Annotated in this window: 49 protein-coding genes, 1 rRNA gene and 1 pseudogene (1 of these 51 running past the window's edge); 10 read left to right on the top strand and 41 right to left on the bottom strand. The window is 41.6% G+C overall.

The genetic code is table 11. The annotated features are described in order from the left end of the window. From B6A27_RS16580 to B6A27_RS16565, 4 genes and pseudogenes are all read right to left on the bottom strand, one after another. Positions 1-412: the start of a branched-chain amino acid ABC transporter permease gene (locus B6A27_RS16580; protein WP_066150750.1), read on the bottom strand. It extends 887 nt beyond the left edge of the window; the window shows 412 of its 1,299 coding nt (coding positions 1-412); the start codon lies at positions 410-412; its stop codon lies beyond the left edge, outside the window. A 9-nt stretch (positions 413-421) separates the two neighbouring features. Beyond that, positions 422-1,406, bottom strand: a pseudogene (locus B6A27_RS16575) (branched-chain amino acid ABC transporter permease). Positions 1,407-1,590: 184 nt separating this feature from the next. Next, positions 1,591-2,805: a branched-chain amino acid ABC transporter substrate-binding protein gene (locus B6A27_RS16570; RefSeq protein WP_066150753.1), complete on the bottom strand. Its 1,215-nt coding sequence runs from the start codon at positions 2,803-2,805 to the stop codon at positions 1,591-1,593. 612 nt (positions 2,806-3,417) lie between these two features. After that, complete coding sequence (locus B6A27_RS16565) at positions 3,418-4,803, bottom strand: ATP-binding protein (RefSeq protein WP_080862694.1); 1,386 nt, start codon at positions 4,801-4,803, stop codon at positions 3,418-3,420. A 177-nt stretch (positions 4,804-4,980) separates the two neighbouring features. Here B6A27_RS16565 and B6A27_RS16560 point away from each other — a divergent pair, with 177 nt between their 5' ends. After that, positions 4,981-6,510 (top strand): FAD-dependent oxidoreductase, encoded by a 1,530-nt coding sequence (locus tag B6A27_RS16560; protein ID WP_066150760.1) that lies wholly within the window; start codon positions 4,981-4,983, stop codon positions 6,508-6,510. A 300-nt stretch (positions 6,511-6,810) separates the two neighbouring features. Here B6A27_RS16560 and B6A27_RS16555 read toward each other — a convergent pair whose 3' ends face one another. The 26 genes from B6A27_RS16555 to B6A27_RS16430 all read right to left on the bottom strand — a co-directional run bounded on the left by B6A27_RS16555 (position 6,811) and on the right by B6A27_RS16430 (position 34,631). Further along, entirely contained in the window at positions 6,811-7,953 is a 1,143-nt protein-coding gene (locus tag B6A27_RS16555) for a glycerate kinase (protein ID WP_080862686.1), read from the bottom strand. Positions 7,954-8,413: 460 nt separating this feature from the next. Next, complete coding sequence (locus B6A27_RS16550) at positions 8,414-9,526, bottom strand: alanine/ornithine racemase family PLP-dependent enzyme (protein ID WP_197431032.1); 1,113 nt, start codon at positions 9,524-9,526, stop codon at positions 8,414-8,416. Further along, positions 9,523-10,611, bottom strand: a complete 1,089-nt coding sequence (locus B6A27_RS16545) for an N-acetyltransferase DgcN family protein (protein ID WP_201722577.1) — start codon at positions 10,609-10,611, stop codon at positions 9,523-9,525. The genes B6A27_RS16550 and B6A27_RS16545 overlap by 4 nt, the downstream gene beginning before the upstream one ends. Positions 10,612-10,984: 373 nt before the next feature. Next, positions 10,985-11,800 carry an ABC transporter permease gene (locus tag B6A27_RS16540; RefSeq protein WP_080862685.1) on the bottom strand — a complete coding sequence of 272 codons (816 nt, stop codon included), beginning with the start codon at positions 11,798-11,800 and terminating at the stop codon, positions 10,985-10,987. After that, entirely contained in the window at positions 11,797-12,819 is a 1,023-nt protein-coding gene (locus B6A27_RS16535) for an ATP-binding cassette domain-containing protein (RefSeq protein WP_080862684.1), read from the bottom strand. The genes B6A27_RS16540 and B6A27_RS16535 overlap by 4 nt, the downstream gene beginning before the upstream one ends. Positions 12,820-13,113: 294 nt before the next feature. Further along, on the bottom strand, positions 13,114-14,631 hold the full coding sequence (locus tag B6A27_RS16530) for an MDR family MFS transporter (RefSeq protein ID WP_369815660.1): 1,518 nt from the start codon (positions 14,629-14,631) through the stop codon (positions 13,114-13,116). Positions 14,632-14,924: 293 nt separating this feature from the next. After that, positions 14,925-15,395, bottom strand: coding sequence for a 23S rRNA (pseudouridine(1915)-N(3))-methyltransferase RlmH (gene rlmH, locus B6A27_RS16525; RefSeq protein ID WP_369824200.1), 471 nt, complete (start codon positions 15,393-15,395; stop codon positions 14,925-14,927). 92 nt (positions 15,396-15,487) lie between these two features. Beyond that, positions 15,488-15,643, bottom strand: coding sequence for a CxxH/CxxC protein (locus B6A27_RS16520; RefSeq protein WP_080862682.1), 156 nt, complete (start codon positions 15,641-15,643; stop codon positions 15,488-15,490). Positions 15,644-15,739: 96 nt separating this feature from the next. After that, positions 15,740-16,954: a S1C family serine protease gene (locus B6A27_RS16515; protein ID WP_080862692.1), complete on the bottom strand. Its 1,215-nt coding sequence runs from the start codon at positions 16,952-16,954 to the stop codon at positions 15,740-15,742. Positions 16,955-17,067: 113 nt separating this feature from the next. After that, positions 17,068-17,856, bottom strand: coding sequence for an MBL fold metallo-hydrolase (locus B6A27_RS16510; RefSeq protein ID WP_080862691.1), 789 nt, complete (start codon positions 17,854-17,856; stop codon positions 17,068-17,070). 8 nt (positions 17,857-17,864) lie between these two features. Beyond that, positions 17,865-18,650 (bottom strand): two-component system regulatory protein YycI, encoded by a 786-nt coding sequence (locus tag B6A27_RS16505; RefSeq protein WP_080862681.1) that lies wholly within the window; start codon positions 18,648-18,650, stop codon positions 17,865-17,867. Beyond that, the gene (locus B6A27_RS16500; protein WP_080862680.1) at positions 18,637-19,983 is read right to left on the bottom strand and encodes a YycH family regulatory protein; all 1,347 of its coding nucleotides are present in this window, start codon (positions 19,981-19,983) and stop codon (positions 18,637-18,639) included. Before B6A27_RS16500 ends, B6A27_RS16505 begins: the two co-directional genes overlap by 14 nt. Beyond that, positions 19,964-21,793, bottom strand: coding sequence for a cell wall metabolism sensor histidine kinase WalK (gene walK, locus B6A27_RS16495; protein ID WP_066150792.1), 1,830 nt, complete (start codon positions 21,791-21,793; stop codon positions 19,964-19,966). The genes B6A27_RS16500 and walK overlap by 20 nt, the downstream gene beginning before the upstream one ends. A gap of 10 nt (positions 21,794-21,803) precedes the next feature. After that, positions 21,804-22,520, bottom strand: coding sequence for a response regulator YycF (gene yycF / locus B6A27_RS16490; RefSeq protein ID WP_044745202.1), 717 nt, complete (start codon positions 22,518-22,520; stop codon positions 21,804-21,806). Positions 22,521-22,680: 160 nt separating this feature from the next. Further along, positions 22,681-23,967 (bottom strand): adenylosuccinate synthase, encoded by a 1,287-nt coding sequence (locus B6A27_RS16485; protein WP_044745165.1) that lies wholly within the window; start codon positions 23,965-23,967, stop codon positions 22,681-22,683. 147 nt (positions 23,968-24,114) lie between these two features. Further along, positions 24,115-25,479, bottom strand: a complete 1,365-nt coding sequence (gene dnaB / locus B6A27_RS16480) for a replicative DNA helicase (protein ID WP_044745164.1) — start codon at positions 25,477-25,479, stop codon at positions 24,115-24,117. 98 nt (positions 25,480-25,577) lie between these two features. Next, entirely contained in the window at positions 25,578-26,027 is a 450-nt protein-coding gene (gene rplI, locus B6A27_RS16475) for a 50S ribosomal protein L9 (protein WP_044745163.1), read from the bottom strand. Further along, the gene (locus B6A27_RS16470) at positions 26,024-27,997 is read right to left on the bottom strand and encodes a DHH family phosphoesterase (RefSeq protein WP_080862679.1); all 1,974 of its coding nucleotides are present in this window, start codon (positions 27,995-27,997) and stop codon (positions 26,024-26,026) included. Before B6A27_RS16470 ends, rplI begins: the two co-directional genes overlap by 4 nt. 38 nt (positions 27,998-28,035) lie before the next feature. Continuing rightward, positions 28,036-28,965, bottom strand: a complete 930-nt coding sequence (locus tag B6A27_RS16465; protein ID WP_044745161.1) for a YybS family protein — start codon at positions 28,963-28,965, stop codon at positions 28,036-28,038. Between the two features lie 68 nt (positions 28,966-29,033). Next, a complete protein-coding gene (gene rpsR, locus B6A27_RS16460) occupies positions 29,034-29,270 on the bottom strand; it encodes a 30S ribosomal protein S18 (RefSeq protein ID WP_027408127.1) in 237 nt (78 codons plus the stop codon). A 127-nt stretch (positions 29,271-29,397) separates the two neighbouring features. Next, positions 29,398-29,892, bottom strand: coding sequence for a single-stranded DNA-binding protein (gene ssb / locus B6A27_RS16455; RefSeq protein WP_044745160.1), 495 nt, complete (start codon positions 29,890-29,892; stop codon positions 29,398-29,400). 27 nt (positions 29,893-29,919) lie between these two features. Then, positions 29,920-30,207: a 30S ribosomal protein S6 gene (rpsF, locus tag B6A27_RS16450; protein ID WP_080862678.1), complete on the bottom strand. Its 288-nt coding sequence runs from the start codon at positions 30,205-30,207 to the stop codon at positions 29,920-29,922. A 105-nt stretch (positions 30,208-30,312) separates the two neighbouring features. Beyond that, complete coding sequence (gene ychF / locus B6A27_RS16445; protein WP_044745158.1) at positions 30,313-31,413, bottom strand: redox-regulated ATPase YchF; 1,101 nt, start codon at positions 31,411-31,413, stop codon at positions 30,313-30,315. A 70-nt stretch (positions 31,414-31,483) separates the two neighbouring features. Beyond that, positions 31,484-33,493, bottom strand: a complete 2,010-nt coding sequence (locus B6A27_RS16440) for a molybdopterin-dependent oxidoreductase (protein WP_080862677.1) — start codon at positions 33,491-33,493, stop codon at positions 31,484-31,486. A gap of 38 nt (positions 33,494-33,531) precedes the next feature. After that, entirely contained in the window at positions 33,532-33,726 is a 195-nt protein-coding gene (locus B6A27_RS16435) for a DUF951 domain-containing protein (protein ID WP_080862676.1), read from the bottom strand. A 14-nt stretch (positions 33,727-33,740) separates the two neighbouring features. Then, positions 33,741-34,631 carry a mechanosensitive ion channel family protein gene (locus B6A27_RS16430; protein ID WP_066150812.1) on the bottom strand — a complete coding sequence of 297 codons (891 nt, stop codon included), beginning with the start codon at positions 34,629-34,631 and terminating at the stop codon, positions 33,741-33,743. 246 nt (positions 34,632-34,877) lie between these two features. Between B6A27_RS16430 and yyaC the strand changes: the two genes are divergently transcribed. Continuing rightward, positions 34,878-35,501: a spore protease YyaC gene (gene yyaC / locus B6A27_RS16425; RefSeq protein ID WP_044745154.1), complete on the top strand. Its 624-nt coding sequence runs from the start codon at positions 34,878-34,880 to the stop codon at positions 35,499-35,501. Positions 35,502-35,548: 47 nt separating this feature from the next. Here the strand turns inward: yyaC and B6A27_RS16420 are convergent, their stop codons facing one another. From B6A27_RS16420 to rpmH, 11 genes are all read right to left on the bottom strand, one after another. Next, positions 35,549-36,250 carry a DUF554 domain-containing protein gene (locus tag B6A27_RS16420; protein WP_080862690.1) on the bottom strand — a complete coding sequence of 234 codons (702 nt, stop codon included), beginning with the start codon at positions 36,248-36,250 and terminating at the stop codon, positions 35,549-35,551. A 231-nt stretch (positions 36,251-36,481) separates the two neighbouring features. Beyond that, a complete protein-coding gene (locus B6A27_RS16415; RefSeq protein ID WP_066150815.1) occupies positions 36,482-37,336 on the bottom strand; it encodes a ParB/RepB/Spo0J family partition protein in 855 nt (284 codons plus the stop codon). Continuing rightward, on the bottom strand, positions 37,329-38,090 hold the full coding sequence (locus tag B6A27_RS16410; protein WP_044745152.1) for a ParA family protein: 762 nt from the start codon (positions 38,088-38,090) through the stop codon (positions 37,329-37,331). The genes B6A27_RS16415 and B6A27_RS16410 overlap by 8 nt, the downstream gene beginning before the upstream one ends. A 135-nt stretch (positions 38,091-38,225) precedes the next feature. Continuing rightward, complete coding sequence (noc, locus tag B6A27_RS16405) at positions 38,226-39,071, bottom strand: nucleoid occlusion protein (protein ID WP_066150818.1); 846 nt, start codon at positions 39,069-39,071, stop codon at positions 38,226-38,228. Between the two features lie 61 nt (positions 39,072-39,132). Beyond that, positions 39,133-39,849, bottom strand: coding sequence for a 16S rRNA (guanine(527)-N(7))-methyltransferase RsmG (rsmG, locus tag B6A27_RS16400; RefSeq protein WP_066150821.1), 717 nt, complete (start codon positions 39,847-39,849; stop codon positions 39,133-39,135). A 20-nt stretch (positions 39,850-39,869) separates the two neighbouring features. Then, on the bottom strand, positions 39,870-41,759 hold the full coding sequence (gene mnmG / locus B6A27_RS16395; RefSeq protein WP_066150824.1) for a tRNA uridine-5-carboxymethylaminomethyl(34) synthesis enzyme MnmG: 1,890 nt from the start codon (positions 41,757-41,759) through the stop codon (positions 39,870-39,872). Between the two features lie 17 nt (positions 41,760-41,776). After that, positions 41,777-43,162, bottom strand: a complete 1,386-nt coding sequence (gene mnmE / locus B6A27_RS16390) for a tRNA uridine-5-carboxymethylaminomethyl(34) synthesis GTPase MnmE (RefSeq protein ID WP_080862675.1) — start codon at positions 43,160-43,162, stop codon at positions 41,777-41,779. Between the two features lie 442 nt (positions 43,163-43,604). Continuing rightward, entirely contained in the window at positions 43,605-44,249 is a 645-nt protein-coding gene (gene jag, locus B6A27_RS16385; RefSeq protein ID WP_080862674.1) for an RNA-binding cell elongation regulator Jag/EloR, read from the bottom strand. Continuing rightward, complete coding sequence (gene spoIIIJ, locus B6A27_RS16380) at positions 44,246-45,013, bottom strand: YidC family membrane integrase SpoIIIJ (protein WP_044745146.1); 768 nt, start codon at positions 45,011-45,013, stop codon at positions 44,246-44,248. Before spoIIIJ ends, jag begins: the two co-directional genes overlap by 4 nt. Positions 45,014-45,076: 63 nt before the next feature. Continuing rightward, complete coding sequence (gene rnpA / locus B6A27_RS16375) at positions 45,077-45,427, bottom strand: ribonuclease P protein component (RefSeq protein ID WP_044745200.1); 351 nt, start codon at positions 45,425-45,427, stop codon at positions 45,077-45,079. A 78-nt stretch (positions 45,428-45,505) separates the two neighbouring features. Next, positions 45,506-45,640 carry a 50S ribosomal protein L34 gene (gene rpmH / locus B6A27_RS16370; protein ID WP_003397591.1) on the bottom strand — a complete coding sequence of 45 codons (135 nt, stop codon included), beginning with the start codon at positions 45,638-45,640 and terminating at the stop codon, positions 45,506-45,508. A gap of 512 nt (positions 45,641-46,152) precedes the next feature. Between rpmH and dnaA the strand changes: the two genes are divergently transcribed. The 8 genes from dnaA to B6A27_RS16330 all read left to right on the top strand — a co-directional run. Next, positions 46,153-47,502, top strand: coding sequence for a chromosomal replication initiator protein DnaA (gene dnaA / locus B6A27_RS16365; protein ID WP_044745145.1), 1,350 nt, complete (start codon positions 46,153-46,155; stop codon positions 47,500-47,502). Positions 47,503-47,674: 172 nt separating this feature from the next. Further along, complete coding sequence (gene dnaN / locus B6A27_RS16360) at positions 47,675-48,811, top strand: DNA polymerase III subunit beta (protein WP_080862673.1); 1,137 nt, start codon at positions 47,675-47,677, stop codon at positions 48,809-48,811. 112 nt (positions 48,812-48,923) lie between these two features. Beyond that, a complete protein-coding gene (yaaA, locus tag B6A27_RS16355) occupies positions 48,924-49,145 on the top strand; it encodes a S4 domain-containing protein YaaA (protein ID WP_044745199.1) in 222 nt (73 codons plus the stop codon). Positions 49,146-49,156: 11 nt separating this feature from the next. After that, positions 49,157-50,287, top strand: coding sequence for a DNA replication/repair protein RecF (recF, locus tag B6A27_RS16350; protein WP_080862672.1), 1,131 nt, complete (start codon positions 49,157-49,159; stop codon positions 50,285-50,287). Positions 50,288-50,319: 32 nt separating this feature from the next. Further along, positions 50,320-52,242, top strand: a complete 1,923-nt coding sequence (gyrB, locus tag B6A27_RS16345; protein ID WP_044745142.1) for a DNA topoisomerase (ATP-hydrolyzing) subunit B — start codon at positions 50,320-50,322, stop codon at positions 52,240-52,242. Between the two features lie 240 nt (positions 52,243-52,482). Next, positions 52,483-54,954, top strand: coding sequence for a DNA gyrase subunit A (gene gyrA, locus B6A27_RS16340; RefSeq protein WP_080862671.1), 2,472 nt, complete (start codon positions 52,483-52,485; stop codon positions 54,952-54,954). Between the two features lie 98 nt (positions 54,955-55,052). Further along, entirely contained in the window at positions 55,053-56,165 is a 1,113-nt protein-coding gene (locus B6A27_RS16335; protein WP_066150835.1) for an HD-GYP domain-containing protein, read from the top strand. 818 nt (positions 56,166-56,983) lie between these two features. Then, positions 56,984-57,671 (top strand): 16S ribosomal RNA (locus tag B6A27_RS16330); the annotation flags it as partial.

Genomic DNA, 57,671 nt, shown 5'->3' with positions numbered 1-57,671 from the left:
AATTATTTGCCTGCGATGTGGCAAAAATGCCATATGTGTAGGCCCCGATGGCAAAAAAGGCGACAAATCCTAAGTCTAAAAGCCCTGCCATCCCTACAACAATATTCAATCCGAGTGCCATCGCAATATAAATGCCGACTAACGTTGCCACTTCCATATAAGATTGATACGCTTCCCCTTGGCTAGCGGCAAAGGGGAGCAGTACCACCATCACTAAGCCGGCCACCAGCCATTTGATGCGATTGGAAAATGTGGTAAAATACAATAATAATAAGGAAGCAAGGAGCAATAAAAAAGCGATAACAGATTTTTGAGCCAAATATAAGCTCAGAAATGTCACAACAATATACAATCCGATCATGATTGCCTGAAGGCGCTTGTTCGCTTGAATCGTACTCAGCCAATTTTTCATGTCGATCACCTACACTTTCTCTACTGTCACTTTTCCGAATAAACCTTCCGGCTTGAAAATTAATACGATAATTAAAATAGCAAAAGCAAATACATCCTTATATTCTGCGCCGAGAACTCCGTGGGAAACGATCGGCAAATTCGCCGCGGCAAACATCTCAAGCAAACCGATGAGAATCCCGCCAAACATCGCACCGCGGATATTGCCAATACCGCCTAAAACCGCTGCCGTAAAAGCCTTTAGCCCTAGAATAAAGCCAATGTACGGATCGATCGTTCCGTATTGAACGGCAAACAATACTCCCGTGGCTCCTCCTAATGCTGAGCCAATAAAAAATGTAAGAGCGATGACTTTATTCACGTTTACCGTCATCAACGCCGCTGTTTCCCGGTCTTGTGCAACAGCGCGCATCGCCATTCCCCATTTGGTTCTATTCACGAAAAAGTCCAATGTGATCATCATCACGATAGCGACACCTAATACAATGAAAAACGAGGATTTTACCGATGCATCATTAAATACGGACAAGATTGAAGAGGCTTCAATTCCAATTTGCTTATTGAATAAATTTGGTCCTGTTAAAATAATTGCCATTTTTCAATTCTGTAATAAAACGGACAAGATCTTGAAGCAAAAACGAAATGCCGATCGCCGTGATTAATGTAATAAGCTTCGGCGCATTACGCAACGGGCGATAAGCAACCCTCTCAATACCCATTCCAAGCAAACCGGTAAGTACCGACGTAACGATTAACACCAACACTAAAGTAATAATGGCTGGCATAGAGGTAATCCAACCCAATCCAGAAAACGTCAATAAAATCGCCGTTCCTACAAACGCCCCTGTCATAAAAATCTCGCCGTGAGCAAAGTTAATTAATTCTAAAATTCCATAAACCATCGTATATCCTAGTGCAACAATCGCATATACAGCTCCCAGTGCTAAACCGTCAATCAGCACTTGAGGCAATGTGTGCAATACTTGTTCAATCATTCTGTTCACCTGCCTGTTTTTGCTACTTTTACTTTTCCATCAGAAAGGCGCCTAGCTTTATGGCTACAGACAACAAATGTTCTTTATTTGTCATCAATGAACTAAGCTAGGCGCCCAGTAACACTCTAAACTTTAAATTGAAGGAAAAGGGAGCAATGATCTTCCCCACCTTTTCCAACTATGATTACTGCTTACTTACTTCATCCTCCAATTTAGCTGGATATTTTGCTTCGTCAAATTTATAAATGTAGATTTTCGCATATTTATTGTCGCCTTTTTCATCAAAGCTTACCTTTGTAACCACTCCTTCATATTCTTGAACTTTGCGAACGCCCTCAGCCACTTGCTGGCGAGAAGGAAGCTTGTTTCCGTTTTCTTTAATGGCATTTTCAATTCCTTTTAGCAATACTCCCATGGAGTCATAACCATAAGCAGAATAAGATTCGATATCTTTTCCAAATTTTTGCTTATACTTTTCGGCAAATTGCTTTCCAGCATCTGTCGCTGTCGTAAGACCAGCCGCAGATGTCATATATACATTTTTTACTGCGTCTCCAGCGATTTGCACAAGCGTCGATGAGTCTAAACCGTCACCGCCCATGATCGGTACCGTAATCCCTTTATCGCGCGCTTGCTTAATCAACTGGCCACCTTCCGTATACAAGCCACCAAAGTATACAAGGTCCGGCTTTTTCGCTAGCACTTGGTTTAGCACGCCGTTAAAGTCTTTTTCGCCGACTGTAATTCCTTCAAAGCCGACCACTTGAGCGCCTAGATCTTCAGCGCCCTTTTTAAATGCTTCTGCCAAGCCGCTACCATATGCGGTTTTGTCTTGGATAATGAAGATTTTTTTCGCTCCAAGCTTTTCGATTGCGAATTTCGCTCCTGCAGGTCCTTGGAAATCATCGCGGGCACAAATGCGGTTAACTGTTTTTAAGCCGCGGTCTGTCACGTCAGTTGCTGTGTTTGCTGGGGAAACCATCGGAATGCTGTATTTTTCATAAATTTCTGACGAAGGAATGGCTACGCCTGAGTTAAGATGTCCTACTACACCAAAAATTTGCTTATCGGCTCCAATAAGCTGAGCGTTTGCTACCCCTTTTTTCGGGTCACCTTGGTCATCATAAGGAACAAGCTCCAATTTAAATCCAAGCTTTTCAAAATTTGCTTGCTGTTCTTCTAATGCCAGCTGGGCACCCAATTTAATCGACTCGCCCAATGTCGCACTTCCACCGGAAAGCGGCGTTTGCGTCGCAATCTTAATGACATTGCTTCCACTGCTGCCTCCACTTCCTCCATTGCTAGCGTTTTGATCCTTGTTCCCTCCAGAACATCCCGCTAACAAGCCGACTGCTAGTGTCGCTGTTGCTAAAATTGAGAAGGTTTTCTTGAAGACCATTCGTATCCCCCTTTTTGGACTTTTAAAAATTTTTTATATTTTAAGAAAAATATAATATGAATTTTCAAAATTAACAAGCTTTATTTTTTTCCTAGAAAAAACTTTTTTTCACAAAATACTTTGGATAATGCTATCTAATACTCATTTCTAGGGCTTTTTTACTCAATATTTCGAATCACGAAATATTATTCTTACAAAATTTACTAAATATTTTCAACAATATAAACATAGAATGAAATATTATGGAGAGGTTCCACTCATGGAGCAACTAGATTTCTTTTTTATTTATAAGCACAGCGAAAGATTGAGCAAACGATGTCTGTGAAAATCATCTTGTATTTATAATGTGCCAGCACGTTAACCTCTAAATAAAAAACGAACCTTTCTGAAAGGAAGCGAAAGGCTCGTTTTTTTACTATTTCGATGATCTTCTTCGATTATAATACAGCTGAATAGCAAACGAAGCGAGTTTGTAAAGAAAAGTAACAAAGTTTCTTCTTGGTCACATGAATGAAACGAAAAGTAACCTCCAATAAAGATCCAAAGATGAGAACAATGAACCTCTCCCACCTCCACTTCGGTTAGAGGTGGGAGATTTCTCGGCGGATGATGTTACATCTCATCTATACGGGAGTGCTGTTTCGTCATATAGGCTTGTCTCGGATGGTTGGGCTGATTTGGGTACTTTAATTGAATCTTTCCTTCCTCTAGCAGCTTAGCCAAGTAATTATTACGCAATCCATCAGATGTTCTTTCTAATAAATAGGCTAATTCTTTTAACATCAGTGGCCGTTGCGCACAAAGCTGTAAAATCATTTGCTCCATGACGCTTGGATGAAGCCTTTTTTTCTTACGTGCCAGTTCAGCTATTTTCCATAGCTGTTCATCTATTTCCTCATGATGGATATCCGAATCCATATACTCCATTTTATTTACGGAGTTCGACCGTTTATTTACGGAGTTCGAAGATTTATTTATGGAGTCCAACACATTATTTAAAGAGTTATCCGGTTTATTTACGGAGTAGTCGCGTTTATCTATAGAGTAACCAGATTTATTTATGGAGTTATGGTCGTTATTTAGTAAGTTCAAGTCCTTATTTACTAAGTTATCAACTTTATTTATGGAGTTATCTATATCTGCATGGATCCAATCGCCTAGTCCTTCATCTTGTTCCTGTTCTATCGTTTTTTGGTGATCTGTTTCATATGTTGCTGCAATATCAACTGGAAAAAACATCATGGTAAAAAACGTGCGTTCTGGATGATTCTGTTGAATAAATTCAGGCTGCTTCCATTGATGGGCATCCCATATCGATTGAATATGCTTTAATCCAGATCCTGCCCGTTTACAAAGGCCGATTAGAATAAACATTTTAAATAAATTAGGGTTGCGTAAATTGCTCATGCCGCTTGAAAACGCCGAGTCAGCTGGAATACGGAGCAAACCGGGATTGGAGAGGCGAACGATATTTCGTTCTTTTTCAATGACAATCCCTCCCTCTCCAGAGTAATCAGCATGAACTAAAGCATTGATAACCGCTTCATGGAGCGCTGATTGTACAAATGAATGACTACTGTCCATATGATTCATGACTTTAAAATAAAAATCGTATACATTGCCAGACCATGTTCCGTCTTGAGAAGTAAATCGTTTTTCCCAGTTAGCCGCTTCCATTTCCCCCGTGCTTTCGCGATATTCCAGAAAATATTGCGGCAATACTTCTGTAATAATTCTTTCTTCACTGAACATGATGAGTCCGGCAACCGTGACGCCTTCTTTACTGCTGTTTCTCAGCTTTCCCCATGCACCAATTTTGTATAAAAATTCTTTTGTCTCAAGTCCATTCCATGGGTGCTGCGGCTTTACAGCTGCAAATTTTTCGCGATAATGATTCACTGATTCAAAGTTCAACTCATTCAATCCGTAGTGTTCTAAAATTAAATTGTCTGACATAACCAGTGAATGTCCATCCGGATTATTTGTATATTTATTCACTTCCAATCTCCCTCTTATGCTATTTTATAAAAATAAAACCGGCATCCTATGCTTTTTATTTTATCACCTTTCTTGTGTATTGCGGATAATGGTAAAAAAAGAAAATGGCAGGGATAATTTTTAAAATTCAAGGAAATTTATGTATATGGACAAAAATACTGAAGGAGGTAACAAATCGTGCAGTCTCTTCCATTATCTGTTGAGCCTTATTGGCGTTCATCTGTCAAACTTCCCGAATTCCCTTCGTTAAATGAAGATATCCATGTCGATGTCGCTATTATCGGAGGCGGTATTTCCGGCATTACGACTGCTTATTTGCTTACAAAAGCAGGGAGCAAAGTGGCTCTAATTGAGGCCGACCAATTGCTAAATGGAACAACGGGACATACAACCGCAAAAGTTACAGCCCAGCACGATCTTATTTACGATGAATTGATTCATCACCTTGGTACCGAAAAAGCTCAGCTTTATTATGAAGCTTGTACAGAAGCTATGCGATGGATCCAAACCATCATACATGAGCAAAACATTGACTGTGACTGGAAAGAAGAGGATGCGTACATATACACTCACTCCTCATCCTCTATTCAAAAGCTCATTAACGAATGTAAAGCATATGAAAAGCTTGGAATCAAAGGGGGATTGGTGGAAGATCTTCCGCTGCCGCTTCCCAGCAAAGCTGCTCTTGTCATGAAACAGCAAGCACAATTTCACCCTTTAAAATATTTAACGCATCTCATTGAAGAGATCACACAGTCGGGCGGGCTCATTTATGAGCAGACTCCTGCAAAAGATGTCGAAAAAGGAAATACATTAACGGTCATTACACGCAATAACAAACGAATTACATGCCAGCATCTCGCTGTTTGTTCCCATTTTCCTTTTTATGACGGTGGCTTTTATTTTTCGCGAATGTATGCAGAGCGCTCCTATGTTCTCGGTGTACAAATAGAGGGAGATTACCCTGGCGGCATGTATTTAAGCGCAGATGAGCCGAAACGTTCGATTCGCTATGTCACCACAATCAACGGAGAAAAATTGCTTTTAGTGAGTGGAGAAAACCATAAAACCGGGCAGGGAGTCCCTACCATTCAGCATTATGAGGCTCTTCAATCCTTCGCCTCAGATATGTTTCCAGTGACGTCGATTCCCTATCGCTGGTCTGCCCAAGACTTAACGACATTAGATAAAGTTCCATACATCGGCGCGATGACAGCCCATACCCCTAATATTTATGTCGCGACAGGATACCGAAAATGGGGGATGACCAATGGAACGGTCGCTGGTTTGCTTCTGACCGATCTCATTACAGGGCGAGAAAACCGCTATCATCACCTTTACACACCGTCACGCTTTTATGCTGATCCAAGCGTCAAGCATTTTATTACACAAAATTTAGATGTCGCAAAACACCTTATCGAGGGAAAAATAGAACCTGTCATTCGGACGCCGCAAGATCTGGCTAACGGAGAAGGATCTGTCGTGCTCGTAAACGGGAAGAGGGCAGGGGCGTATAAAGATGAGAACGGTTCATTATTTCTCGTTGATACAACATGTACACATATGGGTTGCGAACTGGAATGGAACAGCGGAGATCGCACATGGGACTGTCCTTGCCACGGCTCTCGATTTTCGGTTTGCGGCGATGTCGTAGAAGGCCCTGCCCAACAGCCGCTTACGAAAATAAGCGAAGAGGCTCTGGATTAACATTTTGTTCTTGTGTCGCATAAATATGGACGAGCAGTATCTATAACCCCTACAAGCGGGAAACAATTGATGATTTGCCTCGGTCACGTTAAAACGTGACCGAGCGCCAACCGTGGAAATCCAGTCATCATCTGCTCACATGGAGACAAGTTATATAAGTTGCGCGCAATAATCGACTATCTCTAAAAGTATTTACCTTTTCTTTATATATCCACCAAGAGATCTCCCACCTTGAAACAACGGACAGACGGGAGATTGTATTTTTACTCCAAAATAAAAACATCCTTAAAACAGGATGTTTTACTTCATATTCATGCCTATTTTGCATGCTACTGCGATATTTTTCGCTGTTTGTGTTATATAATATTCTGCCTGTTCGATTGCTTTCGTCAGCGAAATAATGCCAGGAACAATACTATAAATGGCATCAATGCCTTGACATAGTACAGCGCTGCAATCGTCTCCCAGCGAACCCGCTATAGCCAAAACCGGAATGTGATATGGCTTGGCGGCTTTTGCTACACCGATTGGCACCTTTCCGTAGATCGTCTGTCCATCGATGCGTCCTTCTCCCGTAATAATAAGCGAGGCTCCACGGATGCGTCGCTCGAATTGCACAGCGTTCAGCACGATGTCGATCCCTCGTTTTAGTTCCGCATTCAAAAAAGCAAGTAAGCCCGCTCCTAATCCTCCCGCCGCACCAGCTCCGGGAACATCATGTACTCGTTTTCCGACGGTTCGTTCAATCATATCCGCATAATGACGCAAATTTTGCTCAAGTTGCAGCACCATTTCCGGTGTCGCTCCTTTTTGCGGACCAAAGACGGCTGCCGCCCCTTGCCGGCCGATTAACGGATTTACTACGTCACAAGCCGCTTCTATTTTAACGCGGCTCAGTCTCGGGTCTAATGAGGAAAGGTCAATAGATGCAAGCTTAGCAAGATTTCCTCCGCCAGGGTCAATGTCTTTTCCATGTTTATCTAACAAACGGCCTCCCAATGCTTGCACCATTCCTGCTCCTCCGTCATTTGTCGCGCTTCCGCCGATCCCGATGATCAAGTGGTTCGCTCCTTCATCAAGAGCGGCCCGGATCAACTCTCCTGTCCCTTTTGTTGTCGTTATCAATGGATTTCGTTTGTTATTAGGGACTAAATGCAAGCCTGAGGCGGCTGCCATTTCGATGACCGCTGTTTTTCCATCACCAAGCAGCCCAAAACACGCCTGAACAGGTTCTCCTAAAGGTCCTGTGACTTCTCGTTCCACAATCCGGCCTTTCGTAGCCGCAACCAACGCTTGAACCGTTCCTTCTCCTCCATCAGCCATTGGCATGCATACATACTCCGCCTCGGGAAATACCTCACGAAACCCTTTCTCAATCGCACGAGCGACCTCGATAGCGGCTAAACTTTCCTTAAATGAATCAGGCGCAATGACAATTTTCATCCATTTTCTCCCCCATCTTTTTTCATTGAGTAAAATGTAAGTGTCTTATGACAGCCCCATCCACTTTGGATACGTCTATTATGTATATACAACTTAGTTTCCCAGCATCCATCACCGCTGTTGCAGTTTGCCGTTGTTTCATATACCTCTCTCTATAAGCTTATAACGGATCTTTAGAAAAGAGAAACAATATCTAGTTGGACGCTATATATCCCCATTCAAAAGCACAAAGACTTGTCTCGATCACTCCTCAGCGTGACCGAGAACCGAATAACCAATCACGCGACCTCCATCCCTACTTATTTTGAGGAGAAAATGTTGAGACATCCAATTAGATGGATAGACTTTCGCCATAAAATTTCCCCTGCACGCAAAAATGGAAGCGCGCCTTCTTTTTCATGGTACGCTGTTCCATCTCCTGCGTGCAGGGGGGAGAAAGGATTCTCTTATTTGCTTACGCTTAAGCTGATGTCCTGTTAACAGAGCTATCATCTTTTTCGCTAGCGTGCAAATACTTTTTATAAACATAAGGAGACGTCATAACAGAAAGCATCGCTCCATAATTCAAGGAAAATCTGACCTCATCTCCTGGACGTAAAGAGCTGCTTTTGGCATCGAGAATGATATGATCGCTGCTGGAACCGAGTATCTCAACAGGCGTTACAGGAGTCAGTCCGCTTACTAGTACATCTTGCCGCCCGATTCCTACAATCGCGCGGCGGATCATGCCCCTGTCCTTAAATGATACGGTTTCTCCAAACGCGTTTCTTCCTCTGTCTCCAAACGGTACCGACGGTTTCCATTTCGACTCAATGACCTCTGCCACTAAGCAAAAGGCATCTTGATATAACCCTGGAATAGGCGACCCATGAACCGTTTCTCGTCCTAAAAAAATAGATTCTCCAAGCCGAATGTGATTCATCATGCCGACATCTTTCGTATTCTTAAACCACTGGTAGTTAGCAGAATTTCCTCCCGAAACATATGGAAGCAATAATGAAAATTGTTTTTGGATGGTTTTCACCAAATCCGAAAATTCCTTCATTTTCTGTTCCGTTGGAATGATTCCGCCAAAACAAGCAAAATTAGTGCCAAGACCAGCCATTCGGATTCCCGGAAGCGGTAAAACTTGACGAATAAAGTCTGGGACATCCTCAGGCATAATTCCTTCACGTAAATCTCCCATTTCTACCATTAGAATCACAGAATGCACCTTATGCTGCTTTACCGCTTCTGCTGAAAGGGCCCGAATGACCTCAATCTCGGTATTCATGCTCATATCGGCAAATTGAACCACTTGTTCGATCTCACTCAACGCAGGAGTTCGGATCAGCATGAATGTCGCGTTCAATTGAGCCATTCTCATTCTTTTGAGATTGACGATTTTCGTATCCGCCAAGCTGGTTATTCCGCTTTCAATAAGCGTCTTGGCAATCTCCAGACTGGCTCCGACTCCTTTGACCACTCCGGTAATTTGAATTCCTTTTTCTCCATATAGCTTTTTTAAAACTTGAGCATTGTGTTTGATTTTTCTAAGATCGATTTCCACTCTTGGGGCGATTTCCTTCATCATATCGCCACCCCAGATTGAGCCTTATTTTGCAATGATGGGAAATATTCAATGATTCGATCGACTACTTTATCAGGACCTATTTTTAAAACATCTGTCACGGGCAGATGGAACTTCTGCTCATACTCTCTTATCGTCCTTGTCAATTCTTGATCCGACATTCCTTCGTGGTTCAAAGTGATGGCAATGACCTTTGTTTGGCCGAAATGTTCGATTAAATCTATTTCACTTTGGACAGTCGGCATTTTCATAAACGGAAAATCCCCTAGCGTTTTTCGTTTGGGAGGATGCTGCAAAATCACAGCTTTAGGTCTTGCTCCCTTTAAAACTCCCGCTGAACTGACATAGGCAGGATGGCTTAATGCTCCCTGTCCTTCGACAATCATTATATCGGGTTTTTCATTTTCATAGGCTCTCACAATCTCGCGCTCCAGTTCGCCAATCATATATTGCAATGGAAACGCATCCATAGCAAACCCATAGGAAGCTCCTTGAATCAGCCCTGTTTGTCCGGTTGCGATAAAAGCGGTTCGGTAGCCGCGTTTCTGCAATGCCCTGTCAAGGATCATGGCCGTGGTTCGTTTTCCACATGCGCCATCCGTTCCCAACACAGCGATAATCGGTGTCGGTATTTGCAATATTTGTCCTGTAAATAGGGTCCATTCTTTTTTTGGTTTCGGCTTGCGAATGTCACGGATTTCCACGCCGCATCGGCTGGCGATACGCATCATTTCTTCATCTTCTGTAAGAAACTCCTGAAGCGGGTTGATGATATTCATTCCGGCTTCCATCGCTTGAATAATGACTCTTCGTTCTTCTTCTTTTAGGAAAGCATCAGCAGGGGCAATACCGAGGATGAAGTAGCTTGGCTTTTCCTTAGACACCGCGATGGCCTCTTGAAGGTTTTTGCAAATCGGAATCCCATTCCTTTTGCCATCCAAAAACTCTCCTGAATCCCTTCCTGTTTTTGTGCTGTCAATCACCGCTGTAATGTCATACAAGCCTGAGCTGCGGATTAATCCATTGGCCGTTTTTCCATCCATGGAGCCAAATTGATTTTCACAATAAACAATGGCGTACTTCTTCATACAGAATCCCTCCATCTTCTCATGTGAAATCAATTTTTTCCATAAAAAAGAACACCTTATCAGCTTCCTGAAGTCATGTAATCATCCATTCCTTTAGGAAGAAAGATGTCCTTCATCAAAACGGTCTTATGGCTGGTGAGGTATTTTCGCGTGGAAGAAGTTTCTTAATTAAGATTATAAATCATTTCAATGAAAAATGTGAACTATTTTGCTCTTTTCTAGCTGTTTCGTCGCTGACTCGCATGTACCCGTTTCGCTTGGTATTTCATTGCTTGATATAACCAAGCGAATTCTATGATCATGGAAAACAAGATCATGATGTTGAGTTTGATTTATTAGGATACCGTGCACGAATGGGCGCACGATATCCTGTTTATGCCCGGCGCATATATACACGGACCGTGATAGGTGCAAAGATGGCTACGATGACTGCGGCGCCGATGAGGGAAACGGCGAAATCCCAGCCAATGGTTCCAGCGTTAATTAAATTGCGGACAGCGGTAATAATATGTGAGATCGGATTGATCTTCGCAAACCATTGGAGCCAATCGGGCATTGTCTTGACTGGCACAAAAGCATTAGAAAGAAAAGTAAGAGGAAACAGCACAAGCATCGAGATTCCTTGTACGCTTGAAGCCGTACGGGCAATAACGCCAAAAAAAGCGAAGATCCAGCTGATTGCCCAAGAACACACAATGACAAAAACCGCGGCGATGACGACAGAACCTAGTCCCCCTTCTGGACGATAGCCCATGATATACCCCATCACAAAGGTAAGAACGGTCGCAATGGTATAGCGGATGGTGTCGGCTAAAAGAGCGCCCGCAAGTGGAGCAATACGGGCAATAGGCAGTGATTTAAAACGGTCAAACACGCCCTTGTCCATATCTTCGCGCAATTGAACCCCCGTCACAATCGATGTCCCGATCACGGTCTGCACAAGAATACCTGGAATGATAATCGGCAAATAGCTTTGCACATTTCCCGCAATCGCTCCGCCAAAAATGTAGGTAAACATTAACGTAAAGATGATGGGCTGGAGCGTGACATCAAATAATTGCTCCGGTGTGCGCCGGATCTTCAAGACACCCCGATAGGCCATCGTCAACGAGTTGCGTACCGTCTGGCCAAAGCTTAATCTGCTTTTTAGTTGACGCTTAGCCATGAGCTCGCTAGCAGAATGTCTCATATCCCCACCTCCGTTGTTTCATTAGCTGTCGCAAAAATGTCCCCGTCTTCCTTCACCCCATGTCCAGTAATGGTGAGAAAGACCTCATCAAGCGTTGGTTTCTGAACACTTAACTCAGCTAAATGGATTCCGGCCTCGCGAAGAGCGATCAGCAAATCCGTCACTCGGTCGGCGTCTGCCATCGGCGCCGTAATTTTTCCCGTTTCCAATGACACATTGGCTCGGACCTTCAGCACCCCTTCAACGGTCTGACAAGCCTTCTCGATATCCGTTTCCTGCTGAATTTTCAACTGTAGCGACGAACTGCCGACGGACGCTTTCAGCTCATCTGCTGTTCCCTCAGCAACCACTCGACCGCGATCAATGACGGCAATTCGGTCAGCTAGCTCATCAGCCTCTTGCAAATACTGGGTTGTTAAAAGGACGGTTGAGCCTTGCTTTACTAAGCGACGAATCGTCTCCCACATTTGATTGCGTGTGCGCGGATCCAGTCCTGTAGTCGGTTCATCTAAGAAAATAAGTGGCGGCTGGACAATCAAGCTTGCGGCTAAATCGAGACGGCGCCGCATCCCTCCGGAGAAATGCTTCAACGGGCGTTTCGCCGCTTCGGTCAAGCCGAACTCCTCCAGCAGCTCTGCCGCTTTACGACGCGCCTCTGTGCGGCTTAATCCCAGCAGACGAGAAAAAATCACTAAATTTTCGATCGCGCTGAGCGATTCATCCACCGATGCATACTGGCCTGTCACGCCAATCAACTGTCGCACAATTTGCGGTTCCTTCACCACATCATAGCCAAAAATGCGCGCTGATCCTTCATCCGGCCGCAACAAGGTCGCCAGCATTCGGACGGTCGTGGTCTTCCCCGCTCCATTCGGCCCAAGTACGCCGTAAATCGTACCCGCACGCACATTTAGATGGACTCCATCAACCGCTCGTTTATCGCCAAAAACTTTAACAAGTCCGTGCGCTTCAATAGCCCAATGACCATTGTCTGACACTGTTCGCTGGATATGTCCCATTTCATTTCCTCCTCTACAACTGAGTACATGACTGATGGTAACACACGTTTATGAACAGAATATGAACAATGAATGACTAATAATGAGCTTGTACATACCCATACGGGAAAAATGCTCTCCGCCAAAGCGTCCGTCCGTTTGTATTGCTTATGGGAGCAGCTAATTTATGTCGCGTTGGCAAACGGCAAGAAACATTCTCCATGTATAAAGATGGAATGAGTCATCTTTTAGAAAGTCTGTTCCTAAAATGATCAAAAGGATCAGGGGGCTTTTCCCTGATCCTTTTGATGCTGATTATGAAACTTGTTCGCCGCTTTTTTCTTTGACCGGAATTACCATTCTTTCTTTGCCCATCAAAACAATGGATATAAATGCTAATAGGATGGGCACTAATGTCCATTTAAAAGTGGTAGCAACAGAATTGGCCATCGCATCCGCAATTTTATGAAGGATGTCTGGCGGTATTTTTGCTTGAACATCCGCTGATAATAAAGTGTTTGAATCCAATTTTCCAGCAAATCCGCTCATATGGCCGAACACATCTTTTAAATCACCTTTCAATATATGGTTTTGGATCGTGCCAAAAATGGTCACTCCAATGGTCATTCCTAATGTTCTAAAAAACGTATTTGTCGATGTCGCAATTCCCCGTTTTTGCGGTTCGATCTTATGCTGTGTTGCCATACTTAACAAAGAGAAGGAGCAGCCCATGCCAAGGCCGGCTATAATCATAAAAATCGTCACAGTGGAGCGGGCCGTATTGACATCTAATGTGCTTAATAGAAACATGCCCATAAAAAATAAAACAACAGAAACAAGCATAATGCTACGATAGCTGAACCATCTCACAGATCGGCCCGCCACTTGGCTTCCCACCACTGAGCCAAGCATCATCGGAATTAAAATAATCCCCGAGTTAGTGGCCGTTCCTCCGTATACAGACTGAACAAAAAGAGGAATTAAGACCGTTGTAATAATAAAGGCGGCCCCATAAAAAAATGCCACGGCTTGTGTTGCTGCAAAGAGCTGTCTTTTGAATAAGCTGAATGAAATGATCGGCTCTGATACTTTCCGTTCAATCAAGATAAAGGATACGAAAAGGACAGCAAAAATCAAAAATAGAGAAATAATTTGGACAGAATTCCAATCATACTCTTTCCCGCCAAGCTCTAACGCAAACATCAAGCTGACAACGGAACCAACTAAAGTAAGGGCCCCAAACCAATCAACTTTAAGTTTTTTCAGCTGAAGCGTTTCTTTATAAAACTGAGCAATCAAAAATAAAGATAAAATCCCTAAAGGCAAGTTAATATAAAAAATCCAGCGCCAATTAATTTGATCGGTAATATATGCGCCTAATAACGGACCAATGACGCTAGATAAACCAAACACAGCGCCAAATAATCCTGTCATTTTTCCTCGTTTTTCCGGAGGGAAAATATCGAAAATAATGGTGAAGGCAATCGGCATTAATGAGCCTCCGCCAACTCCCTGAATGGCCCGATAAATGCTTAATTGCACAATGCTCTGTGCGGCTCCGCAAAGAGCCGAACCGATAACAAAAATAGTCAGGCCTAATAAATAGAACCGTTTCCGGCCATACATGTCTGATAATTTCCCAAAAATCGGCATACTAGCCATCGTCGCTACGAGATATGCCGAAGTCACCCAAATAAATTGATCTAGCCCATTAAGCTCCCCTACAATGGTTGGCATTGAAGCGGATACAATCGTATTATCCATTGAAGCCATTAATATTCCTAATAATAGACCGACTACAACGAATCCAACTTTGCTTTCTTGCAAGTTCATAGACATTCCCCTTTTATTTATGATCTGTTAATTTTTTCTCCTCTTTTGGAAACAAGGCATTTCATTCTTCAGCAAATAACTACACCGGCAGGATTTCCTCCGAATTGTTCGCTCGTAAACGAATCCACGTGGTATACAGGAATTTGCTTCATGGAAATCATGCTCCCTTCTAATCGTGTTCACTTGTCATCATACCGCATTTAGTATACCCACATGAAATACATCTTTGTTATCGAGTGATAACCAGAGGTTATACCCTGCTTGCCTATCTAAGCCGTTTTTTTGCTTTACCTCTATTTATGATACGGTTCTCCACGATTAATCCGGAACGCGCGGTAAATTTGTTCAAGAAGAATAAGCCGCATCAGTTGGTGCGGGAAAGTCATTTGTGAAAAAGAAAGTGATTCATTGGCCCGCTTCATTACCTTTTCACTTAATCCGAGCGAGCCTCCAATTACGAAAGCGACTTTGCTCGTACCATAGGTGGCTAGCTTATCTAAATGGATGGCAAATTCTTCAGATGACTTCATCTTCCCATCAATCGCCAAAGCAATGACGTGCATATCATCTGAGATTTTAGCTAAAATCCGCTCACCTTCCTTCTCTTTGATTTGCTTCATTTCTTGGTCGCTTAAATTCTCCGGCGCTTTTTCATCAGCGACTTCAATGATTTCCATTTTCACATACCCAGACAGCCTTTTCACATATTCTTCAATACCTTGCTTTAAATATTTTTCTTTTAATTTCCCTACCGATAAAACCATTATATTCACAAGTCATCCCCACTTTATAAACATCCTATCAACAAAATTTATCCACATATACACAACATCTATCCACATATTGTGCAGAAACATTAGTTCCCCACTATATATGCGGCTTGACGAGAACAATATTCGCATATTCCATCATACTTATCCACAGATAAAGAATAAATTTCTGGCGCTTTTTCATGATTATCCACATACACATCAATGGCCAGCTCCATATGTTCTTCACAACACATAATCATCGTTCTTCCCCCTTTATCCACTTGTGGACAAAGAAAACAGGAGCGTCCTATTCCGCTCCTTGTTTTCTTTGGGCCTGCTTGATAGATTCTTTCCCCTTAAAGCGATTCTTTCGTAAGCTTCATGGTCACCGTTTCCTTTTTCCCATTGCGATAAAAGGTCACTTTCATGTTATCGCCAATGGCTTTTTTCGTATACAGGTACTTTCTAAGGTCAAGTACGTCGCTCACCTTTTGATCATCTAATGCAACGATGACATCAAATTGTCTAAGTCCTGCACGATCTGCCGGAGACCCTGGTCTTACTTGAATAATCGCTACTCCTTCGGTAATATCAGGCGGCAAATGCAGCGTTTCTTGTAAATGGTAGGACGAAATATCACTTAGCGAACGAAGCTCGACTCCCATATAAGGGCGGCGCACTTGTCCATATTGTTCTAAATCCGCGATAATAGGGCGGGCAAAATTAATCGGGATCGCAAAGCCGATTCCTTCAACTTCTTCTTGGGCAATTTTCATTGAATTAATGCCGATCACTTGCCCTTCAATATTAACAAGGGCTCCGCCGCTGTTTCCAGGATTAATGGCAGCGTCTGTTTGTAATACTTCCGCATTCCAATCCGGCAATCCATCTTGATCCAAGTCCACTTCGATGGTCCGGTTTTTTCCTGAGATAATCCCTTCGGTAACAGATCCCGCAAATTGCAGGCCGAGCGGATTCCCAATCGCTATTACTGGTTCTCCTAGCGTCACGACATCAGAATTCCCAAACTCAGCTACATTTCCAACCTTTTGGGCATTGATTTCAAGAACGGCTAAATCTGTTAATGCATCGGTGCCTAACAGTTTCGCTGGCACCCGCGTCCCGTCTTTTAAGCTCACTTCCAATTGGCTGGCGCCTTCGACAACATGATTATTTGTAACAACGAAGGCTTTTCCATCCGCTTTTTTGTAAATGACGCCTGAGCCTGTACCAGCTTCACCACCTTCAGACCAAAAGCTGGCTTCTTGAATGTTTACGACGCCGACCACCGCATCAGATGCCTTATCAATCGCTTTTGTCACTTGAGAAGTAACATTGACGGAGACGTTTTTTTGAACCGTTGGATAATGGCCCGGTTCCCCCGTTTGTTCTTCTCCTTGCTTTGGTGTTACATTATACGGGAGTACATCCCACCTTGATAGCGCAGGAATCGAAAAGGTCACCAGCAATGCTCCTAAAATCGCACCAACCAGTCCGGAAAAAAATGCACCTCTGCGGTTGCCTTTCCGCTTTTGACGATACTCCCCATAATGATCATCATAATATCCCACGTGCGACTCACCAATCCTTTCCATTCAAAGGTCGTGCCTCTTTCTATTATACTGCCCGCTTTTAACAAAAATCCATTTTCAATGGCAATAGTCCATCCTTTGCAAAATCAATGTTAAACATACACCAGCTTGGTTGGCACTTTCGGGTCCGTATCGCAAATTTCAAACTGTTGTCCGACCCCAAATCCCCGATTTTCTAATGTTTGTTCAACTGTCATTCGAGCGAGTTCTTTCATGTTATTATCTTGGCTTAAATGGGCCAAATAAATTCTCTTTGTTCGATCGCCAATGACATCGGTCAAGGCCAGTGCCGCATCTTCATTAGACACGTGTCCGACATCGCTCAAAATGCGTCGTTTAATGCTCCAAGGATAGCGCCCCATCCGAAGCATTTCGACATCATGGTTACTTTCAAACACAAAGACATCGGCATGTTGAATCGTTCCTTTCATTCGATCGCTCACATATCCTGTATCAGTAATTAACGCGAGCTTCTTGCCATCATGATGGAACACATAAAACATCGGCTCTGCTGCATCGTGGGATACTCCAAATGACTCGACATCTAAATCACCAAACGAACGGACAGCCCCTAATGGAAACATAAATTTTTGTTCTGTCGGAATGTCACCTATTAACCCTTCCATGGCCCTCCATGTTTTTTCATTGGCATAAATCGGTAGCTGATATTTTCTCGCCATGATTCCTAGTCCTTTAATATGATCACTATGTTCATGCGTGACCAAAATCGCGGTCAAATTTTGCGGAGAACGTTCGATTTGCTTAAAGAGCTCCTCCATTTGTTTACCGCTAAGTCCCGCATCTACAAGTAAGCGCTGCTTTTCTGTTTCAATATAAAAAGCATTTCCTGTACTGCCGCTTGCCAGGACGCTAAACTGCATCATCTTATTCACTCCAACACATTTCCTTTATCGTTAATGATCTGTCCTTCAAAGCCATGAATAAAATAATCTTTCTTTTCATTCACTACAATGTGCCATGTTGGTGTTAACACTTGTGAAGCCGTAAATTGCACAAGACCATAATATCCGATCTCAATTTTCGTCACTCGGTCCTTCGGCTTTAAATAATCTTTTTTATACAATGTTTCGATCGCTTTAATCGCCGGAATAATTTCTTGCTTTTTATCATATTCCTCTAGATCGTCCAATAGCGTTTGTTCATATGAGACGACTTCATTTTTCTCATTTAAGTGCAGCAGCAGCTTGCCGCTTGAATTTTTATAAATCATTCTGCGGTTATATTTTTGATAACAAGTAATCGTTTTCGATTTATTATCATATTCCCAAAACGCGTAATCCTTCCCATGAATAATGTTTTGCTGCAAAAATTGATTTAAACTGTAAGCATCTTCAAAATCGCCAATAGCTACCGGATGGATAAAGGTTGCTTGTAGCACGGATTGGTCGCTTGCTGTGATTTTTTGATTCTTTAATTTGGCAATTTCATCTCGAGTAAAGATTTTGCTTTTCCCGCTAACATAGGAGGCCTTTTTAATTTCTTTTGGTATATCTACATACGTGATGCCGTTCGCTGCTAACTGTTCTTCAATGGTCTCTTCTAAAAGAACATCTAATTGGCTGCTGTTGCGTTTTTGGATAAACTGATATCCTAAAAAAAGATCAAGGATGAGGAAAGTAATAATAAAAATCGTCTTTGTTTTATTCCAATCCAACAGCATTGCCTCCCCTCATCTCTTCTGAGTCATCATCAGAGAACTTTTTCCATGTTCCATTATATAAATAAAACCAATCCGGCTCTAATACAACCACCTTTTCTCTTTCTTGATCTTTCACAAGCTCATATCCTAACGTGACCTCCGTCAGCAATTCCTTTTTAAATCCTTTTATTTTTTCCAGCTGTTGAATCACTTGCCGTCCGGACTGTAGTTGAACTGGTACGCTTGTGCGATCTGGAATTTCGAGGCGAAATAGCGGGCGTTGGTATTTGTTGATTTCAGCTGCTCCCCAAATTTGAACAATCTCTGACATTCCATAGTTATTGAAAACGGGATGATTGTTCACAAAAAGACGAAAGACAATTTTTCGTTCTTCACGATCCCATTGGACAAAGTGGTACATGTCGGTCCAACCGCCATGCTCATTGACAAAATCAATACTTTTTTGAATCAAGGATGCGCTTTCTTCACTGGATGGCCCAATTGTATATTTAGCCGCTGGGTTTACATATAAAAGCAGCTTTTGCAAAAAGTCAACATCCATCAGCCGCGATCCATCTGTATACTCCTCTCCAAATGTCAAGATGTCCTTTTTTACGAAGCTCGGATCACTAAATAAGGCCTCTTTAAATTTATCTGTATCAAGCTCATCTGTATAATATTGCAAACGATCCATTGTCATTTCTTTTTCTGGTAGAAACAACGTTTTTGTTTCACTTACGTTGTAAGCAAAATAACGCGGTAGCTTCTCCGTATGTTCATATAACTGATTGATTTCTTCAAATGGAACATCCTTGGCCGTAGCCTTGTATATTTTACGGCGTTCTGTAGAGACAAAATAAACCGTAAGACTTGAATGTTTTTCTACAGGAATGATGATCGTATCAAAGCCAATACTATCTAGCCCTCGATCGTCAATTTGAAAAATGGTTTGATAAATATTCATTGGAATTTCGTCAGGGTAAATAATTTCTATTTTCCCTCTTCCATGAATAAAAGACAAAAAGCTTTCTTTGGATACCGTTGAGGAAACATTCTCAAAATCATCAAACGTCCACTTTTTCATGTTTTTAAACAATTTATTTATTTCCGTTTCTTCTATCAATCCGTAATGAGCTGCATTTTTATGAATCAATATTTGCGAAGGACGTACAATCATCGATGGATCTACTTGCGCATTACTGACAGATACGTTTTGGACGTATTCACCATTTTGGATCACATCATATTTTGGGTGATAGGTCCATAGCCCCCATGTAAACAAAATGCTTGTTAACACCAAAACCGTCAACACAATCGTTTTCGCTGTTTCATACCTCATCCCATTCATCCTCTTGAATCCGTTCCAACGGTAATGTAAAGAAAATGGTCGTTCCTTTATGCTCTTGGCTTTTTGCCCAAATGTTCCCGCCATGGGCAACAACGACCTCTTTGGCAATCGCTAATCCAAGCCCTGTTCCACCTAGCTTGCGAGAGCGCGCCTTATCCACGCGATAAAAACGGTCAAATACTTTAGCGAGATCAGATTTAGGAATACCAACTCCCTCATCTGTTACGCTGACTAAAATTTCATTATTCAGCTCTTTTACACGAAATGTAATATTACCGCCTTGAGGAGAATACTTTAATGCATTTGAAATAATATTATCAAGTACTTGCGTAATTTTATCTTCATCAATTTCAACAAAGATCGCTTCGTCAGGGATTTTGCGAATAAACGTTATATTTTCGTTTTTCGTCAATTCAAAACGATCAATCACCTTATGAAAATATCTCGAGAAATTAACCCAAGATTTATTTAGCTTATAGTCTTTACTATCTAATTTCGAAAGCCGCAACAGATCATTGACTAATCGAATCATTCGTTCCGTTTCTGTCTGTGTTACTTCAATAAAACGTGGAGCAATCTGTTCATCTCTCCATAATCCTTCTCCCAACGCCTCCAAATAGCTTTTCATCGTTGTTAGTGGCGTTCTTAGCTCGTGTGAAACGTTAGCTACAAATTCTCTTCGCTCTTGATCGATTTTTTCTTGTTCTGTAATATCGTGCAGTACAACGATCAAACCGTTGACAAATCCTGTTTCCTTTTGAATCACAGACAAGGAGGCGCGCAAAATATAAAGCTCCTCCTCCGTACTAAAGTCCAAAATGAGCGAATCTCCTTCTTCAATTAATGTTTCAAATGTATACTGATCCTCCAATCCAAGCACATCAACAATCGAGCTGGAAAGCACTGTTTCACGTGAAACATTTAAAATATTGAGCGCCGCATCGTTAATCAAAATAATCTTGCCACGGCGATCCGTCGCAATAACGCCATCTGTCATATGCGTAAGCACAAGAGCTAATTTGCGCCGTTCTCCTTCTGTTGTGGCCTGCGCCTCCTCTAGCTTCTTCGTTAAATTATTAAATGTCATGGCGAGCTGGCCAATTTCATCATATCCATATACTTTTACTTTTCTTGAAAAATTGCCTTTTGCCATGGCTAATGCCTGTCTGCGCATATCAGAAATGGGCCGGGTGATCGTACGAGCTAGCAAAATCCCTAGTACCGCTGTAATAGCTAGGGCAATTCCTGTCCCGGTAGCAAAGATCTTGTTGATTTGCCGCATCTGTGAAAATACATTTTCCATAGATGCAATCACATAGATGGCTCCTTTAATTTCATTATTCATCTTAATCGGAGTGGCAGAAATATACATCCGATGGCCCGTTTTCTGGTCAATGAATGCTCGGTCAACCATTTCGCCCGTCACAAGCGCCCGCTTGACAAAAATTTCCGTCGTCCGTTTTCCGACAATGTTTTGCATATAAGGATTGGAAGTAGCCAGCACCTTGCTTTTATCATCAATAACACTGACTTCTGAAATATCCTGCGAGACAAAATCATGAAGAAGGGAGCGAATTTCTTCTTCCAATGTTGGACTTTTAGCATCTCGATCTTTGTTCATTGCTTGATCTACGTTATAAGCAAGCAATGTGATTCGCTCATTCAGCGAAGTTTTAAAGCTTTGAACAAGCTGTGTTTCTAATTCTCTCACAAAGTACACACCGATAATTTGCATCGCAACGAGAATTAATAAGACATAAATCAGCACAAACTTAAAATGAATCGAACGAAATGGGCCTACTTTTTTCATGATGCTTCCTTTACTCCTGTTCTGGGTTGCGCAAGTAATATCCTACACCGCGTCTCGTCACGATCCATGTCGGATGCGAAGGATTATCTTCAATTTTTTCTCGCAAACGGCGAACCGTCACATCCACAGTGCGGACATCTCCATAATAATCATATCCCCACACCGTTTGCAGTAAATGCTCCCTCGTCATGACTTGTCCAATATGCTTCGCTAGATAATGAAGCAATTCAAATTCACGGTGTGTTAGTTCAATCGTTTCTCCTCTCTTTAATACAATATAAGCATCTGGCCGAATGACAAGCGATCCGATTGTAATTTCGCTTATATCATCGTTCTCTTCATCATCTTGAACATTAGCATTTGGCTGATGACGGCGCAAATTCGCCTTAACGCGTGCCAACAGCTCTCTTGTACTAAACGGCTTCGTGACATAGTCATCAGCTCCTAGCTCCAATCCAAGTACCTTATCAATCTCAGAATCCTTTGCTGTTAACATAATAATCGGCATATCATATTTTTTCCGCACCTCTCGGCATACCTCCATGCCATCCTTTTGCGGAAGCATAATATCAAGCAAAATGAGATCAGGCTCAATTTCTTCCACTTTTTGTAATGCTTCTATACCATCATATGCACAAATGACTTCATAGCCCTCTCTTTGCAAATTAAACTGTAAAATATCAGCAATTGGTTTTTCATCATCTACCACAAGAATTCGTTTTTCCATCATCATTCACATCCTTTCCTTATCCGATGGATTCATTCGCAAAAAAAGCTCCATATTAATAATGTATCATGTTATTTACGGGAATTCACTTACTACCCATTGCCAATTCGGCAAAAGAAAAGCATAGATACCGCTCGTATCTATGCTTTATTTCTAATCGTTAGGCATACACGCTGCGAACGACGTTCGTTTGCGAACGATCTGGACCAACAGAGAAAATAGAAAGCGGGATGCCTGTCAGCTGTGAAATGCGCTCTACATAATGACGAGCATTCGCTGGCAGTTCGTCTAAGCTTTTAACGCCTGTAATATCTTCCGTCCAGCCTGGAAGCTCTTCATAGACGGGTTCGCACTCCGCTAGCACCTTCAAGCTTGCCGGAAATTCCTCTATGATATTTCCTTTATAGCGATAAGCCACACAAATTTTTAACGTTTCAATTCCTGTTAATACGTCAATGGAATTTAATGACAAATCCGTAATTCCGCTGACTCGGCGAGCATGGCGGACTACTACGCTATCAAACCAGCCCACGCGGCGTGGACGCCCTGTTGTTGTACCATATTCTCTTCCAACCTCGCGAATGCGATCGCCAATTTCATTATGTAATTCCGTTGGGAACGGGCCATCGCCGACACGGCTTGTATATGCTTTCGCTACTCCTACCACATGTTTAATTTTTGTCGGTCCTACTCCTGACCCAATTGTAACGCCGCCAGCCACTGGATTAGAAGAAGTCACAAACGGATACGTTCCTTGATCAATATCCAGCATGACGCCTTGCGCGCCTTCAAATAGCACACGTCGTCCTTCATCCAAAGCGTTATTTAGCACGACAGATGTATCGCATACATATTGCGCAATTTGTTGTCCGTATCCATAATACTCTTCAAAAATATCCTCAAGTTTCAATCCTTCAATTCCGTACACTTTTTCAAATAAAACGTTCTTCTCTTGTAAATTGCGGGCAAGTTTTTCCGCAAATACGTCACGATCTAATAAATCAGCAATACGAATGCCGATTCGGGCTGCTTTATCCATATACGCCGGACCGATTCCTTTTTTAGTTGTGCCGATTTTATTGGCTCCTTTGCGCTCCTCTTCCGCTTCATCAAGTTTTAGATGATATGGCAAAATCACATGAGCACGGTTGCTGATACGCAAGTTGTCCGTCGAAATGCCCCGATCATGTAGATATTGCAGCTCAGCAATAAGAGCTTTCGGATCAACCACCATTCCATTTCCGATGACACATATTTTATCTTTATAAAAAATTCCTGATGGAATGAGATGCAGCTTATACTTTTCTCCATGAAAAACAATCGTATGTCCCGCATTATTTCCGCCTTGATACCTTGCGATCACTTCTGCATTTTCTGATAAAAAGTCGGTAATTTTTCCTTTTCCCTCATCTCCCCACTGCGTCCCAACAACAACTACCGAAGACATGGCGAGCACCTCCACTTTACTCAATGTAAACATAGTAAGTGTAGCACTTTTATTGACTAAAGTCAACGAAACACGAACATTGGATAGATATTTCACTTTTTTATTCGTGTAAAAATGGAAATACTTATCCAAAGAACCGTTCAGCTTTTAGGCTCCTGGAGGAATTTGTGTATCATCAAAACGTCTCTCTAAATTTACAAACTTATTATATTCTTTAATAAAGGCGAGCTGCACCGTGCCAACAGGACCATTCCGTTGTTTAGCAATAATAATTTCAATAATGTTTTTATTCTCCGATTCTTTATCATAATAATCGTCGCGATATAAAAAGGCGACGATATCTGCGTCCTGTTCAATACTTCCCGATTCACGAATATCGGACATCATCGGCCGTTTATCTTGACGCTGTTCAACGCTGCGGGAAAGCTGCGATAAAGCAATAACGGGTACTTCTAGCTCACGGGCCAGCGCTTTTAGCGCGCGGGAGATTTCAGATACTTCTTGCTGGCGATTCTCTCTATTCCTTCCGCTTCCTTGAATGAGCTGTAAATAATCAATCAATACCATCCCAAGACCACTCTCTTGCTTCAAGCGGCGGCATTTCGCCCGAATTTCACTGACGCGAATGCTAGGGGTATCATCAATATAAATTCCTGCATTCGATAAGCTTCCCATCGCCATCGTTAATTTTCCCCAATCTTCAGAGGTCAGCTTTCCTGTCCGCAAATTTTGGGCATTGATATTTCCTTCGGCACACAGCATCCGCATAACCAACTGTTGAGCGCTCATCTCTAAGCTAAAAATGGCGACGTTTTCGTTCGTTTGTGTCGCCACATTTTGCGCAATGTTTAACGCAAAAGCGGTTTTTCCAACAGAGGGACGAGCAGCAACAATGATTAAGTCGCTGCGCTGAAATCCAGCCGTCATGCGGTCAAGCTCGGTGAAGCCGGTCGGGATTCCAGTAATCTCCCCTTTGCGGTTATGAAGCATTTCAATATTGTCGTACGCCTGAACAAGCACATCCTTTATATTTTGAAACGTACCAGAATGCTTCCGTTGCGCCACCTCCATAATCTTTTTTTCCGCTTCGTTCAGCAGTACATCAACCTCATCTTCACGTGTGTAGCCATCTTGCGCAATAGAGGTGGCTGTACGAATTAAACGGCGCAAAATCGATTTTTCTTCCACAATGCGCGCATAATATTCAACGTTGGCAGCAGTGGGAACCGCATCAGCTAATTCGCTTAAATATGATACTCCCCCCACTTCTTCCAACGCTTTGGAATCTACCAGCTCTGCAGTTACTGTTACTAAGTCGACAGGCTCTCCTTTATCAGCCACTTTGAGCATCGCGTGGAAAATTTTTTGATGAGCAGCACGGTAGAAATCTTCTGGTATTAAAAGCTCAGAAGCGGGAGTCAGCGCCGAAGAATCAAGAAAAATCGCACCAAGTACGGCTTGTTCTGCTTCAATATTTTGTGGCGGAATGCGCTCTGCAAATAGATCATTCATCTCTTTCACCACCTTTTCGATGCTGTTGGGTAACGATTCTCATAAGAAAAATGTGATTTGTATGGGGGATTCCCCATAAAATCACATTTTTTATCAGGTTATTTTTGTTCGCTGACATGTACTTTTAATGTTGCCGTTACTTCCGGATGAAGTTTAACAGGTACATTTGTATAGCCTAATGCACGAATCGCATCCTCTAATTCAATTTTGCGTTTATCCACTTTCAATTGAAATTGGCTTTGCAGCGCTTCTGCAATTTGTTTACTTGTAATGGAGCCGAAGAGGCGACCGCCTTCACCAGCTTTTGCTGATAGCTGTACGGTCAGTTGCTCCAATTGCTCTTTTAACTGCTTCGCTTTTGCCAATTCCTCTTCTGCTTGACGTTTTTCTTTATTTTTTTGTGCTTCTAGCGCCTTTAAATTAGTAGGAGTCGCTTCAACGGCGAGCCCTTGCTTAAAAAGAAAGTTTTGAGCATAACCGTCTGCCACATTTTTAATTTCGCCTTTTTTGCCTTTTCCTTTTACATCTTTTAGAAAAATAACTTTCATGATTTTTTTCCTCCTTCTAAATACTCGTCAATGGCTGCACGCAAACGATGCTCTGCTTCTTCAACCGTTGTATCAGCCAGCTGAACGGCAGCATTCGTTAAATGGCCGCCGCCTCCCAGGCTCTCCATAATGACCTGAACATTGATGTCTCCGAGCGAACGGGCGCTAATTCCGATCAGATTATCTGTGCGCTTCGAAATCACAAAGGAAGCCACTACCCCATTCAATGTCAGAAGCGTATCAGCCGCTTGAGCGATTAGAACTTGGTCATATGCTTCATTTGGGCTTCCTTTCGCAATAGCGATTCCTTTTGCGTTAATAGAGGCATTTTCAATGATTTTAGCTCTTTTTACATAGTTGGCTATATTTTCCTTGAGCAGCTTTTGCACTAATACCGTATCGGCTCCTTGAGCACGCAAGTATGAAGCAGCATCAAACGTACGAGAGCCGGTTCGCAGCGTAAAGCTTTTCGTGTCAACCACAATTCCTGCTAGCAGCGATGTTGCCTCTAGCATCGTCAGCCGCATGCGCTGCGGTTGATATTCAAGCAGCTCGGTTACGAGTTCTGAGGTTGATGAAGCATAAGGCTCCATATACACAAGCAGCGGATTATTAATAAATTCTTCACCGCGGCGATGATGGTCAATCACCACAATATTATCGGTCCGAAACACTAGTTTCTCTTCAATCACTAGTGAAGGACGATGCGTATCCACAATAATTAACAAGGTATCATCGCTGACAAGCTCAAGCGCTTGTTCCGGTTTAATGAATCTTGACCAAAGTTCCGGGTAATTTTTAATTTCCTCAATCAGCCGTTGAACACCTGCATCAATACGATTCGTATCCAAAACGATAAACCCTTCTCTTTGATTAAGCTGAACAAGCTTTAACACACCGATGGCAGCGCCTACTGCATCCATGTCTGGATATTTATGTCCCATAATCATGACTTTATCACTGTCAACAACTAGCTCTTTTAATGCGTGGGAAATAACACGGGCCCGCACTCTCGTGCGTTTCTCCATCGGATTTGTTTTCCCGCCGTAAAATTTTACTTTCCCATTGGCTTGTTTGATTGCCACCTGATCGCCTCCGCGGCCAAGCGCTAAATCCAAACCAGATTGGGCAAGCGCCCCTAACTCCGGTAGCGAAGAAACGCCTGTACCAATGCCAATGCTCAATGTTAATTGAACATTATCCTTCATGGTATGTTCGCGAACTTCATCCAAAATCGCAAACTTGCCTTTTTCAAGCTGCTGTAAAATTTGTTCATTTAATACAGCGACAAAGCGATCAGAGGATGTTCGTTTAAGGAATAATCCATAATCATGCGCCCATTTATTCAGCATCGAAGTGACTTGGCTGTTCAGCTGGCTTTTTGATTGATCGTCCATTCCTTGAGTAATCTCATCATAATTGTCGAGAAAAATAACGCCTAATACCACTCGTTCTGCTTCATATTGTTTTTCGATTTCAATTTGATCAGTTACATCAAAGAAATATAACAGCTTTTCTTCCCGCCTAATAATGACTTGAAATTTCCGATCATGAATATCAATCATTTCTGTGTCAACTTCTTGTTTAATCAGCGGAATTAATTGGTCAGCAACATCATATAACGAGCGGCCTACCAACGTCTGCTCCCCAAAGCAGGATGTCAAAAATACGTTTGTCCATTCAATTACATAATCGTCATTAATCAGCATGATCCCAATCGGCATTTCCATCAAGGCCTCTTCGCCTACTTTTTTTAGCCTATGGGATAAATTAGAAATATGCTGTTCAAGCTCCGTATAGAGCGTACGCTGCGATTTTACGACATAATAAAGCACAAAAGCGAGGAGCAAAAAACTGGCTAACCCCAAAATCCATTGGAAATAAGCGATCACTCCTATTAGTCCGAGCGCAATCATCATTAATGCATAAAGGGGATAGCGGTATGCCTTCTTTTTATAAAAATGAGACATTCATGTCAGCTCCTAAACCATAAAAATAATCCCATCGCCTAGCGAATGCGTTTCCGTAATTCGAATCCTAAATCAATTATACCTAATATTACAATAACATAAAGCAAAAAAGGGAGAAAGAAGCAAAACAACGTTCCGACTACAACGATGCTTTTTGCCATTTTTTTTTGCTCAGCGACATAATAGAGGAAAGAAAAACCTTGAATCAAAAACAAAAGCTGTAATACATAATAGAGATTAATAACGGCAATAAAGACAAAGGATCCTTTTTCTAATGGAAAAAATGTCGCTAATAGTATAATCAGGTAATACCATAAAAGCGGCTTTGGTAGCATAATATGACGAAAAGGAGGCCACGTTCCTATCGGCATATTTAAGCGTTTTAAAATCGGAATCGAAGCCATGATCGTTAAATAAGCAGCAGCAAGCGCTGATAAAACAAACACGGACGGTATAATGTATTGCACAAACTCCAACATTTGTTGGAAGCGATCTTGCATTTCTTTCGGGGGCTCTTGTCCCATTCCTTTCATGATTTGCATAGAGGCATGAAAGGATTCTTTTAGCATTGAAAGCGTTTGAGCAATAATGTCTAAGTTAAAAAATTTGACTGAAATGATATAATCAAGCACGATATTGACCAAAAACACAAGAGTCGCTACTGTTAAAATTAAATAGCGGTTTTTCTTTTTTGCAAACATAATGCCGATCACAATTCCGCTTGTTCCAAACATCAGCACAACGGGTAGCGATAATAATGAACCGATTAGGGAAGAGACAATAAGGGCCACAGCTAGCAACATGAATCCTGGAGCATAGCCATGTCTCATTGTAAACACGATAAAAGGGAGAGATAAAAAGAAAAGCGCAACCACCGATAAAAATGGAACGTACAAAAAGATTAAAAATAGTACAATAAAAATCGCCAGCTGAATCGCCGCTTCTGTCAGTACATATGTATTTTTCATCCGAACCGAATCCCTCCTATCATCAAAAAAAGCAGTAAGGATGCCGTCCCCCCTTACTGCTTTTTCTTTTATTCACCCGCTACGTATGGCAATAATGCCATTTGACGAGCACGTTTAATTGCTACCGTTAATTTGCGTTGATATTTCGCGCTTGTACCTGTTACACGGCGTGGTAAAATTTTGCCGCGCTCAGAAATAAATTTCTTTAACGTATCCACATCTTTGTAATCGATGTGTGTAATTCCATTTGCTGTGAAATAACAAACTTTGCGACGTTTTGCGCGTCCGCCTTTACGTCCTGCCATTTTATTTTCCTCCTTTCTTTTTTCAATTATGATATCCAAAATGAAGTTTACGTTCAAATGTCTCGTTTCGGCTTTTCACGCGCAAGCAGGTGCTTGTACGATCCAAAGCCGTCTTTGCGATCTATGATTAAAACGGTAAGTCGTCATCGGATATATCAATAGGCTGTCCATCATGAGCAAACGGATCCTCATCGATGCGACTATAGCCTGGGTCGGTTGTGTGACGCGGGTTCTGATTTTGTCCAAATGGATAAGGCTCTCCATAATAGCCGCCTGTTGCTGCACCACGCTGTTCCGTACTACCTTTAGGCTCAAGAAATTGAACACTATCAGCAACCACTTCGGTTACGTACACACGCTTTCCATCTTGCCCTTCGTAACTTCTTGTTTGCAAACGGCCATCCACGCCAGCCAAGCTTCCCTTTTTTAAGAAGTTCGCCACATTCTCTGCTGGACGACGCCAGACGACGCAATTTATAAAATCTGCTTCACGTTCGCCTTGCTGGTTTGTAAACGGGCGATTAACAGCTAATGTAAACGTGGCAACAGCTACTCCACTTGGAGTATAGCGCAATTCTGGGTCTCTTGTAAGTCTCCCTACAAGAATTACGCGGTTAATCATCAGAACCACTCCTTAAAAATCACGGAATTATTCTTCCTCTTTAACAACGATATGACGAATAATGTCTTCGCTGATTTTCGCTAAACGGTCGAATTCTTGCACCGCTTTTGGCTCAGACATCACGTTTACGATCATGTAGTAACCGTCGCGGAAGTCATTGATTTCATAAGCTAAACGACGTTTACCCCATTCTTTTACGTTCGTGATTTCCGCACCGTTTTCTGCTAGGATGCCGTTGAAGCGTTCAACTACTGCTTTTTTTCCTTCATCATCCACGTTCGGGCGGATAATATACATAATTTCATATTTTCTCATTCCAGTCACCTCCTTTTGGTCTAAACGGCTCTATGAAAAGAGCAAGGAGCAATATGCATTACTCACATTTTCTGATTATATCATGGCTAAAAGATCAATGCAATACTATACATTGAAACGGAAATGCATAATATCGCCATCTTGAACCTCGTAATCTTTTCCTTCTAAACGAACTTTCCCTGCTTCACGCGCTGCTGCCATGGAACCGCAAGCAAGCAAATCGTCGTAAGAAACCGTTTCAGCACGAATAAATCCTCTTTCAAAGTCCGAATGAATAATTCCGGCGCACTGCGGAGCCTTCATTCCTTTACGGAACGTCCATGCACGAACCTCTTGTTCCCCGGCTGTAAAATAAGTGGCTAGTCCTAACAAGTTATATGCAGCCCGAATTAACTGATCGAGTCCTGATTGTTCGATTCCTAGTTCTTGCAAAAACATTTGTTTTTCTTCCTCGTCTAGTTGGGCAATTTCCTCCTCTACTTTTGCACAAACAACAATCACTTCAGCATGATCGCTTTGCGCAAATTCACGAACTTGCTGAACATACGGATTGGCAGATGGATCGGCAATGTCCTCTTCCCCTACGTTCGCTACATACAGCATTGGTTTGATGGTTAATAGGTGGAGCTGTTTTACCACCTTCATTTCTTCTTCCGTAAAAGACAACGTCCGCGCGGCCTTTCCCGCTTCAAATGTTTCTTTTAAACGCATAAGAATCTCATACTCGAATACCGCTTCTTTATCTTTTTGCTTCGCCAATTTTCCTACGCGATCTATCCGCTTATCAACGGTTTCAAGATCAGCCAAAATGAGTTCTAGGTTAATGGTTTCAATATCGGAAAGCGGATTGACTTCCCCTGCTACATGGGTAATATTTTCATCAGCAAAACAGCGAACGACTTGGCAAATGGCGTCGACTTGACGGATATGCGACAAAAATTTATTTCCAAGCCCCTCTCCTTTGCTTGCGCCTTTGACAATGCCGGCAATATCAGTAAATTCAAACACGGTTGGCACCGTTTTTTTCGGGTTGACAAGCTCCGTTAATTTTTTTAAACGTTCATCAGGTACTTCAACCACTCCAACATTCGGCTCAATTGTACAAAATGGATAGTTCGCAGACTCTGCTCCAGCTTTTGTAATCGCATTGAATAGTGTTGATTTTCCCACATTCGGCAAACCAACGATTCCTGCTGTTAATCCCATTGCTTCCACTCCTCTAACCGTCAACATCTTTCCTCATTATAGAGAGTAAAAAATAAAATGACAAGCGCGTTCATCGATTAATTTTTTCAATGTTTACTAAGCAATCATATAACATGCTTCCCAAACCGTTATCAGATTCGCCATCAGGCGTAAGTACATTCACACTTCCACCAAATTTTCCCCATTGTCCTTCATCGACATTGATCGTTTTTGGATGAGCTTTCGCGAGAACTTTCACCTTGCCGATAAGCTCGCCCCGCTCATTAAACAGCCTTGCCATATCTCCATCCGACAGCTCTTTTTCCACTGCAATATCTTGGGAAATCTCAATTTTGATTGATTGCATGGCTTTAATCAAATGATAATGCTGCGAATGATTGGAACGCAGCGGATGGATCGTCAGCAAACGATATGGATATTTTTCCGCTAATCGTTTATTTCCCGCTTTCGATTCAGCTGGGTACATGATTTTTAATTTTCCATCCATCCCTTTTTGTTCTGCGAAGGAAGATGTGAATTCATATTTACCGCTCGGTGTCTGAAAGCGATAATCATTCCATGGGACCGGGTGAACAGGTAACAGCAAATGCTTTTCCTGCTTTAGCTTTTCTAACGTGATCCCGTATTTTTCAAGCCCATCAAGCCCCATCTTTAAAAATTCTTCTCTTGAAAAGGCAAAATCGTCTGCAAATCCTAACCGTTCGGCTAAGCTTGTCCAAATCCAAAGATCTGGTTTCGCTTCTCCTGGAGCTTGAACAAGAGCAGGACCATAATTGACATAAGCATGATACATCGAGGAATAATAAAGATCCTCCTCCTCAAATACCGTTGTGGTCGGCAGTACATAATCGGCGATCTCCGCTGTATCCGTCATAAACTGTTCAAAAACAACCACCGTTTCCACTGATTGAAAGGCTTGTTTCACTAGATTGGTATTGGGTACTTGAGTCAATGGATTTCCACATGTCACAATGACCATTTTTATATTCGGATCAGTGGCTTGCAAAATTCCTTCGGCTTGCTTCATCATTGTAAATGTACGAGATGCCGTTTTCCGCTCCGGCAAAGTCAAGGCTTCTATATTGAAGCTTTGACCAACCTGCAAATTGCCAAAATTGACGCCACCGCCACTGATGCCAATATTTCCGCTTAAAGCTCCTACAGCATCAATCAATCGAATCGTATTTCCGCCATTAGCATAACGCTGCATTCCAAGTCCCAAATACGTCATCGTTGGACGTTTTCCGTATATAAGGGCTAACTCTTTCATGATCTCGTGCGCAACCCCGGTTAACTGTTCAATCTCCTCCATTGTGATCTGGTTCAATAAATTCTGGAGATCTTCGAATCCGACTGTATAGGTTTCAATAAAATGCCGATCTTCAAGGCCAAGGCGCAGCAGCTCCTTCATAATTCCCATCGCTAAAAAGCCATCCATTCCTGGCGCTACAGACACATACAGATCCGCGATTTGCGCTGTTTGATTGAAAATCGGATCAATGACAACGAGCTTCGTTCCTTGCTTTTTAACAGATTGAAGATGTCCGAATAAGTGCATATTCGTGCGGGCAACATTTCTGCCCCATATCACTACATTGTTGCTATTGTAAATATCCTCAGGAGCATGGCTGTAAGCATTGCCGAAATCCCACTTTTGCGCCTCAATCCCAGCTCCCCAACAAATGCTTCCTATTAATTCCGTAACTCCTCCGTAGCAATTAAAAAACCGGCGATCCAAATTTTTTAGTAGTCCGTTATTCGCGTAATCATGGCTATGAAGAACAGCTGTAGTCTCATACTTTTCCTTAATCTCCCGCATTTTTTCTGCAATTTCATCCAACGCTTGTTCCCAAGAAATCCGCATAAATGTTCCATTCACTTTTTTCAAAGGGTAAAGCAATCGCTCCTGGGAATTGGTCCGCGCCTCCAGCATACGTCCTCGTCCACAAATTTTCCCTCGAGTAATTGGGTGGCGGTCATCTCCATCCACTTTGATTACTTTGCCATCATGAACCGTCACCTCTAATCCACATGTGTCCCAGCAATTTAAAGGACACGATGAGATATGAACGTCTGGCATTTCCTCCATTCCCCCTCTTTAATAAAGAGCATGAGGAATTACTCCTCATGCTTTTCCAGCACCTTTTTCAGTTTACGAACAAATTCCTTCCTCGGAAGCAACACACTATGGGCACAACCTTCACATTTGATGCGGATATCTGCTCCCATGCGAATCACCTTCCAGCGATTCGTTCCACACGGATGCGCTTTTTTCATTTCTACAATGTCATGCAGACCAAACTCTTTGTCCATCGATTCCTCCTCCTTTACGCATCAGCTTTTGCTCGTGGTTGAGGCAAACCTTCTTCGCCTTCGCGATTATACAGAACAAGCTTTGGAAATGGAATTTCAATTCCATTTTCATCCAAGCGCAGTTTAATCTCCTTGCGCAATGCCCGAGCAACAAAAAAATGGCGCATCGGTTTTGTTTCACAGGTCACTCGAAGGACAACCTCTGAGCTTGTCAAATTTTGAATACCTAAAAGCTCAGGTGCAGCCACCATATCCTCATATTTCTCTGGAAGTTCGCTCAACAGGTGACGAATGACTTCCTCTGCTCGTTCAAGATCTCCATCGTGAGAAACACTCACATCAACAACTGCGACACTATTATGCAATGAAAAATTCGTTACTTGTGTAATGGTTCCATTAGGCAAAATATGAACTTCGCCTGTCCAGCTTTTTATTTTGGTTACCCTTAATCCAATGGCTTCTACATATCCTTCAAAATTGCCGATTCGAACATAATCGCCCACCGAGAACTGATCCTCAAAAATGATGAAAAACCCTGTAATGACATCTTTCACCAAGCTTTGGGCACCAAAACCAACCGCCAACCCAACAATCCCTGCACCGGCAAGCAGCGTTCTTACTTTCACGTCAAATGTATCTAAAATCATCACAAATGCTATAAAGTAAATAACATACGTAATCGTGTTATCCAGCAGTTTTAATAATGTCGCTTCTCGTCTTTCTGAAAAACGAATCGGCGCTTTTTGGCGCATTTTAAAAATATTATGAACGGCAATTTTTAAAACCTTGGAGATCACCATTGCAACCAAAATAATCGCAATGATTTTTACACTTCCAATGCCAATCTTGGCCCAAAAATCTTCATTAGAAAAAAATTCCCAAACATTTTCATAAGCTTTTTTCATTCTCTTTCACCTTTCATCTTCTCTCTACATACGTTAAATTACCTCTTAATCACTATTATACATACCAATCATTGTACCAATATTTCAAATGATTTTGTAGCGTTGCAGCTTCCGATTAAGCTCTCTTATAACTTCCTCGTTTCACAGCATCCGTTGCCATATAAGAAAACTAGAATCCCAATGTATATAATTCTTGTTTTTTCCGTATACTGTTTAGTACTTAATTGATATCAGGAGTGAATATTCATGAGTATCTCTTCGCTTTTTTTTCATTCCAAAAATGAAAAAGAACGAGTTTTCCATGATGAACAAGGAGCCTCTACTTGGATTGCGATGCGCCTTATTTCCCTGCTTTCTTCGCCGATCACGCAACCATTAGCCATTGTTTGTATTGGAACAGACCGATCAACCGGAGACTCGCTCGGTCCTCTTGTCGGGACCATGCTCAAAGAAAAGAATTTGTCTTATTTTCAAGTATATGGAACATTGGAAGAACCGATTCATGCAGTAAATTTAGAGGAAAAAATTAATGGAATTCGCGTTCTTCATGACAATGTTTTTATGATCGCCATTGATGCTTGTCTTGGAAGATTAAAAAGCGTTGGCGCCATTACAGTTGCTGAAGGGCCCGTCCGGCCAGGTGCCGGTGTAAACAAGCAACTTCCTCCGGTTGGAGATCTTCATATTACAGGAGTCGTCAATGTCAGTGGATTTATGGAATTTTTTGTTTTGCAAAATACCCGTCTTCATTTAGTAATGAATATGGCTAAAACGATTGCAAACGGCATTTATGAAGCAGACCGCTATCTGAAGCGTCAAGAGTATTTAGCCGCTACCGCCCTAAATCAAGAACAAATGAAGCCTTTCTAAAGCAAAAATCCCCTCTTGATTCTATAATACAAGAAGGGATTTTTACTTTACCAGAAATGAAGAGCGGTTACAATCACAGCGGTCATAAGGATGCTTGGCAACAAATTAGCGACACGGATCGCTGTGATTCCTAACAAATTCAAGCCGATAGCCATAATTAAAATACCGCCTACTGCAGTTGATTCGGCAATAAATGAATTCATTAATTCTTTCGGAACCCATGTTTGGATTTGTGTTGCTAATAAAGCGATGATTCCTTCATATAGCATAACAGGAACAGCAGAAAAAATAACTCCGATTCCCATTGTTGTTGTAAGAATGATGCTTGTAAATCCGTCAATCATCGATTTAGTATATAAAACCCGATGATCTCCTCGTAAACCGCTGTCCATAGCTCCAATAATCGCCATGGCTCCAACCACAAACAGCAATGTAGCTGCTACAAATCCTTTGGCTATATTTCCTTGGCTGTGTCCTCCTACTTTTCTTTCCAGCCATTGTCCAAGCTTGTTTAATTGATGATCCAGATTCCACAGTTCCCCTATCATACCGCCAAAAACAAGACTGCAAATGACAATTAAAAAATGCTCACTTTTTAGCCCCATTTGTATTCCAAGCAAGGTGACAGCAAGACCAATTCCGCTCATAACGGTCCCTTTCATTTGCTCAGGAATTTTGTGGAATATTTTACCTAATAAAGATCCGATGATAATGCAAATCCCATTCACAATTGTTCCTAATAACACCAAAACAATTTGCCTCCCTAGATAAAGCGGATGATGCTCAATATGCATCCATGCTTTCCAATGTCTTTGTTCGTAAATAAAAATAAAGTAAAATAGCCAAAAAAGAAAAACTGATCTTTCTGTTCATAGTATGTGTAGCTCTTCTTCAAAGACAGTCTCATAAAAGATACACTATGTTATTGGCACCAACTGCGAAGAAAGAAAAAAATAAACCATCAAAGGCTGATGGCTCGGCTATTCATCCAGTTGTACATTTAATAAATGCAAAATTCGTTCTAAATCTTCATTGGAGAAAAATTCGATTTCAATTTTGCCCTTTTTACGATTTTGCTTAATCGTCACATTTGTGCCAAACTTTTCTCTTAATAATGACTCACTTTGTTTAACAAAAACGCTCTTTTCTTTTTTTGGTTTGACTGTTTCACGTGAAACACGCTCGTTAGTCTCCTGAATAAGCTTTTCAAGCTGGCGAACATTTAATTGCTCCGCTATCACCTTCTCAATAATCGCTTTCATTTTTTCTTTTCTTTTTAATCCCAACAAAGCGCGGCCATGCCCCATCGATAACGTTCCATCGGTAATCAACTGCTGAATTTCTTTTGGCAGCGATAAGAGTCGCAAATGGTTCGCAACATGCGGACGGCTTTTTCCGATGCGTTGAGCCAGCTCCTCTTGTGTTAATTGAAGATGTTCCATAAGAGTTTGATAGGCCTTGGCTTCTTCAATAGGAGTCAAATCTTCTCTCTGAAGATTCTCAAGGAGCGCAAATTCCATCATCTGTTGCTCTGTCAAATTGCGCACCACAACAGGAACCGTTTTTAAATGCGCTTCTTTAGCAGCGCGATATCGCCGTTCTCCCACTACAATTTCATAGCCTTTAATGCTTTTTCGCACAATGAGCGGCTGCAAAATTCCATGCTGGATAATCGATTGCTTCAGCTCTTCAATCGATTCCGGATGAAATGTTTGCCGAGGTTGATAAGGATTGGGACGCAGCTCTTTAATCTGAATCTCCTGAATCGTTTCTTCCTCGCTTACTTCCAAATTCGAAAATAGCGCATTAATCCCTTTTCCAAGTCCTTTAGCCACGCGCGACCACCTCCTTTGCCAATTCTAAATACACTTCTGCCCCTTTTGAACGCACGTCATAAAGGATAATCGGCTTTCCATGGCTCGGTGCCTCGCTCAAGCGAACATTGCGCGGAATGATCGTGTCATATACTTTTTCCCGAAAATATTTTTTCACTTCTTGAATGACTTGAAGCCCTAAATTCGTTCGGGCATCGAGCATCGTTAACACGACGCCTTCCAATTTTAATTGCGTATTCAAATGCTTCTGCACGAGGCGAATCGTATTCAACAATTGGCTTAATCCTTCAAGCGCATAATACTCACATTGCACAGGAATCAATACGGCATCTGCGGCTGTCAATGCATTCAATGTAAGCAGCCCAAGGGATGGAGGACAATCAATCAATACAAAATCATATACATTTTTTAAAGGCTCAAGAGCTTTTTTTAAAAGAATTTCGCGTGAAACCACAGAAACTAATTCAATTTCTGCCCCAGCTAATTGAATCGTAGCTGGAATCATATATAAGTTTTCAATATTTGTCGGCCTTACTACATCTTTGGCTTTCATATTTTCTACTAGGACATTATAAACGCACTCATCTACATCGCCTTTTTCAATTCCGATGCCGCTTGTAGCATTCCCTTGTGGATCAATATCGACAAGCAAGACCCTTTTTCCTATATGTGCCAAGCAAGCTGCTAAATTCACAGCCGTTGTCGTTTTCCCTACTCCGCCTTTTTGATTTGCAATTGCAATGATCTTGCCCACGGTGACACCTACCTCTAACAATCGTACTCATATGTCCTATTTTATCATGAAACAAAAAAAATGGATGTATTTTCTATGCATCGCATGAAATAAAAACCTCATCACACGCGATATGATGAGGTCGCATTGAATCATTTATTTTTTCGGGATACGAATTGTAATTTGATAATAATCCTCAAAATCTTCTTCTTCAGAATCGATCGAAAGACCGTTATCAGCCACCATCGCTAATGACTGGCGAATGGTATTGACAGCGATTCGCATATCCTTGCTGAAAGCTTTTCGTTTCGGCTTGGGCTTTGGACGATTGGCTTCTAATATCTTTAATACGCGATCTTCTGTCTGTTTGACATTCAATTGTTTTTCAATAATCTCTTTTAAAAGCTGTAATTGCTTGTCCCGATCCTTTAAAACAATGAGCGCTCGCGCATGCCGCTCTGTAATCGTTCGTTGCAATAGCGCCTCTTGAACCTCTTGAGGCAATTTTAGTAAACGAAGCTTATTGGCAATAGTGGACTGACCTTTCCCTAACCGCTGCGCCAGCGCTTCCTGCGTCAAATGGTGCAATTCCAATAGCTTGGCATACGCCAGCGCCTCCTCAATCGGCGTTAATTCTTCGCGCTGCAAATTTTCAATTAAAGCAACTGAAGCGGTTTCTTTATCATTTAAATTTTTGATAATGGCCGGAATTTCTGTCCATCCCAGCGTTTGAACGGCACGCCAGCGCCTTTCTCCTGCAATGATTTCATATTTGCCATTTTCACATTCACGAACAACAATCGGCTGAATGATTCCATGTGTTCGAATCGTTAAAGCGAGCTCGGCAATTTTCTCATCATCAAAAATGGTTCGTGGTTGAAAACGGTTCGGAACAATTTGCGATACTGGAATTTTTCTTACTTCTTCATTCTCATGTTTTTCAATCATTTCTTCTTGTTCCTTTTCTCCAAAACTAAAGAAGCGCGAAAAAGGATGCTTCATTCCCCTCTACACCACCTTTAAAAACTCTCCCCTGTTTTAACAATGTTCCCAGTCGGCGTTCTCATTCAATTGGAAGTTTATTTGGAATCCCTGGTTTCCGAGGATACTGCTTGGTTGTTTTCCGTTTCTTATGAATAAAAATAATGGTACGCTCGCTCTCTTCGATCGGCAACGTAAATGAATGAGTGGCTGCAACTTCTCCACCAAGAACTTTAATCGCTGTTTTTCCTTGTTCCAATTCTTCTTGAGCGGCCGCTGCTTTCATGGCAATAAATGTCCCATTTACTTTCACCAATGGAAGGCATAGCTCACTGAGCACAGACATTCGAGCAACCGCCCGAGCCATGACAACGTCAAATGCCTCTCGGATCCCTTCTCGTCTAGCGAATGTTTCAGCACGGTCATGATAAAAAGCGACATCTTCCAATTCGAGCGCTGAGGCAAGAGCGTGAAGAAAAGTAATGCGCTTTTGCAGCGAATCGACGATCGACAATTTCAGATGCGGAAAGCAAATTTTCAACGGAATGCTCGGAAATCCGGCTCCAGCCCCGACATCACAAAGCGACATTGGCTTTGAAAAATCGTAATAAAACGCAGGAGAAATGGAGTCAAAAAAATGCTTTAAATAAACCCCCGATTGATCCGTAATCGCTGTTAAATTCATTTTTTCGTTCCATTCAATCAACAGCTCATAATAGATTTGAAATTGTTCCAATTGTCGGGGAGAAAGAGAAATCCCTTTCTCCTCCAATAGGCTCTGAAACTGTTTTGTATCCATATGCCAATCCCTTCACTATGTTATTCATTCGACACGCGAGCAATTCTTCCTTGTTCTAAATACACTAATAATATCGAAATATCTGCAGGATTTACCCCTGAAATGCGCGAAGCTTGCGCAATAGAAAGAGGCCGGACTTGTTTTAATTTTTGGCGAGCTTCGGTCGCAAGGCCTGTAATTGCATCATAATCAATATCTTCAGGAATTTTTTTGTTTTCCATTTTCTTTAAACGTTCTACTTGCTGAAGTGACTTTTCGATATATCCTTCATACTTGATTTGGATTTCTACTTGCTCCACCACATCGGACGGAAGCTGTTCTTCAGCTGGAGCAAGCAGCTGAATATGCTCATAGGTCATTTCTGGACGCTTCAACAAATCAGAAGCTCGAATGCCATCTTTTAATTCGCTGCCTCCCGCCTGACGAATGACCTCTTGAACTTGGTCTGTTGGTTTAATGATCCATGCTTGAAGACGTTTTTTCTCTTTTTCAATCGCTGCTTTCTTCGCTAAAAACTTCTGGTAACGCTCTTCGGAAATCAATCCCATTTTATACCCGATTTCCGTAAGACGCAAATCGGCATTATCATGGCGGAGCAACAAGCGATATTCTGCCCGGGATGTCAACAAGCGGTATGGCTCATTGGTTCCCTTTGTTACGAGATCGTCAATCAGTACGCCAATGTAAGCATCAGAGCGGCTTAAAATGAGCTCTTCTTTTCCAAGCGCTTTGCGGGCCGCATTAATTCCAGCAATAATGCCCTGCCCCGCCGCTTCTTCATAGCCGGAGGTACCGTTGATTTGTCCAGCTGTATATAAGTTTTTCACTACTTTTGTTTCTAGCGTTGGCCATAGTTGGGTTGGAACAATGGCATCGTACTCAATCGCATAGCCCGCTCTCATCAGCTGCGCTTGCTCAAGTCCCGGAATCGTTGACAATATTTTTCGTTGAATATGCTCTGGCAAGCTGGTGGAAAGCCCCTGTACATATACTTCTTCCGTATTCCGGCCCTCTGGTTCCAAGAAAATTTGATGACGCGGTTTATCGTGGAAACGGACAATTTTATCTTCAATTGATGGACAATAACGCGGGCCCGTTCCTTTAATCATTCCCGAGTACATCGGCGATAAATGCAAGTTTTCATCAATTATGCGATGCGTCTCTTCCGTCGTATAAGTCAGCCAGCACGGCAACTGATCTGTAATGTATTCCGTTGTTTCATATGAAAATGCCTGTGGAGTATCATCTCCCGGCTGGATTTCTGTTTTGCTATAATCGATCGAACGGCTATTGACTCGCGGAGGAGTTCCCGTTTTGAATCGTACGAGCTGAAAACCGAGCTCCTCTAAATGCTCTGACAGCTTAATGGACGGCTGTTGGTTATTTGGACCGCTTGAATACTTAATATCGCCAATAATAATCTCTCCACGCAAAAATGTTCCCGTCGTAATGACAACCGTCTTGGCGCAATATTGAGCGCCCGTATGAGTCATGACCCCTTTGCACACGCCTTCTTCAACAATTAGCCGCTCTACTTTTCCTTGAAGAAGCGTCAAATTCGGTTCACGCTCAAGCGTTTTCTTCATTTCATGCTGATACAAAAATTTATCTGCCTGCGCTCGTAACGCGCGAACAGCCGGACCTTTTCCCGTATTTAACATTCTCATTTGAATGTATGTTTTATCGATGTTTTTCCCCATTTCCCCGCCTAGTGCATCAATTTCTCGAACAACAATTCCTTTGGCAGGGCCGCCGATAGACGGATTACATGGCATAAAAGCGACCATATCCAGGTTTAACGTAATCATTAACGTCTTGGCACCCATTCGCGCTGCAGCCAGTCCTGCTTCACATCCGGCATGGCCAGCACCGACAATAATGACATCATATGATCCGCCATGATACTCCATTTGAAACAACCTCCTTTTCATTTTCCTAAACAAAATTGAGAGAACAGCTGGTCAATCAAACTTTCGTGTACCGTATCCCCCACAATTTCTCCTAACAATTCCCATGCTCTTGTCAAATCAATTTGTACAATATCAATTGGGACTCCTGCCTCTATTCCCGCAATGGCTTCCTCAATCGCTTTTTTCGCTTGATGGAGCAAAGCGATATGCCTTGAGTTTGACACATATGTCAAATCCGCAGCTTCCACCGCTCCGGCAAAAAATAACGTAGAAATAGCCTCTTCCAATTGGTCAATGCCTTTTTCCTCTAATAAAGAAGTGGCGATCATCGGATGTTCATTTGCAAGCTGTTTTACACGTTCCATATCGATTCTTTGCGGCAAATCCGTTTTATTCACAATGATGATAACATCCTTCTCTTTTACACTTTCAAAAAGCTGCTCATCTTCCTCAGTCAGCGGCTCATTGTAATTTAAAACAAATAAAACCAAATCCGCCTCTTTCACCATTTGCTTTGAACGTTCAACACCGATTCGCTCGACGACATCCTCTGTTTCGCGAATTCCCGCTGTATCAATCAGTTTTAACGGAACACCACGGACATTGACATATTCTTCAATAACATCTCTTGTCGTTCCCGGAATATCTGTGACAATTGCCTTATTTTCATGAACAAGACTATTTAACAAAGATGATTTTCCAACATTCGGGCGACCGATAATGACGGTTGCCAGCCCTTCTCGCAATATTTTTCCTTGGTGCGCCGTTTGCAAAAGCCGTTCGATTTCTGAACGAACATACTGCGATTTCTCGAGAAGCAGTCGATGCGTCATTTCCTCTACGTCATCATATTCAGGATAATCAATGTTCACTTCCACATGAGCAAGCGTTTCTAAAATCGTTTGCCGCAGCTGGCGAATCATTTTTGATAATCGCCCTTCCATTTGATTAAGAGCCACATTCATCGCTCGATCGGTTTTTGCACGAATTAAGTCAATCACCGCTTCAGCCTGAGATAAATCAATACGACCATTTAAAAATGCCCGCTTTGTAAATTCGCCCGGCTCAGCCAAACGAGCCCCATTTGTCAAAACAAGCTGCAAGATACGGTGAACGGAAACGAGCCCCCCGTGACAGTTAATTTCGACGACGTCTTCTCTTGTAAACGTCTTAGGCGCCCGCATAACAGCAACCATTACTTCCTCCACCGTACGACCATCAGCCGGGTCAATAATATGCCCATAATGGAGGGTATGTGAAGGCACATCATTCAGGCGTTTTTTCCCTTTTCCTTTGAAAAGGCGATCCGCAATAGCAATGGCTTCGCTTCCGCTCAAACGAACAATGGCGATGGCGCCTTCCCCCATCGGAGTAGAAATCGCAGCAATTGTATCAAACTCCATATATTTTCACCTCTCTTCTATCCTTGTCTATGATCTATATTGTAAACAAGAGAATCGCTTGCAATCATTAAATAATCCACAATTCAGGAAGTAATCAAAGTAATCATTATCAATTTTAACTTATCCACATGTGAATAACAATAATAACAAAATGAACGTTTTATCTCTTGCCCATGGATGATTGATCCCTTTATTCCAAAAACAAAACTCATGATTTAATCAGGGAGAGCGGACAAGCAGATTGCCAAGAAATCGCTCATTGTTCAAAAAGCGGGCGCATATCACATGCTTCAACCGTCGATAATCTCTTTTTCATGGAACTAAGCGCAAGGACAGTCTCTATGCGCATGGATCTTATTTTTTGCAAAAGCAACAGAAAAAAGAGGCTTTCTCAAATGATGAGATAGCCCCTTCCCCCGCGTTTTATGAATGTTTAAACATCTTATTCCTTGCTTATTTGCTCATGCACGGGAGCTATAACAATATACCGATGAGGTTCTGTTCCAACGGAAAAAGTTTTAACTTTCCGATTATTAGCTAAAGCAGAATGAATGACTTTTCGCTCATATGCCGGCAGCGGTTCTAATTTCACTTCTTTTTTTGTTTTCACCGCTTTTTCCGCCAATTTTTCAGCCAACTGCATCAACACATCGCGACGCCGCGCCCGATAGTTTTCAGCATCAACTGTGATATGAACATAGCCATTGGCATAGCGGTTCGCCACCAGCTGTGTCAATAGCTGGAGAGAATTCAATGTTTGTCCATGTTTGCCAATTAACAAACCGATCTTTTCACCGCTAATGGTAAACTGAATTTCTTTGTCATGTCCTGCTTCACTTTTCGTCACACTCGCTAGAATCCCCATCTTTTCAATCACATTTTTCAAAAAAATTTCTGCCTCTTCAATTGGATCAGGATGTACTTTTACCTTTACAACCGCTGGTTTATTGCCTAAAATACCAAGAAACCCTTTTTTCCCTTGCTCTAATACGTCAATTTCCACGCGATCTCTTGAAACGCCTAATTGATTTAATGCAAGCTGAATAGCCTCATCAACAGTCGAAGCGGTCGCGGTTACTTCCTTCACTTTTTCTGTCCCCCTGAATGATTAGATTTTAAATCAGGACCTTTAATAGCATAGGTTTGTACAATAGAAAAGATATTTCCTACTACCCAATAAAGAGATAAAGCAGCTGGAAAGTTAATACCAAAAACAATAATCATAATCGGCATAATCCAAAGCATCATCGCCATCTGCGGATTTTGCTGCTCAGTCCCTGCCATCATTATTTTCTGTTGAATAAATGTCGCTACCCCAGCTACAACAGGCAAAATAAAATACGGATCTTTAGCTCCAAGATCGAACCATAGGAAATTATGATCGGCAATTTCTCTTGTTCGCATAATGGCATGGTAAAAACCAATTAAGATCGGGGTTTGGATAATGAGCGGAAAACAACCGGCTAATGGATTCACGCCATGTTTCTGAAATAGCATCATCGTCTCTTGCTGTAATTTTTGTTGCGTTTCCATATCTTTAGAGCTATACTTTTCTCTAAGCTTTTGTAACTCAGGCTGCAATGCCTGCATCGCTTTCGCATTTCTCGTCTGTTGAATCATCAGGGGCAAAATAACAAGCCGGATCAAAATAGTAACAATGATGATCGACAAACCGTAGTTTCCACCAAATAGGTGCGCCACATATTTAATCAACCACGAAAGCGGATAAACAATATACTCGTTCCAAAATCCCTTACTCTCCGATGTGATCGGCTGATTTACTTGTGAACACCCCGCTAATAGAGCTATAAATGCAACAAGTGCGATCGTTAACCAAATTCGCCTTTTCACTACATTTCCCTCCTAACATGTCCAAAATCCGGTTTCTGTATATGTATTTTACCATCATTCTGATCAAAAAGAATGATTCTCTAATACTCCAGCTTTTTTCAGCACATGCATTAAGCTTTTTTTCACTTCCGCATAATTCATTTCAGAAACAGGCCGTCTTGCAATAATCACATAGTCCTTTGCAGTAGCAACCTGATCTCGCAATTCTAGAAAAGTCTGGCGAATATAACGCTTTACTCGATTCCTGACGACCGCTTTTCCAATTTTTTTACTTACGGACAAACCAATCCGAAAATACGGCTGCTCTGGCCGATCCAATACATAAATGACAAATTGACGATTGGCCATGGAATGGCCTTTTTGGAATACTTGTTGAAATTCCTCATTCTTTTTTATGCGGTATTTTTTTTTCATCCCCAATCGCAACACTCCATATTCTTCCGTAGGTTTGGGCAGACAGCTTAGAAAAAAGACCACTGAGGTTTCAGTGGCCTACGCGGATAATACTTTTCTTCCTTTACGGCGGCGACGTGCAAGCACTTTACGTCCGTTCTTTGTGCTCATGCGTGCGCGAAAGCCGTGAACTTTACTGCGTTTGCGCTTATTTGGTTGATATGTGCGTTTCATTATATGACACCTCCCTGAGGAATAACTGTTACAGGCAGTCTTTCTAATTATATTGAACAATTTAGTGAAATGTCAACCGTTCCAGGTGGATCTTTCAGTCACTTTTTATCCTGTGGATATATTTTCTCTTGCTTTTCATTTATTCACAACATTTATCGACATTTTTTTCACAACTTCTTACCATGTGGATAATAATTTTCCACAGTGTATGGGCGTTGTGGATATTTATCAAAAATCATTGCAACACGCTAGTTTATTTGATATCATATTCTTGTTTTCACTCTGGATTATTCTTGTGTATAATTTTTTTATCCACAAAATGTGGATAATGTGTGGACAATTTGTTCACGGTTGTAGAAAAAGCTATCCACACTAAGTGGATTCTGTCGAAATGTCGTTTTCCTTCCTAATTATATTATTTTTCCACAGCGTATTTTTATAAATTTATATGCATCGCTAAAAAAGTTGTACAAAGATTGAACAACCCTTTGTGTAAAAAGGAGGGCCAACGGGTGGAAAATATTGATGATTTATGGAATAAGGCGCTTGCGGAGATCGAAAAAAAAATCAGTAAACCCAGCTTTGAAACCTGGCTGAAATCAACGAAAGCTCACTCCCTAAAAGGTGATACACTCGTCATTGTAGCCCCAAATGAATTTGCAAGAGATTGGCTGGATTCCCGCTATGCTCATTTAATCGGCGAAACCATTTATGATATCACTGGAGAAGAGCTAACTATTAAATTTATCATTCCTCACAACTCGAACGAGGAAGATATCGATCTTAAACAGGTGACGAAAAAGCAACGTAAATTGGATGATGAGCAGGTAGATTTTCCGCAAAACATGCTAAATCCAAAATATACATTTGATACGTTCGTCATCGGATCCGGAAATCGTTTTGCCCATGCCGCTTCCTTAGCAGTAGCAGAAGCGCCAGCAAAAGCATATAACCCTCTTTTCATATATGGAGGAGTCGGCTTGGGAAAAACCCATCTCATGCATGCGATCGGCCATTATGTGATTGAACATAATCCATCAGCCAAAGTCGTTTATTTATCTTCTGAAAAATTTACTAATGAATTTATTAATGCAATTCGTGACAATAAAGCCGATGACTTTCGCAACAAATATCGAAATGTTGATGTCCTATTAATTGATGATATTCAGTTTTTAGCTGGAAAAGAACAAACACAAGAAGAATTTTTCCATACATTCAACACGCTTCATGAAGAAAGTAAACAAATCGTCATTTCTAGCGATCGGCCGCCAAAGGAAATCCCAACTCTTGAAGACCGCCTGCGTTCACGATTTGAATGGGGACTTATAACCGATATAACTCCTCCAGATTTAGAAACGAGAATTGCTATTCTTCGCAAAAAAGCAAAGGCAGAAGGCTTCGATATTCCGAATGAGGTTATGCTTTACATCGCTAATCAAATTGATTCCAACATTCGTGAACTTGAGGGAGCTCTCATCCGAGTTGTGGCATATTCATCGCTTATTAATAAAGAAATTAACGCGGATCTTGCTGCAGAAGCACTAAAGGATATCATCCCAAGCTCCAAACCGAAGGTCATCACCATTCAAGATATTCAACGCGTAGTCGGGCAGCATTTCAATCTCAAGCTGGAAGATTTCAAGGCGAAAAAACGAACAAAATCGGTTGCTTTTCCGAGGCAAATCGCTATGTACCTATCTCGGGAGCTGACGGACTGTTCTTTGCCAAAAATCGGTGAAGAATTTGGAGGACGCGACCATACAACTGTGATCCATGCTCATGAGAAGATTTCAACTTTGCTGCAAACGGATGTGCAGCTGCAGAAACAAATAAAAGAAATTCAAGAAAAATTGAAACATTGATAGATAGTGTGAATAATATAAAAAGTTGTGCACAGTCTATCCACATGTGGATGACTGTGTTTCCTTTGCGATTTTTCGGCTTATCCACATGTTAACAGCTACTATTACTACTATTACTTATTTTTTATATAAAATAAATTTACTTTTATTCTAGTTTAGGAGGGTGCGATTCGTGCGACTTACCATTCAAAAAGATCACTTAGTTCGTAGCGTTCAAGATGTCATGAAAGCTGTTTCTTCACGCACAACGATCCCGATTCTTTCTGGTATTAAAATGGTAGCAACTGTTCAAGAAGTCATACTGACTGGAAGCGATTCAGATATATCGATTGAATCATCTATTCCAGCTGAAGAAGAAGGAACCATTATTGCAGAAGTCCTGCAACCAGGCAGTATTGTATTACCGGCTCGTTTTTTTGCCGAAATCGTTAAAAAACTTCCAGAAGACAACGTCGAAATAGAAGTTCAAAATCAATTTGTTACAATCATCCGTTCAGGAAAAGCGGAGTTTAGCTTAAACGGCTTAGATGCAGAAGAGTATCCAAGACTTCCACAAATTAAAGAAGAGAATGTGTTCAAACTTCCAACGGATTTACTAAAAACGATGATTCGTCAAACGGTTTTTGCGGTTTCTACTTCAGAAACGCGACCGATCTTGACAGGTGTAAACTGGAAGGTGGAGAATGGAGAGCTGATCTGTATTGCAACAGATAGTCATCGCCTTGCTTTGCGGAAAGCAAAAATCGAAATGGATGCAAGTCTAGGCTATAACGTGGTTATCCCTGGGAAGAGCTTAAACGAATTAAGTAAAATTCTTGATGACAGTAATGAAAATGTAGAAATTGTCATTACAGAAAATCAGGTTTTATTTAAAACGAAACACCTTTTATTTTTCTCGCGATTGCTTGATGGAAACTATCCTGATACGTCCCGCTTAATTCCGGCAGATAGCCAAACAGACGTAATTGTGAATGCGAAGGAGTTTTTCCAAGCGATTGACCGCGCTTCTTTGCTTGCTAGAGAAGGAAGAAACAATGTGGTTAAATTGACAACATTACAGGATGGCATTGTAGAAATTTCATCGATATCCCCAGAAATCGGGAAAGTTACTGAGGAGATCCAGAGCGAATCTGTCGAAGGGGAAGAGCTAAAAATTTCTTTCAGTGCTAAATACATGATGGATGCTCTTAAAGCACTGGAGGGAGCTGAAATCAAGATCAGCTTTACCGGAGCCATGCGTCCATTTGTTCTTCGTCCACTACACAGCGATTCCATGCTCCAGCTGATCTTACCAGTCAGAACGTACTAATGTATAATAAAGCTGCTAGAACTACTCCGACTCTCTAGCAGCTTTATTTGCTATTGATCAATTTTTTAGTAAAATGAAGTGATGGACATTTTTTTGAAGAGCGGTGAAAATGATGAAACAAACGATAGAGATCACAACGGAAACGATTACTCTTGGCCAATTTTTAAAGCTTGTGCAAGCGATTGATACAGGCGGTATGGCAAAATGGTTTTTACAAACAAAAGAAGTATATGTCAACGGCGATAGAGAAAATCGTCGCGGACGAAAACTGAAGCATGGGGATGTTGTCGATATTCGCGATTTCGGAACTTTTATGGTAAAAGGTTTGGAGTAGGTGAAGAATCTTTGTTTTTAACACATCTATCGTTAAAAAATTACCGGAATTATATCAGCCAGGAGTTGTCGTTTACGAATAAAGTCAACGTGATTTTGGGAGAAAACGCGCAAGGAAAGACGAATTTGATGGAAGCTATTTATGTTTTAGCGATGGCTAAATCTCATCGGACATCAAATGATAAAGAATTGATTCGTTGGGATGAGGAATATGCTAAAATAGAAGGGAAGGCCGTTAAAAAAAATGGGCCGTCAACTTTGCAGCTTGTGATTTCAAAAAAAGGGAAAAAAGCAAAAATAAGTCATATTGAACAAAAAAAATTAAGTCAATATATCGGACACATTAATGTGGTTTTATTTGCTCCTGAAGATTTGCATTTAGTCAAGGGCGGGCCGCAAGTAAGACGACGTTTTATTGATATGGAAATGGGGCAGATTTCCCCTGTTTATATGCATGATTTAAGCCGCTACCAAAAGATATTGCAGCAGCGGAATCATTATTTGAAGCTGTTGCAAACGAAGCAGCATCATGATGAAGCTGTTTTAGATGTATTAACAGAACAGCTGATAGAGATTGCCGCGAAAATTACATTAAAGAGATATGAATTTTCCCAGCTGCTGCAAAAATGGGCTGAGCCCATTCATCGCGAAATCAGCCGGGGATTGGAAAAGCTGCAAATCCAATATCATCCTTCTGTTCAGGTATCAGAAGAGCTGGAATTGTCGAGAATAATAGAAGCATATACTGAAAAATTTGTTAAAATAAAGGAGAAGGAAATTCAGCGAGGTACGACACTTGCTGGTCCTCACCGTGACGATTTGTCATTTGATGTCAATGGAAGAGATGTACAGACATTTGGTTCACAGGGACAGCAAAGAACAACAGCTTTATCGATCAAATTGGCCGAAATTGAACTGATCTTTTCTGAAACAGGCGATTATCCCATTCTTTTATTAGACGATGTACTTTCGGAACTGGACGATTTTCGGCAAACACATCTGCTTAACACCATCCGCCAGAAAGTTCAAACCTTTGTTACTACAACAAGTATTGACGGAATTAAACATGATGTCATAAAGGAAGCAGCGATCTATCAAGTGAGTTCCGGTCATATTTGTTCCCCGGACACCGGGGATGTTTGATCGTTTTTCAAAGGAAAGCGTAGGTGATTAACATGACAATGGAACAAAAAATCGAACATATGTATGATGAACGGCAAATTCAGGTATTGGAAGGCCTTGAAGCTGTACGGAAACGGCCAGGTATGTATATAGGATCAACGGGTCCCAAAGGCTTACATCATTTAGTTTGGGAAATTGTTGACAATAGTATTGATGAAGCGTTGGCTGGGTATTGTACAGAAATCTCTGTAACAATCGAAAAAGATAACAGTATTACCGTGGTTGACAATGGTCGTGGTATTCCAGTCGGCATTCAAGAACAAATGGGTCGACCGGCTGTTGAAGTCATTATGACGGTGCTCCATGCCGGCGGAAAATTTGGTAGCGGCGGATATAAAGTATCTGGAGGGCTTCATGGAGTTGGTGCTTCTGTTGTAAATGCCCTGTCACAAGAATTAGAAGTATTTGTTTATCGTGAAGGAAAAATTCATTATCAAAAATATGAACGCGGGATTCCTTGTGCGGATTTACAAGTTATTGGCGAAACGGATCGGACAGGCACTACTACTCGGTTTAAACCAGATCCTGAGATTTTTACCGAAACGACAGAGTATGATTACGAGACGCTGGCCACTCGATTACGGGAATTAGCCTTTTTAAATCGAGGGATTAAAATTAGTCTTGAAGATAAACGAGACGAAAACCGAAAGAACGAATACTATTATGAAGGCGGAATTAAATCATACGTTCAACACTTAAACCGAACAAGAGAAGTGCTTCATGATGAGCCTATTTATATCGATGGGGAACGAGATGGAATTTCCGTTGAGATCGCCTTGCAATACAATGACAGCTACAGCAGCAATATTTATTCGTTCGCTAATAACATTCATACACATGAAGGCGGAACACACGAATCGGGTTTTAAAACAGCATTAACCCGTATTATTAATGATTATGCACGCAAACACCACATTTTTAAGGACAATGATGCTAACTTAACCGGGGAAGATGTGCGGGAAGGGCTCACGGCGATTGTTTCTGTGAAGCATCCTGCGCCGCAATTTGAAGGGCAAACAAAGACGAAACTTGGAAATAGCGATGCAAGAACAGTAACAGATGCCATCTTCTCAGAGCAGTTTGAAACCTTTTTGCTAGAGAATCCAACTGTTGCCAAGAAGATCATCGAAAAAGGAATGATGGCGGCGCGTGCCCGTTTAGCGGCAAAAAAAGCGCGCGAGCTAACGCGGAGAAAAAGTGCTCTTGAAATATCCAATTTGCCTGGGAAACTGGCAGATTGTTCTTCAAAGGATCCTTCTATTAGCGAATTGTATGTAGTAGAGGGAGACTCAGCGGGCGGATCTGCGAAACAGGGACGAGATCGCCATTTTCAAGCGATTTTACCGTTGCGCGGAAAAATTATCAATGTTGAAAAAGCCCGTCTAGATAAAATTTTATCGAACAATGAAGTGCGAACAATTATAACAGCGTTAGGAACAGGAATTGGTGAAGATTTCGATATTACAAAAGCAAGATATCATAAGATCATCATCATGACGGATGCCGATGTCGATGGAGCGCATATTCGGACGCTGCTGCTAACGTTTTTTTACCGTTATATGCGGGAAATTATTGAAAAGGGATACGTTTATATTGCTCAACCGCCTCTTTACAAAATTCAGCAAGGCAAGCGGGTGGAATATGCCTACAATGATCGTCAACTAGAGCAAGTCTTGTCCGAACTGCCAGAAACTCCAAAACCGACCATTCAACGGTATAAAGGTCTTGGTGAAATGAATCCTGAGCAGCTATGGGAAACAACCATGAATCCTGAAACGCGGACGCTGCTTCAAGTAAGCCTTCAAGATGCGATTGAAGCTGACGAGATATTTGAGGTTTTAATGGGAGACAAGGTTGAGCCAAGAAGACAATTTATTGAGGAAAACGCAAAGTATGTCAAAAATCTAGATATTTAAGATGGATGTTTGAGAATCGATTTCTATATCTACGGAACATCGGTTTTGATGGTTTTTGTCATTGATATGCATAAAGAAGCAATGCCCAGATCTATCCAATATCGGCAAGAACACCTTGCCGACGTGGATGAAAAGAAAAGTGTTGGCTTCGTATAGGTTAATCGTTCATTATGTATTGGAGAGTGTTCAAATGCCACCCTCCCCATCTGGAAAATGAGTTTATAAGGGAGGTACGTAAACATGTCAGAAAATCGTAATCCTCGAATTCGCGAAGTGAATATCAGCCAAGAAATGAGATCGTCATTTCTTGATTATGCTATGAGTGTTATTGTTTCAAGGGCTTTGCCAGATGTTCGGGATGGATTAAAGCCAGTCCATCGTCGTATTTTATATGCGATGCATGATTTAGGGATGACAGCGGACAAACCTTATAAAAAATCAGCACGGATTGTTGGTGAAGTGATCGGGAAATATCATCCGCACGGTGACGCAGCTGTTTACGACACGATGGTGCGGATGGCTCAGGATTTTAACTATCGCTATATGCTGGTGGATGGACATGGTAACTTCGGTTCTATTGACGGCGATGCAGCCGCAGCCATGCGTTATACAGAAGCAAGAATGTCTAAGATATCGATGGAGCTGTTGCGGGATATCAATAAGGACACCATTGATTACCAAGATAACTATGATGGATCGGAAAAGGAACCGGCGGTGTTACCATCGAGATTTCCTAATTTGCTAGTCAATGGATCTTCAGGAATTGCAGTCGGAATGGCGACAAATATTCCTCCCCACCAGCTGGGAGAAGTAATTGATGCGCTTTTAGCCTTAAGTCAAGATCCGGAAATGACCGTTGCTGAATTAATGGAATTTATACCGGGACCTGATTTTCCTACTGCCGGACAAATTATTGGGCGCAGCGGAATCAGGAAAGCATATGAAACAGGAAGAGGCTCAATTACCTTAAGAGCGAAAGTGGAAATTGAGCAAAAAGCAAATGGGAAAGAAACGATCATTGTTCAGGAGCTTCCTTATCAGGTGAATAAAGCCAAGCTGATCGAGCGGATTGCTGAACTTGTACGCGAGAAAAAAATCGATGGAATCACCGATTTGCGTGATGAATCGGATCGCAGCGGCATGCGAATCGTAATAGAGGTTCGAAAAGACGCTAATGCCAAGGTGATTTTAAACAACTTGTATAAACAAACAGCACTGCAAACAAGCTTTGGAATCAATATGCTTGCGCTCGTGAATGGAGAGCCAAAAGTTTTAAACCTAAAAGAGTGTCTGATGCATTATTTAGATCATCAAAAGATCGTCATTCGCCGCCGGACAGCTTATGAGCTGAAAAAGGCGGAAGCGAGAGCTCATATTCTTGAAGGGCTGCGCATCGCTTTGGATCATTTGGATGAAGTGATCCATTTAATTCGGCACTCACAAACGACAGAAATCGCTAAACAAGGTTTGATGCAAAAATTTTCACTTACCGAAAGACAAGCACAAGCCATTTTAGATATGCGCCTGCAACGATTAACAGGGTTAGAGAGAGAAAAGATTGAACAAGAATACCAAGAGTTGGTTCAGTTGATTGCCCAACTTAAAGAGATTTTAGCGGATGAAGAAAAAGTGTTGCAAATTATTCGTGATGAGCTCACAGAAATAAAAGAGCGATTTAATGATAAACGGAGAACCGAGATTGTAAGCGGAGGCATTGAAGAATTTGATGATGAGGATCTGATTCCTTGTGAAAATATTGTCGTGACGCTCACGCATAAAGGCTATATTAAACGCCTTCCTTTATCTACCTACAAAAGTCAAAAGCGTGGCGGCCGAGGAATTCAGGGAATGAACACAAGCGAAGACGATTTTGTGGAGCACCTTTTGATCACGTCAACCCACCATACCATTCTGTTTTTTACAAATAAAGGGAAAGTATATCGTTCGAAAGGATACGAAATTCCTGAATTTGGACGAACAGCTAAAGGAATACCAATTATTAATTTATTAGAAATCGATAAAGATGAATGGGTCAATACAATTATTACGATCGACCAATTTGACGATAATTCCTTTTTGTTCTTTACGACAAAAGAAGGAATTGCTAAACGCTCTCCGCTATCTTCGTTCGCCAATATCCGCAATAATGGCTTGATTGCCGTTAGCTTGCGTGAAGGAGATGAGCTTATTTCTGTAAAATTGACAGATGGTTCTAAACACGTGATCGTTGGAACGAAACATGGTATGCTCATCCGCTTCCCTGAAACAGAGGTGCGAACAATGGGAAGAAATGCAACGGGGGTTAAGGCAATCACGTTAGAAGGTGGCGATGAAGTAGTCGGAATGGAGATTCTAGAGGAAGATCATGATGTGCTTGTAGTAACGAAAAACGGGTACGGAAAACGCACAGGGGCTTCAGAATATCGAGTGCAAAGTCGTGGCGGAAAAGGGTTAAAAACATGCAATATTTCTGAAAAAAATGGCACAGTTGTAGCTGTAAAGACTGTAACAGGCGAAGAAGATCTTATGTTGATCACCACCAATGGCGTTTTGATCCGGATTGCTGTCAGCGATATTTCGAGAATGGGACGGAATACGCAAGGAGTTAAATTGATCCGGCTATCAGGTGATAATGAACACGAATATGTTGCCACAGTTGCAAAAGTACCAAAAGAGGAAGAAAAGGAAGCTGAGGATAGACAGGAAGACTAATGAATTAACATTGCTGATTCGAGGAACAGAGCCCGCATCCTCGAGTCAGCTTTTTATAATACACGGGGAATTGTGTCTTGTTAGACTGGGGGAATAAAATGATTCGTGTCAAAATTAATCAGTTACAAGAAGGATGTATTCTAGCAGCCGATGTAATTGGAAAAACAAAGAAAACAATTATTCCTAAGAACACTGTATTAACTCCGTTGCTTTTAAATGTGTTGGAAAAATTTTTGATTGAAGATGTTTATGTAGAGCCGGTATTAGCAAATGGCCAACCCTTTAGGCCTCTAGAAATTATCGAGGTAAAAAAGGAAAGCGATGAGCAAAATAATGAAAGCACGGAAGATATTATGGCTCTTTATTTAAAAGCAGTACAACGATACAAAAAAGCATTTCAATCTTGGCAGTCAGGTTCTCCTATTGATGTTGGAGAAATTCGTTCAATTATTATTCCTTTGCTTGACCGTTTTATCGATAATCGAACAGAACTGCTTACCCTATATCGTTATACAACGAAAGAAGATTATTTATACCATCATGCGGTCTGTATCGGGTTATTGTCAGGGTTTTTAGGGAAGCATCTGAATTATGGAAAAGGAGCATGTTATCAAATTGCTCTAGCAGGGATTCTTTGTGATTGTGGTATGGCTAAAATTAATGAAAAAATTATTATGAAAAAATCCGCTCTTACGGCTGAAGAGTATAAAGAGGTAAAGGAACATACCATTTTAGGATATAAGATGGTTCAGAAAATCCCTGTTTTACAGGAAGGAGTAAAATTAGCTGTTTTACAGCATCATGAAAGAAATGATGGAAGCGGATATCCGTTTGGGATCAATGACAAGCAAATTCATCCATATAGTAAGATTGTTTCCGTAGCGGATGTATATCATGCCATGGTTTCTGAGCGTCTTTATCGGAAAAAAGAATCGCCGTTTAAAGCGCTTGAACAAATTCAAGTAGATAACTTTGGGAAACTAAGCATGGAAGTCATACAAATCTTATTGAATCATTTAACAATGTTTTCGGTCGGCACAAAGGTGAAGTTATCCAATGGCGAAATGGCGGAAATTGTGTTTGTTCAAAGAGAAGAACCGACGCGGCCTATTGTTAAAACAGTTGATGGAAATGAGTTTATTTCATTAAGCGAACAACGTCATCTTTTTATCGAAGAGGTCATTTATTCGTCTGAGATGGATGGAGAATAAATATTTTAGTAAGCAAACCATCTCTATTTTTCCCATTCCTTTTTTGATGATGCGATCATGAGTAGCAAGCGTTAAATGATATCTATGCTTAGTCAGCAGATTAGAGACTTACGAATCGAAAAATTAGCATTAATTTAGATAAATCATAATTTGCGCCTTGTATTTCTTTCAAGTGTTAAGCAGTTAAAAAATAGAGGATGATTTTAAAAGGAGTAGAAATACTTTTAGTTTTATCAAAGAAGATCTAGCCATAATCAATACAAATCTTTAAAAAGGGTAGATAATGTATTCGGCGGTCGGAGATCAAGTCCGGGGGTGTTTGTATCATATAAATATGTGACAGCGGGCCGACCGTTGAAAAACAATAAAAACCTCTGAATTAAAGATATAATCGTTAAAAAGTCAGGTTTCGCTTTTACAGATTTTTTATGTTCAGTTGATGGTAGCGGAGGTGTATACGTCGTTTGTTCATGTTTTCTCAAATAGGGGTACACTTTTTTAGTTAAACTTTTATCCAGTATGGATTTAATTCTAAAGAAGTAGACAGAAAAGTGACCATTTCGCTTTTTCTGTCTCATAGACAAAGAAGTAAAAAAGAAAAAAATACTTGATTAATGTAAGGTATATAAGTATAATAAAAAATGTCCGTGAAAAACGAATGAATAAAATAAAAAAAGATTGACATTAGCTGATTGATTTGTTATTATTTAATAGCTGCTTTATTAGAACAATGTTCTTTGAAAACTGAACAAAACGAAGCGTTAATCGAAAAATTTCGGTATGGTCAACCGAAATTTAAATAATAGCCAATCAACTTTCTTTTGGAGAGTTTGATCCTGGCTCAGGACGAACGCTGGCGGCGTGCCTAATACATGCAAGTCGAGCGGACCGAATAGAAGCTTGCTTCTGTTTGGTTAGCGGCGGACGGGTGAGTAACACGTGGGCAACCTGCCCGTAAGACGGGGATAACTTCGGGAAACCGGAGCTAATACCCGATAACCCTGAAGACCGCATGGTCTTTAGTTGAAAGGCGGCTTCGGCTGTCACTTACGGATGGGCCCGCGGCGCATTAGCTAGTTGGTGAGGTAACGGCTCACCAAGGCGACGATGCGTAGCCGACCTGAGAGGGTGATCGGCCACACTGGGACTGAGACACGGCCCAGACTCCTACGGGAGGCAGCAGTAGGGAATCTTCCGCAATGGACGAAAGTCTGACGGAGCAACGCCGCGTGAGCGAAGAAGGTCTTCGGATTGTAAAGCTCTGTTGTTAGGGAAGAACAAGTGCGGTTCGAATAGGGCCGTACCTTGACGGTACCTAACGAGAAAGCCACGGCTAACTACGTGCCAGCAGCCGCGGTAATACGTAGGTGGCAAGCGTTGTCCGGAATTATTGGGCGTAAAGCGCGCGCAGGCGGTTCCTTAAGTCTGATGTGAAAGCCCACGGCTCAACCGTGGAGGGTCATTGGAAACTGGGGGACTTGAGTGCAGAAGAGGAGAGCGGAATTC

It is taken from the genome of Anoxybacillus sp. UARK-01, assembly GCF_002075365.1.
Taxonomy (GTDB): Bacteria; Bacillota; Bacilli; order Bacillales; family Anoxybacillaceae; genus Anoxybacteroides; species Anoxybacteroides rupiense.
This window is presented reverse-complemented; position numbering and strand designations above follow the sequence as displayed.

Coding starts and splice junctions, on each gene's coding strand:
- B6A27_RS16570 (WP_066150753.1), bottom strand. CDS start 2,805: ATGGTCTTCAAGAAAACCTTCTCAATTTTAGCAACAGCGACACTAGCA.
- B6A27_RS16555 (WP_080862686.1), bottom strand. CDS start 7,953: ATGAAAATTGTCATTGCGCCTGATTCATTTAAGGAAAGTTTAGCCGCT.
- B6A27_RS16550 (WP_197431032.1), bottom strand. CDS start 9,526: ATGATGAAGGAAATCGCCCCAAGAGTGGAAATCGATCTTAGAAAAATC.
- B6A27_RS16545 (WP_201722577.1), bottom strand. CDS start 10,611: ATGAAGAAGTACGCCATTGTTTATTGTGAAAATCAATTTGGCTCCATG.
- B6A27_RS16540 (WP_080862685.1), bottom strand. CDS start 11,800: ATGAGACATTCTGCTAGCGAGCTCATGGCTAAGCGTCAACTAAAAAGC.
- B6A27_RS16535 (WP_080862684.1), bottom strand. CDS start 12,819: ATGGGACATATCCAGCGAACAGTGTCAGACAATGGTCATTGGGCTATT.
- B6A27_RS16530 (WP_369815660.1), bottom strand. CDS start 14,631: ATGAACTTGCAAGAAAGCAAAGTTGGATTCGTTGTAGTCGGTCTATTA.
- rlmH (WP_369824200.1), bottom strand. CDS start 15,395: ATGGTTTTATCGGTAGGGAAATTAAAAGAAAAATATTTAAAGCAAGGT.
- B6A27_RS16520 (WP_080862682.1), bottom strand. CDS start 15,643: ATGATTATGTGTTGTGAAGAACATATGGAGCTGGCCATTGATGTGTAT.
- B6A27_RS16510 (WP_080862691.1), bottom strand. CDS start 17,856: ATGCAGTTTAGCGTCCTGGCAAGCGGCAGTACAGGAAATGCTTTTTAT.
- B6A27_RS16500 (WP_080862680.1), bottom strand. CDS start 19,983: ATGAATGGGATGAGGTATGAAACAGCGAAAACGATTGTGTTGACGGTT.
- walK (WP_066150792.1), bottom strand. CDS start 21,793: ATGAAAAAAGTAGGCCCATTTCGTTCGATTCATTTTAAGTTTGTGCTG.
- yycF (WP_044745202.1), bottom strand. CDS start 22,520: ATGGAAAAACGAATTCTTGTGGTAGATGATGAAAAACCAATTGCTGAT.
- B6A27_RS16485 (WP_044745165.1), bottom strand. CDS start 23,967: ATGTCTTCGGTAGTTGTTGTTGGGACGCAGTGGGGAGATGAGGGAAAA.
- dnaB (WP_044745164.1), bottom strand. CDS start 25,479: ATGAATGATCTATTTGCAGAGCGCATTCCGCCACAAAATATTGAAGCA.
- rplI (WP_044745163.1), bottom strand. CDS start 26,027: ATGAAAGTTATTTTTCTAAAAGATGTAAAAGGAAAAGGCAAAAAAGGC.
- B6A27_RS16470 (WP_080862679.1), bottom strand. CDS start 27,997: ATGTCTCATTTTTATAAAAAGAAGGCATACCGCTATCCCCTTTATGCA.
- B6A27_RS16465 (WP_044745161.1), bottom strand. CDS start 28,965: ATGAAAAATACATATGTACTGACAGAAGCGGCGATTCAGCTGGCGATT.
- rpsR (WP_027408127.1), bottom strand. CDS start 29,270: ATGGCAGGACGTAAAGGCGGACGCGCAAAACGTCGCAAAGTTTGTTAT.
- ssb (WP_044745160.1), bottom strand. CDS start 29,892: ATGATTAACCGCGTAATTCTTGTAGGGAGACTTACAAGAGACCCAGAA.
- rpsF (WP_080862678.1), bottom strand. CDS start 30,207: ATGAGAAAATATGAAATTATGTATATTATCCGCCCGAACGTGGATGAT.
- ychF (WP_044745158.1), bottom strand. CDS start 31,413: ATGGGATTAACAGCAGGAATCGTTGGTTTGCCGAATGTGGGAAAATCA.
- B6A27_RS16440 (WP_080862677.1), bottom strand. CDS start 33,493: ATGCCAGACGTTCATATCTCATCGTGTCCTTTAAATTGCTGGGACACA.
- B6A27_RS16435 (WP_080862676.1), bottom strand. CDS start 33,726: ATGGACAAAGAGTTTGGTCTGCATGACATTGTAGAAATGAAAAAAGCG.
- B6A27_RS16430 (WP_066150812.1), bottom strand. CDS start 34,631: ATGAAAAAAGCTTATGAAAATGTTTGGGAATTTTTTTCTAATGAAGAT.
- yyaC (WP_044745154.1), top strand. CDS start 34,878: ATGAGTATCTCTTCGCTTTTTTTTCATTCCAAAAATGAAAAAGAACGA.
- noc (WP_066150818.1), bottom strand. CDS start 39,071: ATGAAGCATCCTTTTTCGCGCTTCTTTAGTTTTGGAGAAAAGGAACAA.
- rsmG (WP_066150821.1), bottom strand. CDS start 39,849: ATGGATACAAAACAGTTTCAGAGCCTATTGGAGGAGAAAGGGATTTCT.
- mnmG (WP_066150824.1), bottom strand. CDS start 41,759: ATGGAGTATCATGGCGGATCATATGATGTCATTATTGTCGGTGCTGGC.
- mnmE (WP_080862675.1), bottom strand. CDS start 43,162: ATGGAGTTTGATACAATTGCTGCGATTTCTACTCCGATGGGGGAAGGC.
- rnpA (WP_044745200.1), bottom strand. CDS start 45,427: ATGAAAAAAAAATACCGCATAAAAAAGAATGAGGAATTTCAACAAGTA.
- rpmH (WP_003397591.1), bottom strand. CDS start 45,640: ATGAAACGCACATATCAACCAAATAAGCGCAAACGCAGTAAAGTTCAC.
- yaaA (WP_044745199.1), top strand. CDS start 48,924: ATGAAACAAACGATAGAGATCACAACGGAAACGATTACTCTTGGCCAA.
- gyrB (WP_044745142.1), top strand. CDS start 50,320: ATGACAATGGAACAAAAAATCGAACATATGTATGATGAACGGCAAATT.
- gyrA (WP_080862671.1), top strand. CDS start 52,483: ATGTCAGAAAATCGTAATCCTCGAATTCGCGAAGTGAATATCAGCCAA.
- B6A27_RS16335 (WP_066150835.1), top strand. CDS start 55,053: ATGATTCGTGTCAAAATTAATCAGTTACAAGAAGGATGTATTCTAGCA.